General features: G+C 69.5%; 52 protein-coding genes, 1 tRNA gene and 1 pseudogene (1 of these 54 cut by a window edge). 30 read left to right on the top strand and 24 right to left on the bottom strand.

Annotation, left to right across the window (positions count from 1 at the left end; all coding sequences use genetic code 11):
* Positions 1-658, bottom strand: the 5' end (the start) of a protein-coding gene (sppA, locus tag ACFE64_RS03120; RefSeq protein WP_375390994.1) for a signal peptide peptidase SppA. 1,232 nt of this gene lie to the left of the window's left edge; 658 of the gene's 1,890 nt are visible here — the first part of the coding sequence; the start codon lies at positions 656-658; its stop codon lies beyond the left edge, outside the window.
* 112 nt (positions 659-770) lie between these two features.
* Between sppA and ACFE64_RS03115 the strand changes: the two genes are divergently transcribed.
* Positions 771-1,715 (top strand): NADP-dependent oxidoreductase, encoded by a 945-nt coding sequence (locus ACFE64_RS03115; protein ID WP_375390993.1) that lies wholly within the window; start codon positions 771-773, stop codon positions 1,713-1,715.
* 182 nt (positions 1,716-1,897) lie between these two features.
* Here ACFE64_RS03115 and ACFE64_RS03110 read toward each other — a convergent pair whose 3' ends face one another.
* A complete protein-coding gene (locus tag ACFE64_RS03110) occupies positions 1,898-2,773 on the bottom strand; it encodes a 2-dehydropantoate 2-reductase (RefSeq protein ID WP_375390992.1) in 876 nt (291 codons plus the stop codon).
* 29 nt (positions 2,774-2,802) lie between these two features.
* Positions 2,803-3,528 (bottom strand): cytochrome b, encoded by a 726-nt coding sequence (locus ACFE64_RS03105; RefSeq protein WP_375390991.1) that lies wholly within the window; start codon positions 3,526-3,528, stop codon positions 2,803-2,805.
* 145 nt (positions 3,529-3,673) lie between these two features.
* Here ACFE64_RS03105 and ACFE64_RS03100 point away from each other — a divergent pair, with 145 nt between their 5' ends.
* Together ACFE64_RS03100 and prpC are read left to right on the top strand one after the other, a co-directional pair.
* On the top strand, positions 3,674-5,173 hold the full coding sequence (locus tag ACFE64_RS03100; RefSeq protein WP_375390990.1) for an MmgE/PrpD family protein: 1,500 nt from the start codon (positions 3,674-3,676) through the stop codon (positions 5,171-5,173).
* 100 nt (positions 5,174-5,273) lie between these two features.
* The gene (prpC, locus tag ACFE64_RS03095) at positions 5,274-6,422 is read left to right on the top strand and encodes a 2-methylcitrate synthase (RefSeq protein WP_375390989.1); all 1,149 of its coding nucleotides are present in this window, start codon (positions 5,274-5,276) and stop codon (positions 6,420-6,422) included.
* Between the two features lie 4 nt (positions 6,423-6,426).
* Here prpC and ACFE64_RS03090 read toward each other — a convergent pair whose 3' ends face one another.
* Positions 6,427-6,729, bottom strand: coding sequence for a hypothetical protein (locus tag ACFE64_RS03090; RefSeq protein ID WP_375390988.1), 303 nt, complete (start codon positions 6,727-6,729; stop codon positions 6,427-6,429).
* Between the two features lie 74 nt (positions 6,730-6,803).
* Between ACFE64_RS03090 and prpB the strand changes: the two genes are divergently transcribed.
* Genes prpB through ACFE64_RS03070 form a run of 4 tightly spaced genes read left to right on the top strand, consistent with a single transcriptional unit; the run spans position 6,804 to position 8,959 of the window.
* Positions 6,804-7,727 carry a methylisocitrate lyase gene (gene prpB, locus ACFE64_RS03085; RefSeq protein ID WP_375390987.1) on the top strand — a complete coding sequence of 308 codons (924 nt, stop codon included), beginning with the start codon at positions 6,804-6,806 and terminating at the stop codon, positions 7,725-7,727.
* A 52-nt stretch (positions 7,728-7,779) separates the two neighbouring features.
* Entirely contained in the window at positions 7,780-8,061 is a 282-nt protein-coding gene (locus tag ACFE64_RS03080; RefSeq protein WP_375390986.1) for a hypothetical protein, read from the top strand.
* A complete protein-coding gene (locus tag ACFE64_RS03075) occupies positions 8,058-8,279 on the top strand; it encodes a hypothetical protein (protein WP_375390985.1) in 222 nt (73 codons plus the stop codon). Before ACFE64_RS03080 ends, ACFE64_RS03075 begins: the two co-directional genes overlap by 4 nt.
* Positions 8,280-8,299: 20 nt before the next feature.
* On the top strand, positions 8,300-8,959 hold the full coding sequence (locus tag ACFE64_RS03070; RefSeq protein ID WP_375390984.1) for an epoxyqueuosine reductase QueH: 660 nt from the start codon (positions 8,300-8,302) through the stop codon (positions 8,957-8,959).
* A gap of 59 nt (positions 8,960-9,018) precedes the next feature.
* On the opposite strand, the gene ACFE64_RS03065 is transcribed toward ACFE64_RS03070, so the two are convergent.
* The 5 genes from ACFE64_RS03065 to ACFE64_RS03045 all read right to left on the bottom strand — a co-directional run bounded on the left by ACFE64_RS03065 (position 9,019) and on the right by ACFE64_RS03045 (position 13,247).
* Positions 9,019-9,093, bottom strand: a tRNA-Glu gene (locus ACFE64_RS03065).
* Between the two features lie 37 nt (positions 9,094-9,130).
* The gene (gene recJ, locus ACFE64_RS03060) at positions 9,131-10,876 is read right to left on the bottom strand and encodes a single-stranded-DNA-specific exonuclease RecJ (protein ID WP_375390983.1); all 1,746 of its coding nucleotides are present in this window, start codon (positions 10,874-10,876) and stop codon (positions 9,131-9,133) included.
* Positions 10,877-11,128: 252 nt separating this feature from the next.
* Entirely contained in the window at positions 11,129-11,821 is a 693-nt protein-coding gene (locus tag ACFE64_RS03055) for a prolyl hydroxylase family protein (protein ID WP_375390982.1), read from the bottom strand.
* A gap of 75 nt (positions 11,822-11,896) precedes the next feature.
* Complete coding sequence (locus ACFE64_RS03050) at positions 11,897-12,796, bottom strand: RcnB family protein (protein ID WP_375390981.1); 900 nt, start codon at positions 12,794-12,796, stop codon at positions 11,897-11,899.
* Positions 12,797-12,923: 127 nt separating this feature from the next.
* A complete protein-coding gene (locus ACFE64_RS03045) occupies positions 12,924-13,247 on the bottom strand; it encodes a PilZ domain-containing protein (protein WP_375390980.1) in 324 nt (107 codons plus the stop codon).
* Between the two features lie 77 nt (positions 13,248-13,324).
* Between ACFE64_RS03045 and ACFE64_RS03040 the strand changes: the two genes are divergently transcribed.
* From ACFE64_RS03040 to ACFE64_RS03025, 4 genes are all read left to right on the top strand, one after another.
* Complete coding sequence (locus tag ACFE64_RS03040; protein ID WP_375390979.1) at positions 13,325-13,615, top strand: hypothetical protein; 291 nt, start codon at positions 13,325-13,327, stop codon at positions 13,613-13,615.
* Between the two features lie 64 nt (positions 13,616-13,679).
* Positions 13,680-14,135 (top strand): MarR family winged helix-turn-helix transcriptional regulator, encoded by a 456-nt coding sequence (locus tag ACFE64_RS03035; protein ID WP_375390978.1) that lies wholly within the window; start codon positions 13,680-13,682, stop codon positions 14,133-14,135.
* Positions 14,132-15,547: an efflux transporter outer membrane subunit gene (locus ACFE64_RS03030; RefSeq protein WP_375390977.1), complete on the top strand. Its 1,416-nt coding sequence runs from the start codon at positions 14,132-14,134 to the stop codon at positions 15,545-15,547. Before ACFE64_RS03035 ends, ACFE64_RS03030 begins: the two co-directional genes overlap by 4 nt.
* Positions 15,544-16,746, top strand: a complete 1,203-nt coding sequence (locus ACFE64_RS03025) for an efflux RND transporter periplasmic adaptor subunit (protein WP_375390976.1) — start codon at positions 15,544-15,546, stop codon at positions 16,744-16,746. Before ACFE64_RS03030 ends, ACFE64_RS03025 begins: the two co-directional genes overlap by 4 nt.
* 44 nt (positions 16,747-16,790) lie before the next feature.
* Here the strand turns inward: ACFE64_RS03025 and ACFE64_RS03020 are convergent.
* Positions 16,791-17,144: pseudogene (locus tag ACFE64_RS03020) on the bottom strand (GIY-YIG nuclease family protein).
* 14 nt (positions 17,145-17,158) lie between these two features.
* Here ACFE64_RS03020 and ACFE64_RS03015 point away from each other — a divergent pair.
* Positions 17,159-18,712: a DHA2 family efflux MFS transporter permease subunit gene (locus ACFE64_RS03015; protein ID WP_375390975.1), complete on the top strand. Its 1,554-nt coding sequence runs from the start codon at positions 17,159-17,161 to the stop codon at positions 18,710-18,712.
* A gap of 203 nt (positions 18,713-18,915) precedes the next feature.
* Here the strand turns inward: ACFE64_RS03015 and ACFE64_RS03010 are convergent, their stop codons facing one another.
* Positions 18,916-19,611 (bottom strand): hypothetical protein, encoded by a 696-nt coding sequence (locus ACFE64_RS03010; protein ID WP_375390974.1) that lies wholly within the window; start codon positions 19,609-19,611, stop codon positions 18,916-18,918.
* Between the two features lie 33 nt (positions 19,612-19,644).
* Between ACFE64_RS03010 and ACFE64_RS03005 the strand changes: the two genes are divergently transcribed.
* Both ACFE64_RS03005 and ACFE64_RS03000 read left to right on the top strand, forming a co-directional pair.
* Positions 19,645-21,198: a wax ester/triacylglycerol synthase family O-acyltransferase gene (locus ACFE64_RS03005; protein ID WP_375390973.1), complete on the top strand. Its 1,554-nt coding sequence runs from the start codon at positions 19,645-19,647 to the stop codon at positions 21,196-21,198.
* A 2-nt stretch (positions 21,199-21,200) separates the two neighbouring features.
* Positions 21,201-21,686, top strand: a complete 486-nt coding sequence (locus ACFE64_RS03000; RefSeq protein WP_375390972.1) for a phasin family protein — start codon at positions 21,201-21,203, stop codon at positions 21,684-21,686.
* Positions 21,687-21,736: 50 nt separating this feature from the next.
* On the opposite strand, the gene ACFE64_RS02995 is transcribed toward ACFE64_RS03000, so the two are convergent.
* From ACFE64_RS02995 to ACFE64_RS02965, 7 genes are all read right to left on the bottom strand, one after another.
* The gene (locus ACFE64_RS02995) at positions 21,737-22,540 is read right to left on the bottom strand and encodes an esterase/lipase family protein (protein ID WP_375390971.1); all 804 of its coding nucleotides are present in this window, start codon (positions 22,538-22,540) and stop codon (positions 21,737-21,739) included.
* A gap of 46 nt (positions 22,541-22,586) precedes the next feature.
* On the bottom strand, positions 22,587-23,141 hold the full coding sequence (locus ACFE64_RS02990) for a GNAT family N-acetyltransferase (RefSeq protein WP_375390970.1): 555 nt from the start codon (positions 23,139-23,141) through the stop codon (positions 22,587-22,589).
* Entirely contained in the window at positions 23,138-24,226 is a 1,089-nt protein-coding gene (locus ACFE64_RS02985; protein WP_375390969.1) for an alpha/beta fold hydrolase, read from the bottom strand. The genes ACFE64_RS02990 and ACFE64_RS02985 overlap by 4 nt, the downstream gene beginning before the upstream one ends.
* 138 nt (positions 24,227-24,364) lie before the next feature.
* Complete coding sequence (locus ACFE64_RS02980; RefSeq protein WP_375390968.1) at positions 24,365-24,706, bottom strand: hypothetical protein; 342 nt, start codon at positions 24,704-24,706, stop codon at positions 24,365-24,367.
* 33 nt (positions 24,707-24,739) lie between these two features.
* Complete coding sequence (locus ACFE64_RS02975) at positions 24,740-26,245, bottom strand: efflux transporter outer membrane subunit (RefSeq protein WP_375390967.1); 1,506 nt, start codon at positions 26,243-26,245, stop codon at positions 24,740-24,742.
* Complete coding sequence (locus ACFE64_RS02970) at positions 26,245-29,550, bottom strand: efflux RND transporter permease subunit (protein ID WP_375390966.1); 3,306 nt, start codon at positions 29,548-29,550, stop codon at positions 26,245-26,247. The genes ACFE64_RS02975 and ACFE64_RS02970 overlap by 1 nt, the downstream gene beginning before the upstream one ends.
* A 9-nt stretch (positions 29,551-29,559) precedes the next feature.
* Positions 29,560-30,819, bottom strand: coding sequence for an efflux RND transporter periplasmic adaptor subunit (locus ACFE64_RS02965; RefSeq protein WP_375390965.1), 1,260 nt, complete (start codon positions 30,817-30,819; stop codon positions 29,560-29,562).
* A gap of 126 nt (positions 30,820-30,945) precedes the next feature.
* Between ACFE64_RS02965 and rpiA the strand changes: the two genes are divergently transcribed.
* From rpiA to ACFE64_RS02930, 7 genes are all read left to right on the top strand, one after another.
* Positions 30,946-31,626, top strand: coding sequence for a ribose-5-phosphate isomerase RpiA (gene rpiA / locus ACFE64_RS02960; RefSeq protein ID WP_375390964.1), 681 nt, complete (start codon positions 30,946-30,948; stop codon positions 31,624-31,626).
* 56 nt (positions 31,627-31,682) lie between these two features.
* Entirely contained in the window at positions 31,683-33,794 is a 2,112-nt protein-coding gene (gene tkt / locus ACFE64_RS02955) for a transketolase (protein ID WP_375390963.1), read from the top strand.
* Between the two features lie 3 nt (positions 33,795-33,797).
* Entirely contained in the window at positions 33,798-34,907 is a 1,110-nt protein-coding gene (gene tal / locus ACFE64_RS02950) for a transaldolase (RefSeq protein ID WP_375390962.1), read from the top strand.
* Complete coding sequence (gene gnd / locus ACFE64_RS02945) at positions 34,904-35,923, top strand: phosphogluconate dehydrogenase (NAD(+)-dependent, decarboxylating) (RefSeq protein WP_375391009.1); 1,020 nt, start codon at positions 34,904-34,906, stop codon at positions 35,921-35,923. The genes tal and gnd overlap by 4 nt, the downstream gene beginning before the upstream one ends.
* 130 nt (positions 35,924-36,053) lie before the next feature.
* A complete protein-coding gene (locus tag ACFE64_RS02940; protein ID WP_375390961.1) occupies positions 36,054-36,866 on the top strand; it encodes a Cof-type HAD-IIB family hydrolase in 813 nt (270 codons plus the stop codon).
* Between the two features lie 4 nt (positions 36,867-36,870).
* A complete protein-coding gene (locus ACFE64_RS02935; RefSeq protein ID WP_375390960.1) occupies positions 36,871-37,617 on the top strand; it encodes an HAD-IIB family hydrolase in 747 nt (248 codons plus the stop codon).
* 68 nt (positions 37,618-37,685) lie between these two features.
* Positions 37,686-38,786: an acetamidase/formamidase family protein gene (locus ACFE64_RS02930; RefSeq protein WP_375390959.1), complete on the top strand. Its 1,101-nt coding sequence runs from the start codon at positions 37,686-37,688 to the stop codon at positions 38,784-38,786.
* A 13-nt stretch (positions 38,787-38,799) separates the two neighbouring features.
* Here ACFE64_RS02930 and ACFE64_RS02925 read toward each other — a convergent pair whose 3' ends face one another.
* The gene (locus ACFE64_RS02925) at positions 38,800-40,722 is read right to left on the bottom strand and encodes a CocE/NonD family hydrolase (RefSeq protein WP_375390958.1); all 1,923 of its coding nucleotides are present in this window, start codon (positions 40,720-40,722) and stop codon (positions 38,800-38,802) included.
* 77 nt (positions 40,723-40,799) lie between these two features.
* On the opposite strand from ACFE64_RS02925, the gene ACFE64_RS02920 reads away from it, so the two are divergent.
* Positions 40,800-42,416, top strand: a complete 1,617-nt coding sequence (locus tag ACFE64_RS02920) for an alkaline phosphatase D family protein (protein WP_375390957.1) — start codon at positions 40,800-40,802, stop codon at positions 42,414-42,416.
* Here the strand turns inward: ACFE64_RS02920 and ACFE64_RS02915 are convergent, their stop codons facing one another.
* From ACFE64_RS02915 to ACFE64_RS02900, 4 genes are all read right to left on the bottom strand, one after another.
* Positions 42,417-43,127, bottom strand: a complete 711-nt coding sequence (locus ACFE64_RS02915; RefSeq protein ID WP_375390956.1) for an NTP transferase domain-containing protein — start codon at positions 43,125-43,127, stop codon at positions 42,417-42,419.
* A 6-nt stretch (positions 43,128-43,133) separates the two neighbouring features.
* A complete protein-coding gene (locus tag ACFE64_RS02910; RefSeq protein ID WP_375390955.1) occupies positions 43,134-44,225 on the bottom strand; it encodes an inositol-3-phosphate synthase in 1,092 nt (363 codons plus the stop codon).
* Position 44,226: 1 nt separating this feature from the next.
* Positions 44,227-45,093, bottom strand: a complete 867-nt coding sequence (locus ACFE64_RS02905; RefSeq protein ID WP_375390954.1) for a CDP-alcohol phosphatidyltransferase family protein — start codon at positions 45,091-45,093, stop codon at positions 44,227-44,229.
* Between the two features lie 85 nt (positions 45,094-45,178).
* Entirely contained in the window at positions 45,179-47,221 is a 2,043-nt protein-coding gene (locus ACFE64_RS02900) for an NAD(+) synthase (protein WP_375390953.1), read from the bottom strand.
* A gap of 1,114 nt (positions 47,222-48,335) precedes the next feature.
* On the opposite strand from ACFE64_RS02900, the gene ACFE64_RS02895 reads away from it, so the two are divergent.
* From ACFE64_RS02895 to ACFE64_RS02860, 8 genes are all read left to right on the top strand, one after another.
* A complete protein-coding gene (locus ACFE64_RS02895) occupies positions 48,336-48,686 on the top strand; it encodes an arsenate reductase (protein ID WP_375390952.1) in 351 nt (116 codons plus the stop codon).
* Positions 48,687-48,695: 9 nt separating this feature from the next.
* Positions 48,696-48,980 (top strand): DUF427 domain-containing protein, encoded by a 285-nt coding sequence (locus ACFE64_RS02890; protein ID WP_375390951.1) that lies wholly within the window; start codon positions 48,696-48,698, stop codon positions 48,978-48,980.
* 69 nt (positions 48,981-49,049) lie between these two features.
* Positions 49,050-49,487 (top strand): hypothetical protein, encoded by a 438-nt coding sequence (locus ACFE64_RS02885; RefSeq protein ID WP_375390950.1) that lies wholly within the window; start codon positions 49,050-49,052, stop codon positions 49,485-49,487.
* 32 nt (positions 49,488-49,519) lie between these two features.
* Complete coding sequence (gene panB / locus ACFE64_RS02880; RefSeq protein ID WP_375390949.1) at positions 49,520-50,398, top strand: 3-methyl-2-oxobutanoate hydroxymethyltransferase; 879 nt, start codon at positions 49,520-49,522, stop codon at positions 50,396-50,398.
* 60 nt (positions 50,399-50,458) lie between these two features.
* Positions 50,459-51,160, top strand: coding sequence for a tetratricopeptide repeat protein (locus ACFE64_RS02875; protein ID WP_375390948.1), 702 nt, complete (start codon positions 50,459-50,461; stop codon positions 51,158-51,160).
* Positions 51,157-52,479, top strand: a complete 1,323-nt coding sequence (locus ACFE64_RS02870; protein ID WP_375390947.1) for a PQQ-binding-like beta-propeller repeat protein — start codon at positions 51,157-51,159, stop codon at positions 52,477-52,479. The genes ACFE64_RS02875 and ACFE64_RS02870 overlap by 4 nt, the downstream gene beginning before the upstream one ends.
* A gap of 31 nt (positions 52,480-52,510) precedes the next feature.
* Positions 52,511-53,857 carry a ribosome biogenesis GTPase Der gene (der, locus tag ACFE64_RS02865; RefSeq protein WP_375390946.1) on the top strand — a complete coding sequence of 449 codons (1,347 nt, stop codon included), beginning with the start codon at positions 52,511-52,513 and terminating at the stop codon, positions 53,855-53,857.
* Positions 53,858-53,925: 68 nt separating this feature from the next.
* Positions 53,926-54,351 (top strand): Hpt domain-containing protein, encoded by a 426-nt coding sequence (locus ACFE64_RS02860; RefSeq protein ID WP_375390945.1) that lies wholly within the window; start codon positions 53,926-53,928, stop codon positions 54,349-54,351.
* 161 nt (positions 54,352-54,512) lie between these two features.
* Here the strand turns inward: ACFE64_RS02860 and purL are convergent.
* On the bottom strand, positions 54,513-56,416 hold a 1,904-nt coding region (purL, locus tag ACFE64_RS02855; RefSeq protein ID WP_375390944.1), incomplete at its 5' end, for a phosphoribosylformylglycinamidine synthase subunit PurL.

The raw sequence follows: 56,416 nt of genomic DNA, 5'->3' as shown, positions 1-56,416 counted from the left end.
CGAGCAGCGTGCCGTACAGCGCCTGGCTGGCGGCGCGCGCGTCCGGGCTCTGGTCGGCGCGGATATAGGGTTCGACGAAGCTCTTGTAGCGGCCGACGCGATAGACGTGCGTGGTGATCCCCAGCTTGTCGATCAGGCCCTTGTAATAGAGCTGCGACCCGCCGGGGCCGGAGAGCAGCGCGCCGCCCATCGGATTGACCCAGATCTCGCTGGCGTTGCTGGCGAGGCGATAGGCTCCGTCGGTATAGGCGGTCGCATAGGCGAGCACGGGCTTGCCCCCGTCGCGGACGCGGCGAAGCGCGTCGCCGACCTCGCCCAGCGCGGCGGGGTAGGCGCCGCCGAACGAATCGAGGTCGAGCGCGATCGCCTTCACGCGCTTGTCGGTGCGGGCGGCGTCGATGGCGCGGACGACATCGCGCAGGCGGAACTGGTGCGCGGCGTCCTGCCCGGACAGGCCCGCGAGCGCGCCCTGATCCGACGGTTGCTCGACGATCGCGCCGTCCAGCTTGAGCAGCAACGCGCCGTCCCCGATCGGCTTCGAGCCCGGCCGGGCATTGAGCGCGGCGAACAGCCCGCCGAAGAACAGGAGCAGGAGGATCAGGACCAGCGCGTCCTTGATCCCCACCAGCAGCTTCCACGCGCCACGAACCAGCTTCACCGGCTATTCTCCTTCGCCCCGTCGCTTAGCCGAAGGTGTATGGCGTGAGCAATACGCGCGGAGCGCTCGACGATGCGCTGCGTTGAAGGTGCCCCATCCAGGAGCCTTTCCGATGCCCGATCTTCCGCCCCGCATGCAGGCCGTGCGGCTTCACGGCTTCGATGCCGCCGGGCTGGTCGTGGAAGCGACCGCCATTCCGCAGCCGGTGGACGACGAGGTGCTGGTCCGGGTCCGCGCCGCCAGCGTCAACCCGGTCGACTACAAGATCGCGCAGGGGAAGTTCCCGCCGGTGCAGGCCAGGGACCTGCCGATCACGCTCGGCCGCGACCTTGCCGGGGTGATCGAGGCACGCGGCACGCGCGCGCACAACATGCTGAGCGCGGGCGATCGCGTCATGGCGCATATCGGCTTCGACCGCGGCGCGCAGGCCGAGTTCGTGGTGGTGAAGGCGGTGGAGCTGGTCGCGATCCCGGATGGCGTCGACTTCGCCGCGGCCGCCGGCGCGGGGCTGGCGGCGATGACGGCATGGCAGGGGCTGTTCGACCATGGCGCGCTGCAGCCTGGCGAGACGGTGCTGATCCATGGCGGCGCGGGCGGGGTCGGGCACCTGGCGGTGCAGTTCGCACGTGCCAAGGGCGCGCGGGTGATCGCCACCGCCGGAACGGACGATCTCGATTTCGTCCGCGGCCTCGGGGCGGATCAGGTGATCGACTATAAGAGCGAGCGCTTCGAGGACGTGGTAAGCGACGTCGATCTGGTGCTGGACCTGATCGGCGGCGAGACCGGCGAGCGCAGCCTGCCGGTGATCCGCGACGGCGGCCGGCTGGTCTCGACGCTGGAGCCGCCCAAGGCGGCGGGCGGCCGCGACGTCACGATCGCGCCGCGCTGGATGGCCGAACCCAATGGCGCGGAGCTGGGCGAGATCGCCGACCTGATGGCGGCGGCCAAGGTGAAGGTGACGGTGAGCGAGACCTATCCGCTCGCCGAGGCGGTGGCGGCCTATGAGCGGCAGGAGAAGGGCCACGTGCGCGGCAAGATCGTGTTGACGGTCGAGTAGCTCCACCAGCGCCGCTCAACGTCGTCATCTCCGTGGAGGCGGGAATCCATTCGTCCCGTCCGGCATATGAAATCCCGCCGACGCGGGGATGACGACGATGGGAAATCGGGTGGCAAGTCGACCATTGACGGCGGCTTGCTCTCTCCGCGCTACCGCAGCCAGCTTCCTTCAGAGGCGGCGGCTTACCGCTCCGTGGCCAGAGCCTCGACCAACCCGATCAGCAGCCGGTGCGCGGGCGTCGGCACGCCGTGCCGCTCTCCCATGCGGACCACCACGCCGTCGCGCGCGTCGAGCTCCAGCGGCCGGCCGGCACGCAGGTCGTTGTGGAGGGAATTGCGCAGGCCCGGCGCCTGTGCCCGGTAATAGGCGACGACCTCGTCGGCGAGGCCGGGCGGCAGGTCCGCTCCCTCCGCCCGGCCGACCGCGGCGCATTCCTCTGCCAGTGTATGCAGCGCCGCCGCGACGCCGGGCTGTCGCGCCGCGCCGAACGGGCGGTCGATCAGCGTCAGCGCGATCCCGCACGAGTTGATTGCCAGCTTGCGCCAGGCGACGGTGGTCCAGTCGGCGCTGGTCCGGCCGTCGAGCGGGGTGTCGGCGAATAAGACGGCGAAGGCGCGCCCGGCGTCGTCGTCGGGCGCGGTGAGGGCACCGTAACGGTGGACCGTGACCTGGCCGGGGCCGACGCGCTCGGCGGGGATGTCGACGATGACGGGCACCAGCCGCTCCGGTGCGACCAGCCCGGCGAAGCGCGCGCGATGCTCGACGCCGTTCTGCAGCACCGCGACGCGCGTAGCGGGTCCGATCAGCGCGGTAAGCCAGGCCGCCGCGCCGGCGATGTCATAGGCCTTGGTGCAGACCAGCACCCAATCGACCGGCCGGGCGACGGCGGGGTCGGTCCACACCGGCGGGGCCGCTTCGATCCGGCCGTCGGGCGCATCGATGACGAGCCGTGCGACGGGTGTGCGGGCGCACAACGTGACCGTGTGACCTGCGTGCGCGAGCAAGGCTGCCACGGTGGCGCCGATCGCGCCGGGTCCGACGACGGCGATGTCGGACACGGCGTCGTGGGGTTGCAAGGCGGCCGAGGTCAGGTAGTGCGCGTCCGGCGGCCCACGCCCATGCGCGCCAGCTCGGGCTCGCGGTCGATCCACTGGTGCTTGAGCGCGCCGGCGACGTGCAGGACGAACAGCGCGAGCAAGACCCAGCCGCCGAGCGAGTGAACGGTCTCGATCCGCTCGTGCAGGGCGCGCTGCTCGGGCACGCGGTCCGGCGTGCGGCCGATCTCGTTGATCGCCCCAATCATCGGGACGGGAACGACGCCCCAGAACATCGGCGCTTGCCGCCGCCGTGGCGCCGGCGCGGTCTTGCCCTGCTCGCCGGGCTTGGCGCGCACCGGCGCCGGGCGATGCTCGGCCGGATGCGCATCGGACCACGCCGCCCCGGGCGAACCGACCGGCGGGCGCGCGGAGATCATCGCCCAGCCGGAAAAAGGTATCAGCAGCATCGCCGCGTAGAGCAGGAAGTGGACGCCATGCGCCAACCCGCGCTCCCAGCCCTGCATCGGCAGCAGCCGCGGCGGCTTGTGCGTCAGCCGCCAGACCACGCGCGCGACGCTGAGGATCAGGATCGTGAGCCCGGAGGAGACGTGGAAGACGAAGAACCAGCGCGGCAGCACGTCGTTCAGCAGGCCGGAGGTCAGATTGTAGAGGATCGCCGTCGCGATCAGCCAGTGCAGCGTGATCGCGACGCGCGTGTAGCGCTCGGTCGCCATCGCGCGGCGTTCGGGATCGACGTGGGCGGTGATGGTGGCCACAAGCTGAACTCCCCGATCGTTGGCGGCACCATTCTAGCCCGGCCGCGCGTCGTTCCGCCAGCGCCGTCTGGCCCCTTTGACCGCGGCCCCGCCGGCGCGCTAGGCGCGGGCGATCATCCGCAGCTGCCAGGGAAGCCGTTTCCGCATGAAGAGCCACGACGTCCGCACCTACAAGTCCGCCGAGCCGCTCGCGCGCGAGGACCAGCTGGCCTGGAAGCTGGCCGCCGTCGCCACCGACGCCGTTGCCGTCGAGCCGGCGGTGATCGACATGATCGGCAACCGCATCATCGACAATGCCGCCGTCGCCGCCGCCTCGATCGCGCGCGGCCCGATCCGCTCGGCGCGCGCGCAGGCGCTGGGCCATCGCTCGGCGAAGGGCGCCACGCTGTTCGGCCTCGCCGCCGACACGCTGGTCAGCCCCGAATGGGCGGCCTGGGCGAACGGCACGGCGGTGCGCGAGCTCGATTTCCACGACACCTTCCTCGCCGCCGATTACAGCCATCCCGGCGACAACATCCCGCCGATCCTCGCCGTCGCGCAGGTCAAGGGCTGTGACGGGGCGGCGCTGGTCCGCGGACTGGCGGCGGGCTACGAGATCCAGGTCGATCTGGTCCGCGGCATTTGCCTGCACGAGCACAAGATCGACCATATCGCGCATCTCGGGCCGAGCGCGGCGGGCGGCATCGGCGCGCTGCTCGGCCTGTCGACGGAGATCACCTATCAGGCAATCCAGCAGGCGCTCCACGTCACCACCACCACGCGCCAGAGCCGCAAGGGCGAGATCTCGACCTGGAAGGCGTTCGCGCCCGCCTTCGCGGGCAAGATGGCGATCGAGGCGGTCGACCGCGCCATGCGCGGCGAGGGCGCGCCGTCCCCGGCCTATGAGGGCGAGGACGGGTTCATCGCCTGGCTGCTGTCCGGCCCCGACCATGTGTATCAGGTGCCGCTGCCCGAGCCGGGCGAGGCCAAGCAGGCCATCCTCCACACCTACACCAAGGAATATTCGGCCGAGTATCAGAGCCAGGCGCTGATCGACCTCGCCAAGAAGATGGGGCCGCGGATCGGCGATCTGACCAGGGTGAAGGACATCCTGATCCGCACCAGCCACCACACCCACAACGTGATCGGCACCGGCGCCAACGACCCGCAGAAGATGGACCCGACCGCCAGCCGCGAGACGCTGGACCATTCGATCATGTACATCTTCGCGGTCGCGCTGGAGGATGGCGGCTGGCACCACGTCCGCTCCTACGCGCCCGAGCGCGCGCAGCGGCCCGAGACGGTGGCGCTGTGGCACAGGATCGCGACGGTCGAGGACCCGAAATGGACCGAGCGCTACCATGCCCCGGGTGCCGACAAGGCGTTCGGCGGCCAGGTGATCGTGACGATGGCGGACGGCTCGGTGATCCAGGACGAGCTGGCGATCGCCGACGCGCACCCGCTCGGCGCACGGCCGTTCGGGCGGGCGCAATATGTCGAGAAGTTCCGCACGCTGGCGGACGGCATCGTCGAGCCGGCCGAGCAGGATCGCTTCCTCGCGCTGGTCGAGCGGCTGCCTGAGCTCTCGGCGGAGGAAGTCCGGCAGCTCAACTTCGTCGTGCCCGCGGACCGGCTCGGGGCGGAACCGCCTGCCGGAATTTTCTGATCGACCGTCGTCCCCGCGCAGGCAGGAACCCATATGCCTCCCGCCGGGACTGAATGGGTCCCCGCCTGCGCGGGGATGACGAACGAAGAAGGACAAATTGATGTCTGATGCCCCCGCCTTCAAACCCAAGAAATCAGTCGCCCTGTCCGGCGTGACCGCCGGCAATACCGCGCTGTGCACGGTCGGCCGCACCGGCAACGACCTGCATTATCGCGGCTACGACATCCTCGATTTCGCCGAAGCCGCCGAGTTCGAGGAGATCGCGCACCTGCTCGTTCATGGCCGCCTCCCCAACGCCGCCGAGCTCAAGGCCTACAAGACGAAGCTGAAGGCGCTGCGTGGCCTGCCCTATGCGGTGAAGGAGGCGCTCGCCGCGCTTCCCGCCGCCGCGCACCCGATGGACGTCATGCGCACCGGCGTATCGGCGCTGGGCTGCGCGCTGCCGGAGAAGGACGATCATAACACGCCCGGCGCGCGCGACATCGCCGATCGGCTGATGGCGTCGCTCGGCTCGATGCTGCTCTATTGGTATCACCTGTCGAACAACGGCCGCGAGATCGACGTCGAGACCGACGACGACACGATCGGCGCTCATTTCCTGCACCTGCTCCACGGCGCGCCGCCGCCGGAGAGCTGGGTGAAGGCGATGCACACCAGCCTGATCCTCTACGCCGAGCACGAGTTCAACGCCTCCACCTTCGCCGCGCGCGTGATCGCGGGGACGGGCGCCGACATGCATTCGGCGATCACCGGCGCGATCGGCGCCCTGCGCGGCCCCAAGCATGGCGGCGCCAACGAGGTCGCGTTCGAGACCCAGAAGCGTTACGCCACGCCCGACGCGGCGGAGGCCGACATCCGGCGCCGCATGGAAGCCAAGGAGGTCATCATCGGCTTCGGCCACCCCGTCTACACGATCAGCGACCCGCGCAACGTCGTCATCAAGCGGGTGGCGAAGGCGCTGGCGGACGAAGCCGGCTCGTTGACGCAATGGGCCATTGCCGACCGCATCGAGACGGTGATGATGGAGGTGAAGAAGATGTTCCCGAACCTCGACTGGTTCTCGGCCGTCTCCTATCACCTGATGGGCGTGCCGACCGCAATGTTCACGCCCCTGTTCGTGATCGCCCGCACCAGCGGCTGGGCCGCGCACGTCATCGAGCAGCGCGAGGACAACAAGATCATCCGCCCGAGCGCCAATTATGTCGGGCCGGAGGATTTGACGTGGGTGCCGCTGGCGGAGCGGGGATGAGTGCCTACGAAATCGGCGCGGTAAAGATGGTTACGGCGTAGGCGATCCAAGCAAAGATAGCGACGACATATAGCCTCTTAAAGTTTCGTACGCGGAGGTTCAGCTCCTCGTCATTGAGAGACTTATAGTCGTGGCCGCGAGTGAACTTCCAAAGTGCCTGATGTGGAAAGATCGCCTTCTTCTCGATCGCCAAGAATGTATCGGGATGTTTTTCGATCAACCGGTCGCGTATCTTCTTGACGAACCAAAACTGAAGCACACAGCAGACCAAAAACACAGCAAACGGCATCAATATGTAGCCGGGCACCCGTGCTCTCCCGTCTCGATCGTATCATCAGGATCAATCAGGCGCGATCATAGCGCAAGAAGATTAGGAACCTCATGCCCTACCTCCTCGCCTCCGACCTGCCGACCGAACCCGCCGGCAAGCGCTTCCGCGCCGCGCTCCAGCGGCCCGGCATCTACCAGCTGCCCGGCGCGCATAACGGGCAGGCGGCGATCCAGGCGCGCAATGCCGGGTTCGAGGGGCTATACCTCTCCGGCGCGGCGATGACGGCGAGCATGGGGCTGCCCGATCTCGGCATCATCACCGTCGACGAGGTGGCGTTCTTCATCCGCCAGATCGTCCGCGCCGCTGGCCTGCCGCTGCTGGTCGACGGCGACACCGGCTATGGCGAGGCGCTCAACGTCATGCACATGGTCCGCACCTTCGAGGAGGCGGGCGCGGGCGCGGTGCATCTGGAGGATCAGGTGCTGCCCAAGAAGTGCGGGCACCTGAACGGCAAGAGCCTCGTTCCGCTCACCGACATGGCCGCCAAGGTCGCAGCCGCGAAGAAGGCGGCGCGCGACCTGGTGATCGTGGCGCGCACCGACGCGGTGGGCGTGGACGGCTTCGACGCCGCCGTCGAGCGCGCGCGCGCCTATGTCGACGCGGGCGCGGACGCGATCTTTCCCGAAGGGCTCACCAGCCGCGAGATGTTCGAACGGTTCCACGCCGCGCTCCCTGACACCCCGCTGCTGGCCAACATGACCGAGTTCGGCAAGACGCCGTTCTTCACCGCGAGCGAGTTCGAGGCGATGGGCTACAGGATGGTGATCTGGCCCGTCTCGTCGCTGCGCGTCGCCAACAAGGCGCAGGCCGAGCTCTACGCCTCGATCCGCGCGCACGGCGGCACCCACGAGATGGTGGACCGGATGCAGACCCGCCAGGAGCTGTACGACACGATCGGGCTGCACGACTATGAAGCGCTGGATGCATCCATCGTGAAGACGATCGTGCCGCAGGGCATGCCGCAGGACGTGTGAGCCTTGTCGCCATTTGGCCTTTACATTATCATGGTATGTGAAGGAGCCGATGATGCAGACCGCTCGTGTGACCGTGTTGATGACTCCCGAGCGCAAGGCTGAGCTGGAAGCGCATGCCGCTGGCTTGGGCGTATCGAGTGGCGAGTATATCCGTTCGGCGGTGGACGACTATAATCCAACCGCGTCCGAAGAGGCCGAGCTGGCTGCTTTGGTAGAGGAGCTCAACATCGCGGTTCCGCAAATGCAGCAGACGTTGGAGCGTACTTCCGAGCGGCTTGCGGATACGCATCGCAAGGTAGATGCGATGCTGCGGGAATGGGGTGTTCGCGCGTGAGCGGCTTCAGCGATGTGCTGAAGGGTATCCGCGAGGTGCTGCTGCTGCTGCAAAATACGGTCGCAGACCTCGCTATCAACACGAGAAAGTTGGCGGGCGACCTTGAAGCCCTGGCGGTGGCGCACGGGCAACTGCGCGACCGGGTCTCCCGCCTCGAAGGATTTCTCGAAGGCGCGGCCGCCATGCGCCGCGATCCTCCGATGCTTCCCCCGGCATAGCCCGAGACTATAGCGCCGACATGACCGACCGCCCCGTCCTCACGCCGCCCGACGGCCACAAGAAGGTGCTCCTGCACTCCTGCTGCGCGCCGTGCTCGGGCGAGGTCATGGAGGCGATGACGGCGTCGGGGATCGACTACACGATCTTCTTCTACAACCCGAACATCCATCCCAAGGAGGAATATGTCCTCCGCAAGGAGGAGAACATCCGCTTCGCCGAAGCGCACGACGTGCCGTTCGTCGATGCCGATTACGATACGGTGAACTGGTTCAAGCGCGCCCGCGGCATGGAGTGGGAGCCCGAGCGCGGCGCCCGCTGCACCATGTGCTTCGACATGCGGTTCGAGCGCACCGCGCTCTATGCCCACGAACACGGCTTTCCGATCATTACCTCGTCGCTCGGCATCTCGCGCTGGAAGAACATGGCGCAGATCAACGATTGCGGCGAGCGGGCGGCCGAGCGGTATCCGGACCTCGCCTACTGGACGTTTAACTGGCGCAAGGGCGGCGGCGGCGCGCGGATGATCGAGATCTCCAAGCGCGAGCAATTCTATCAGCAGGAATATTGCGGCTGCGTCTATTCGCTGCGGGACACCAACGCGCATCGCGTCGCCCAGGGGCGAACGGAGATTGAGCGGGGTGTGCTGTTCTATGGGGTGGCGGCGGCGGACTCCGAGTGAGGTCGCTGGCGCTCCCGTCACCAGCGTGCGGCAACATGCCCGCATGTCTGCCGTCGCGCTGGCGACCCCTACGGGGCTCGAACCCGTGTTTCAGCCGTGAAAGGGCCGCGTCCTAACCACTAGACGAAGGGGCCATCCGTGCCGCGACCTAGGGGAGGGCGCGGCCCCAAGTCAATCCGCCCAGGCGGCATCCTCGACATGCAGCTCGGCGGCGGGCTTCGCGCCCCAGTCGTCCAGCCTCGCACGGCCGGCGAGCCACAGCCGGCGGTGCGGCGCGGCGCCGAGCAGGGCCTGGCCGAGCGCGGTCTCGGCATGACGGAAGGCCATCGCCTTGAGGCTGCGGCCGTCGTCGCCGGCAACGATCGCCCGGACATGGCCGTTGCCGACCACCTCGGCGCGGATCACGCGCACCGGCCCCGCCGCCACGCGCGGGGCAGGCCAGCCGGTGCCGTAGGGGCCGCCCGCCTCCATCGCCGCGACGATCTCCGGCGTGACGCCGCCGGTGGCCAGCACCGCATCGAGCAGCAGCGCGCGGCCGGCGCTCGCCCGGTCGATCGCGTCCGCCAGCCGCTGTTCCAGGAAGTCTGCCAGCTCGCCGACGCGATCGGCCGCGATCGTCAGCCCCGCCGCCATGGCGTGGCCGCCGCCCGCGGACAGGATGCCCGCCTCCTTCGCCGCGAGGATCGCCGCACCCAGGTCGACGCCGGCGATCGAACGCCCCGAGCCCTTGCCAACGCCGGCTTCGTCCACCGCGATGACGATCGCAGGGCGACCGAGCTTCTCCTTCAGCCGTCCGGCAACGATGCCGATCACGCCGGGGTGCCAGCCGCGCCCGGCTACCACCGCCACGCGCCGACCGTCGGCCGCGAGCGCATGCGCCTCGTCCTGCACGCCCGCCTCGATCACGCGGCGATCGCCGTTTAGGCGGTCCAGCTCCGCCGCGATCGCGCGCGCCTCGTCAGGGTCGCGGGTGGTGAGCAGGCGGACGCCGAGGTCCGAACGGCCGACCCGGCCGCCGGCATTGATGCGCGGTCCGAGCGCGAAGCCGATGTCGCTGGCGCTGGGCGGCTTGGTCAGCCGCGCCGCCTCGATCAGCGCCGAGAGGCCCGGGTTGCGGCGCTGCGCCATCACCTTCAGCCCCTGCGCGACGAACGCCCGATTGAGCCCGCGCAGTTGCGCCACGTCGGCGACAGTGCCGAGCGCCACCAGGTCGAGATGGTCGAGCAGCCGCGGCTCGGGCCGGTCGGCGAAATAGCCGCGCGCCCGCAAGGTCCGGATCAGCGCGGCGGCGAGCAGGAAGCAGACACCGACCGCCGCCAGGTGCCCATGCGCGCGGCCGCCCTCCTCGTCCAGCCGGTTGGGGTTCACCAGCGCATGCGCGTGGGGGAGGGCGCTGGCGCATTTGTGGTGGTCCACCACCAACACATCGACGCCGGCGTCGCGCGCGGCATCCAGCGCTTCGAAGGCCTGCGCGCCGCAATCGACCGTCACGATCAGCGACGCGCCCTCCTCGGCGAGGCGCACCATCGCCGGGCCGGAAGGGCCATAGCCTTCGCTCACCCGATCGGGGATATACGGCCGCGCCTCGATCCCGAGCTCGCGCAGCACGAGCATGAGCAGCGCGGCCGACGTGGCGCCGTCCACGTCGTAATCGCCGAAGATCGCCACCGTCTCGCGTGACTCCACCGCGTCGGCGAGCCGGGCGGCCGCGCGGTCCATGTCGCGGAAATCGGAGGGATCGGGCATGAAGCCGCGGATCGACGGCGCGCGATGCTGCTCCAGCGCCTCGCGCGCGACGCCGCGGGATAGCAGCAGCTGGGTGACGAGGTCGTCCGCGCCGAGCCCCTCCGCCGCGAACGCGCGCCAGCGCCAGGGCTGGCCGAGGATCGAGCTGGCGATGTTGAGGACGTGCGTCACGGGCGGAAGTCGAGGCTAGGTTGAGGCGGATTGCGGGTTGTCGCGGCGGACATGTGACGGAGGCGGAGGAACGAGTTCTCGCCCGCCGCCACCCCGGCCTTATGCCTAGGTCCACCGGCAGACCGGGCACGGTCTCCCGCAGTTGCGCTACACCGCCGATGCTGGCGTGGATGCCAGCACAAGGCCGGCATGACGAGGTATGACGAAATCACTTCCCCGCCGTGGCACAGCGCGCCCGCTTAGGACAGCGGCTCAGCGCGCCTGGGCCATCCAATTGCCTTCGCGGAACCACTTGGTGACGATGTATTTGACGCCCTCCGTCACGGCCATCCCCTCGTGCAGCGTCGCCTCGTTGGGGCTGCCGTCCGCCTTCATGTTGTTCCACGCGAGCAGCAGGCCGCGCCGGGGCGAGACCTTCAGCCCCGCCTGCGGAAACCAGGTCGCGCCGCCCTCGGCGACGTCGTTGAGATAGATCATCGCCGTCCAGGTGCGCTGGCCGCCCTGAGCGCTGACGTCCTTCCAATAGCTTTCGCTGTCGTGGAAATAGTCGTGATGGGCGCGGAACTGCTGGCCGGGCGCATAACGCTGGCCCTGCATCGTCTCGCCCTGATCGGGATGGATGCCGAGCAGCCCCGCGATCGCCTCGTCGATCGGGCGCACGACCGGGGACCAGCGATCCATGTCGCAGCTGTCCGACGTGCGGAAGCTGGCGTCGGGATTGTCGGAGAGCAGCGTCGACGGCCGACGATTGGCGTCGATCACCCCGATCAGCGTGTCGCACTGCGCCGGCGTCAGGAAGTCGGGCGCATAATAGACCTGCGCGGCATCGATCCTGGCGCGCTTGACCGCCGGATCGGCGTCGAGCCGCGCCGCGGTCTGGATGCCGGCCAGCGCGCGGACCTTGGAGGCGGCGCTGCCGGACGAGGAGCGGGAGAACAGGACCATGATGCCGTTATCGCCCCGGCGCGGCGGAAAACAAGCGGCCCCGGCCTGCTCGCGCACGCCGGGGCCGTCCGCGTCCTACCAGAAGATGTCGTAGACGGCGTCCACCACGAAGCCGGTGCGGACGTCCACCAGCAACGCGTCGTTGTAATAGCGGACCCAGTGGTACGGCCCGTAAGCCTGGGGCAGACGGTAATCATAGGGATCGTCGATCCAGTAATCCTCCGCCCAGAGCGGTTCGAACAGCGTCACCCCGATCGAGAAGCGGCGGTAGCCATAGCCCCAGCCGCGCGGCGCGTAGTAGCTCGGCAGTCGGAAGGCGGCGCGGTTGCTCGCGCGGTAGCGGTTCCAGTCGTATCGGTTGTCGCGGTGCCAGTCCCGATTCCAGTCGCCGCCCGCGCGGACGTTATAGCCGGGCCGACCGGCATAGCCCTGACGGTTGTCGACCGGGCGGCCACCGCCGAGGCCGCGCGCATCGTCGAAGCGCCGGGTGTCGTCGAAGCGGCGGCGATCGTCATAGCCGCGCGCCGGGTCGGGCCGGCCGCCATATGCCTGCGCGCGTGCATCGCCCGGCGCACCGCCCTGCGTCGCCCGATCGAAGCCGCGGCCGTCCCGGTTACCGAACGCAGCCTCGTCCCGCGCCGCCGCGACGGGTGGCTGCGGCGGCTGACCCGCCCCGCGTCCGCGCCAATCGCCGCGACCCTGACCGTTGAACCTGCCGTCCGCCTGACCGGCGACGGCCGGGCGCGGCTGGTCCGGCCGGCGCTGGAACGCCTGCGGTCCCGGCTGGCCCGCGGGCCGCTGGGCTGCGGCGGGTGCGGGCTGGGCGGCACGGGGCTGACCTTCCGGCCGCGGCCCGGCACCGCGTTCGCCATGCGGCCGTTCGGCGCGCGGGCGCTCTGGCGGCGGCGCGTCCTGCGCCCATGCTGCCGGTGCCAGCGCCACGCCCGCGAGCAAGCCCACTATCCACATCCTCATGATCTGTCCTCCTGCCGCCGGCGCATCAGCCGGCCCCTATGCTGATCGCAGGATTGCCCGAGTCGGGTTGAGGAAAGGCTGAACCGCCCCGTCAGCGATCAGAAAGCTTGACGATCCGGCGCAGGCCTCAGCCGCCGCGGGTGAACCGACGCATGGTGGCGTTGGCGATCGGCGCATCGAAGCGGCAGCCGATCCGGCCAGCGTCCGCCCACACCACCGTGGCCGCGATCGGCCAGCCGCCGTCGAGCCGCAGCCACAGCCGCGCCCCAGGCTCGGACGCCTCCGCGACCAGCAGGCGGCAGCCATAGATGGAGAGGTCGACCAGCGCCGCGGCGGCAGGCGGTTCGCCATGGCCGCGCGCGGTCGCTCGCGTGACGTTGACCTCATGGCGCTCGGCCCGGCGCTGCTCGACGAGCGCCGGCGCGGCGGGCTTGCGGACGGCGGTGACCATGGCGCTCCAGCGTAGGGCGCCCGTCCTGCCGAACCGTTAACCACCTGGCGCGTTGAGCGCCGCGAAGGAGCTTCACCATGCCGACCGATCAGCCCAGCAGCGCGCCGGACGCCGATGCGCCCGAGCTTCGTGACGACGCGACCGCGGCGGCGGTGCTGCACGACGATACGCTGGACCAGCCCACCGGCGGCGGCGGCCTGGGCGGCGCATCCGCGGCGACGAACCTTGGACCGGCCGGCGCAGCGACGCCCAACAGTCCGATCGACGCACCCGTGCCGCACGGCGGCGGCGACGCCGGGGCGGCGGGCGAGGCGCGCGTCCAGGCCGCCGCCGCGCCCCCTGCCGAGCCGGGGCACGGCTCGCAATAGCGCCGACGCGGCGTTTCCGAACCAGCCTTGACTTGCCGCGGCAATTATTGCCTTGGCAACAATCATGGGCTTCTACTCCGCGACCGACTTCGCACCGGAGACGTCGATCGGCTATCTGGCGCGGCGCGTGCACCAGCTCGCCCAGACCGGGCTGGAGCCGGTGTTCGCGGCCGAGGGGATGACGTACATCCAGTGGCACGCGCTGGTCTCGATCGTGTTCGGGCGCGGTCAGACCTGCGCCGCGCTCGCGCGCGATCTGGCCTATGACAAGGGCGCGACGACCCGCCTCCTCGACACGCTCGCGGCGAAGGGCTGGGTGGAGCGCGAGCGGAGCGAGGACGACCGCCGGCTGGTCACGCTCACGCTCACCCCTGCCGGCCACGCGAAGGCGCAGGAGGTGCGCAGCAAGGTCGCGGCGGCGTGGAACGGCTGGATCGAGGATTGGTCGGCCGACGACCTCGCTCAAGCCCTGGCGGTGCTGCAGCGGCTGCGGCTGACGCTGGAGGAGAAGGCCCGGTGAGGCGGATCGCCCTGCTGCTCGGCCTGACCGTCGCGGCCTGCGCCGCGCCACGCACCGAGCAGGCGCTGACGCCGACCACGCCCGCCGCGCTTGGGCTGACGGGCGCACCCGCGCCGGCGATCGACCCCGAATGGTGGCGGAGCTTCGGCGATCCGCAGCTCGACCGGCTGGTGGCGGACGCGACCGCGGGCAGCCCGAACCTGCAGGCGGCGCTCGCCCGGGTCGAGCAGGCCGGCGCGACGCTCTCCGCCCGCCGCGCCGAGCGCGGGCCGGACGCCTCGCTCTCCGTCCAGCCGCAGGTCGCGCGGCTGTCGGGCGTGTACGAGATCCCGCCGCCTTATGCCGGCACGGTCCGGTTCGTCGGCACCGCGGGCGTCAACCTGGCCTATGACCTCGACCTGTTCGGCCGTCAGCGCGCGACGATCGAGGGCGCGCGCGCGTCGGTTCGCGCGGCCGCGCTGGACGGCGAGGCGGCGCGGCTGGCGCTCGCCGGCGCAGTGGCGCAGACCTATCTCGATCTCGCGCGCGCCGAGATCCAGGCCGGTATCGCGCGGCGCACGATCGGCGCACGCGAGGACAATCTCCGCCTCGTCCGCGCGCAAATCCGGAACCAGCTGGCGAGCAAGGTCCAGCAGGCCGCGGCCGAGACGCTGCTCGCCCAGGCGCGCGAGGCGCTGACCGGGGCGGAGGGGGCCCGGGTGCTCGCGACGGACGCACTGGCGGCGCTGGCGGGGCACGGACCGGGTTATGCGGCAGGCATCGGCCCGACGGCGCTGAAGCTCGACGCGGCGCTGCCGATCCCGGCGACGCTGCCCGCCGATCTGCTGGGCCGCCGCGCCGACATCGCCGCCGCCCAGGCGCGGATCGAAGCGGCGCAAGCCGGGCGGCTGGCGGCCCGGCGGGCCTACTACCCCAACATCAACCTCGGCGGGCTGGTCGGGCTGCAGGCGATCGGGCTCGGCAACCTGTTCTCGCTAGATGCCGCGACCATCGGCGCCGGCCCGGCGCTGAGCCTGCCGGTGTTCGACACGGGGCGGCTGCGCGCGGGGCTGGCCGGGGCGGTGGCGGCGGTCGACGTCGCGGTCGCCGATTACAATGCACGCGTCGTCGGCGCGGCGCGCGAGGCGGCCGATGCGCTGTCGCAGACGGCCAACCTGCGCCGCGCGAGCGAGCAGCAGGCGAGCGTCGTCCGAGGGCTCCGCCAGACGGCGCACCTCAACAATGTCCGGGTCGCCAGCGGGCTCGACTCGAAACTCGACCTGGTCGACACCGACGTGCGGCTGCTCGACGCCGAGCTCGATCAGGCCAATCTCGCCACTGACGCCGCGCGCGCGCGCGTGCAGTTGGTGCTGGCGCTGGGCGGTGGCTTCGCCCCCATCGCGGCGCAGCCGGCACAAGGATCACCGCAATGACCGACGCCCGCGTCCCCGCGGCCCCCGAGGCGCAGGTACCGTCCGACCCGCAGCAAACCGTTGCGCCGCCGGGGCGGGGCAACCCGCGCGCGCGCCGGCGCGGGCTGATCACGCTCGCGCTCGTCGCCGCCGTGGCGGCGCTCGGCTGGTTCCTGTTCGCCGTCGTCCTCGCCAAGCCCGAGCAGGAGACCGACGACGCCTATGTCGCGGGCGACGTGGTGGCGATCACCGCGCGCGATCCCGGCACGGTGCTGGCGATCCATGCCGACAATACCCAGGCGGTTAAGGCGGGCCAGCCGCTGATCGACCTCGACGCGGCGACCGCCGATGTCGGCCTGGCGCAGGCCGAGGCGGAGCTGGCGCGGGCGGTGCGCGCGACGCGGGGCGCCATCACCCAGGTCGGCGGCGCGTCCGCGCAGGTGGTGCTGGCGCGCGCCGAGCTGGCGCGGGCGAGTGACGATTACCGGCGCCGGCGCGGCGCGGCGGCCGAGGGCGCGATCTCGGGCGAGGAGCTGTCCCACGCCGCCGACGCGGTCAAGGTCGCGCGCGCGCAGCTTACCGTTGCGCAGGCGTCGCAGGCGCAGAGCCAGGCGGCGGTCCAGGGCACCGACGCGGGCACCAACCCGCAGGTGCTCGCCGCCATCGCCGCGGTGCGCCGCGCCGCGATCATGCGCGGCCACATGCAGCTGACCGCGCCGATCGACGGGGTGGTGGCGCAGCGCCAGGTGCAGCTCGGTCAGCAGGTCGCGGCGGGCACGCCGCTGATGGCGGTGGTGCCGCTGCAGCGGGTGTGGATCGACGCGAACCTGCGCGAGACGCAGCTGCGCGACGTGCGGCTCGGCCAGCCCGCCCGGGTGACGGCGGACGTCTATGGCGGCGGCACCGTGTTCCACGGCCGCGTCATCGGCATCGGCGCGGGCTCGGGCGCTGCCTTTGCACTGCTGCCGCCGCAGAACGCCAGCGGCAATTGGATCAAGGTGGTGCAGCGCGTGCCAGTCCGCATCGCGCTCGACCCGCGCGAGCTCAGGGCCAATCCGCTGCGCGTCGGGCTGTCGGTCAAGGCGACCGTGGACACCGCGGACACCTCCGGCCAGCGCCTCGGCGCGCCGGCGGCACAGGCCTATCGCGGGCAATCGACCGACATCCGCGACCCCGCGGTCGAGGCCCGCATCGCGCAGATCATCGCGAGCAACCGGTGACGCGCTCCCGTCATGCCGGCCTCGTGCCGGCATCCACGTTCGGATTAGCCCAAGGGGGGGAGTCCAAGCCCGACGGCCAGATCATCCCAGGCCGGGTTGCTACGCTCGATCAGGTTGAGCTTCTATTCACGCGGCCACTTCTTGATCCGCTTCTCGGAAGCGATGGCAGCCTCCATAGTGTCAGCCATCTCGAACCTGACGAGCCAGTGAACGCCATAGCGCGCGGTGAACCCTTTGAACGTTCCGGCGCGATGCTGAATCAGACGCCCGATCAGGTTGGATGTCACGCCGACATAGAGAGTCCCGTTGAACCGGCTGGCCAGGATGTAAACGCATGGCTGGCGCTCTCTCACACCGGTCAGCGTGGCCTGACGTGGATGCCGGGACAAGCCCGGCATGACGAAGTGACGTGATGGCTACGGCCAAATTTCCCCCCGCACCCGCACTCCCCCCATTTGCTGGCGGCCGTCTCGCGCTGATCGCCTTCTTCCTGGCGATCGCCACCTTCATGCAGGTGCTCGATTCGACCATCGCCAACGTCTCGCTCCCCACCATCGCGGGCAATCTGGGCGTCGCCTCGGATCAGTCGACCTGGGTCATCACCGCCTTTGCGGTCGCGCAGGGGATCGCGGTCCCGCTCACCGGCTTCCTGATGGGCCGCTTCGGCGTGGTGCGCGTGTTCTGCACCGCGGTGTTCCTGTTCACGGTCGCCTCGTTCCTGTGCGGCATCGCCTGGAGCCTGCCGTCGCTGATCGTTTTCCGCGTCATGCAAGGCGCGGTGTCCGGGCCGATGATGCCGGGTAGCCAGGCGCTGCTGATTTCGGTGTTCCCGCCGCAGAAGCGCGCCACTGCGCTCGGCATCTGGTCGATGACGACGCTGGTCGGGCCGATCCTCGGGCCGATCATGGGCGGCTACATCTCCGACAATTATCACTGGAGCTGGATCTTCCTCATCAACGTGCCGGTCGGCCTCGCCTGCGCGTTCGTGTGCTGGACCAATCTCAAGACCCGCGAGACGCCGACCCGCAAGCTGCCGATCGACACGGTCGGGCTGGCGTTGCTGGTGGTCTGGGTGGGCTCGCTCCAGGTCATGCTCGATCTCGGCAAGGATGACGACTGGTTCAACTCGACCCGCATCGTCGTGCTGACGGCGATCGCGCTGGTCGCGTTCGCCGCCTGGGTGATCTGGGAGCTGACCGAGGCGAACCCGATCGTCGACCTGACACTCTACACGCGGCGCAATTTCACCATCGGCGGCATCGCCTTCGCGCTCTCCTACGCGGTGTTCTTCGCCAACATCCTGCTGCTGCCGCTGTGGCTGCAGACGCAGATGGGCTACACTGCCAGCTGGGCGGGGCTGGTGGCCGCCCCGGGCGGGTTCGTCGCGGTGATCCTGACCCCGTTCGTCGCCCGGCTGTCGGGCAAGTACGACACGCGGCTGCTGGCGAGCTTCGCCTATGTCGCGTTCTTCGCGTCCTATTTCATGCGCTCGCAGTTCACGACCGGCGTCGATCTGTGGACGCTGATCCTGCCGTCGCTGGTGCAGGGCGCGGCGATGAGCACGTTCTTCCTGTCGATGTCGACCATCGTCCTCAACGGCATCCCGCCCGAACGGCTGCCGTCGGCGACCGGATTGTCGAACTTCAGCCGCATCATCGCGGGCTCGTTCGCAGCCTCGATCGTGACGACGATGTGGGATCGGCGCGCGACGCTGCACCAGAGCCGCATCGCGGAGACGGTGGGGAACGGCTACCCGCTGCGCCAGGCGATGGACCAGCTGCAGGCGATGGGCATGAGCGCGGCGCAGGCGACCGGCGTGATTACCCGGCAGCTGACCGGCCAGGCCTATCTGCTCGCGTCGGACGACCTGTTCCGCCTGTCGGCGCTGATCTGCGGATCGATCACGATAATGGTGTGGTTCACCCGCCGCCCCTCGGCGCCGAGCGGGCCGGTGGCGGCGGACTAGCGCCCGGGGTGCTCATCGCATGCTCGGACACGAGGAGCACCCGCGCATGCAGCAGACCGGCGGCGAGCATGCCCGGGCGCGGCGGGCCGGAGGGGCTGATCGAGCTGAAGCGCTTCCTCCAGGACGTGGTCGGGTTCGGCAAGTAGGATCGCGGCCGAGCTCGGCGCGCTCGGGCCGGTGCCGTGCCGGAATCGCCGCTTCCGCTATCGCTTCAGCCGGGATGTGATCTCGGCGTCGCGTCGCTGGAGCGACGTCTTTCGGTCCAGCAGCGCCGATCGGGTGGACTCGTAACGAGACAGGCTGGCGCGGGCGGCCTCGTTCATTTGCACGGCCGCCGCCAACACCGCCTCGGCATCGCTGCGATCGGCCGCCGGCGTCGCTCCGTTCTCCAGTGCCTGGCGTTGGGCAGCGATCGTGTCGTCCTGCCGCGCGACCTGCGCCCTGAGCTTGTCGGCGCCGACATCGGCTTCGCGCAGCGTGCCGTCGATATCGAGGATCGCATGACGGTCCGATCGCACTTCGGCGGCGAGCGTGAGGTCGCCGCCCGCGGTCGCACCGGCGCTGGCCGTTGCGAGGGGCGCCACGATGCCGGTGCGCTCGGCCGGCCGCGCGCCTGGGATCGGGACGGGAACGGCGGGGCGGGGCAGTTTGGCCAGGGCCGGCAGATCCTGGAAGACGGCGCCGTGGTCAGGTCCGGATTGCGGCCTCGACAGCATCAGCACCGCGGCGACCAGGATCACCAGCAGCAGTGCGGCCCCGATGATCGCACCCCGTCGCTCGACGCCTCCCACCTGCATCGCCCAACCCCCCGTTCGACCCCCGGAAAGCTCCATCGCGGCTTCACGATTGTCAACGTGCGGCTCCGGCGAGCGCGGCTTCGCCGCCCGCTCGGCCGGCAACGCGGATTGCCCTCCTGCGTTAACCGGTCCAGCATGGACCCTCCGCCGCACGCGACGGCGTCGGGCGGGCAGGAGAGCGATATGCAGCAGCTGAGCGCGCAGGACGCGTCGTTCGTCTATCTGGAGACGCCGCACACGCCGATGCACATCGGCTCGGTCGGCATCTACGATCCTGCCACCGCGCCCGGCGGCTTCGTCCGCTTCAAGGACATCCTGCGCTTCATCGAGGAACGCTTGGGCGGCGCGCGCTCGTTCCGCCAGCGGCTGGTGCGCGTGCCGTTCGATCTCGATCATCCCTATTGGATCGAGGACCCCGAGTTCGACATCGAGTTCCACGTCCGCCACATCGCGCTGCCCAGGCCCGGCGACTGGCGGCAGCTGTGCATCCAGGTGGCGCGGCTCCACGCCCGGCCGATGGACCTCACCAGGCCGCTCTGGGAGTTCACGATCATCGAGGGGCTGGACGATATCGAGGGGCTGCCACCCGGCTGCTTCGCGCTCGTCTCCAAGGTCCATCACGCGGCGATCGACGGCATGTCGGGCGTCGAGATGTCGGCTGCCGTCCATGAGCTCGACGCCGACATGACGCCGCCCGCCAGGGCCGACGCCTGGCAGCCGGAGAGCATGCCGCGGGTCGCCGAGCTGCTCAGCCGCTCTTACTTCAACAGCCTCGTCCAGCCGATGCGGGTCATGGAGACGATCGGCCGCTCGCTGCCCGGCATCGGCCGGCTGGCGGCGCAGGTCGGGAAAGGCGACGTGTCGGTCCGCAACGCCCGGCCCGCGCCCAGGACGCGCTTCAACGCCAAGGTCTCCGCGCACCGGGTCTGGGACGCGGTGCCCTTCAAGCTCGCCGACGTCCGCGCGATCAAGGCGGCGGTGCCGGACGCGACCGTCAACGACGTCATCCTGTCGATCGTCGGCGGCGCGCTGCGGGAGTATCTGAAGGGCAAGAGCGAACTGCCCAAGGACACCATGACCGCGATGGCGCCCATCTCCGTGCGCGGCGAGGGCGAGAAGGCGGCGATGGGCAACCTGGTGTCGGCGATGGTGGTCGGGCTCGGCACGCAGGTGGAGGACCCGCTGGAGCGGCTGCGCTTCGTCCACGACGAGGCGGTCAATTCCAAGGCGATGACCAACGCGGTGGGGGCGCGGGCGCTGGCCGACTATTCGCAGCTGATGCCGAGCGCGCTGGCGGGGCTGGCGGCGCGGCTCTACACCCGCGTCGGTGCCGCCAATGCGCACGCGCCCCTATACAATTGCGTGGTCACCAACGTGCCGGGCAGCCGCGTGCCGCTCTATTTCGCCGGCGCGCGGATGGTCGGCATGTACGGCACCGCGCCGTTGTTCGACTCGATGGGGATCATCTTCCCGATCTACAGCTACGGGCCGACGATCGCGGTGTCATTCACCGCCGACCGCGACATGCTGCCCGATCCCGACGCGATGGCCGCGACGCTGCGTCAGTCGTTCGAGGCGCTGAACGCCGCCGCGGCGCAAGCCGCGCCCCCGAAACAAGATGGCGCGCCGCCGGTTGAGGACAACGACAATCGGCCCGCGCGCAAGCAGGCCCGCAGGAAAGGAGCTTGATCATGGCAGACGACACTACGAACGGCGCGACCACCGCCGCCGAGGAGGCGAAGCAGAACGCGGACGCCGCGGCGGACCAGGCGACGTCGGCGACCGATCAGGCCGCCAACTTCGCCAAGACCGCGACCGACCGGATGCGCGATGCCGGCGAGCAGGCGCGCACCGCCTTCAATGACCGCGTGGTGGAACCCGCGCGCCGCGCCGGCGAGGCGCTGCGCGAAGGCGGCCAGAAGGTCGCGCAGAATAACCAGCAGATCGGCCTCAAGATGATCGATCAGGCCGAGCAGAACGCGCACGAGGCGTTCATCGCGATGCGCAAGGCGGCGCAGGCGACGGACCTCTCCTCCGTCATGCAGATCCAGGGGGAATATCTCCGCGAGCAATCCAGCCGCGCGATGGGGCAGGCCCGCGAGATCGGCGAGCTTATCGCCCAGTTCGGCCGCGACGCGGTGGGTGCGATGCGGGGCGGCGGCTCGGATCGGGGCTGAACGGCAAATCCTCTCTCGCGTTTGCGGGAGAGGATTGCGGTAGCCGATACCTAGGCATCGCCCGCCGGGTACATCCACGCGCCGAAGCGCTTGCCGTCGAACCGCCGCCGGTCGCCTTCCTTGCGCGCCAGCCGGTCCGCGACGGCATAGAGCACCGCCGGATTGACCCCGAGCCCGCAATGGCTGCCATGCACCTCGATGTTCTCGGCCAGCTCGGTCTCCTTTTCGCGGCAGTTCTGCCACGCGACGACGCCATCGCCCTTCGAGTAGATCGCCGAGGTGGGCACCGCCGGCGGCGCGGCGACTTCGGCCAGGTGACGGCGATGCTGGTGGTCGTCGATGCTGCTGCCGCACATCAGCTCGTAGAGCCGCCAGACGTTGGACGCCTTGGGCGAGCCGGCAAAGGGCGAACCGAGCGTGACGACCTGTCGCACCGCATCGGGCGCGCGACGCGCAAGCAGCCGCGCCATGACGCCGCCCAGGCTCCAGCCGACCAGCGACACCTTCTGTCCCGTCGCCTCATGGATCTCGCGCAGCCGGGCGACGAGATGTTCGCCCTGCTGCCCGATCGCGCGCGGACCTAGATTGCGGCCAAGGTTCCAGCTGTGCGCGTCATATCCGAGCGCCTTGAGGAAGCGGCGCAGCACCCGCGTCGATGTGTCCGTCGTCATGAAGCCCGGCAGCACCAGCACCGGATGCCCGTCGCCGCGCGGCGCGCTGGCCATCAGCGCCGGGACGGACAGCGCCAGCTGGCCCCACTCGGCGATCGCTCGCGGCAGTTCGGTGAAGGCGAGGAGAGCGGACGGCGCGCGGACCGCGGCGGACGGCTTGATGTTCAGGGCGGCGGAGGCCATCGGCCCGATTCTCCTTACGTTTCCAAACACAACCCGTTCGGCGCGCTTATGTTTCCTGCGCCATTCCGAACGCCTGGCTGCGCCGCTCCGCGCGCGCGGGATCGAGGCTGAGGATGGCGAGATCGTGGCTCCGCCCGTCGCGCCCGCGCACCTCGTCCTTCAGCAGCGCCTCGGCGCGGAAGCCCAGGCTTTCGAACAGCGCGATCGCACCCGTCTGGTCGACCGTCATGCGCGCCGACAGCTTGGCGAGCCCGTGCGCGCGCGCGATCGCGAAGATCCCCTCCAGCAGATCGCGCCCGAGCCCGGCGCCACGCCGCTCGGCGCTGACCAGCAGGCGCACCTCGCCGACATGCGCGCTCCAGCCGAGCGGGTCGCGCACCAGCGCCGCCGTCGCGACCACCGGCTCGCCCGCGGCGTCGACATCGACCGCGATCAGGCCGTCGATCCAGCCGTCTTGGATCGCCTGGAGCCACGCCTCGATCACGCGCGGGTGGGACAGGTCGCGGCCCAGGAACAGCAGGTCGTGCGCGGGCAGCGCCTGCGCGAAGGCCGCGACCCGATCGCGGTCGTCGGGCCGGAAACGCCGGATGCGGTGGCTCATGTCGATCTCCCGCCCAGCCAGTCCGCCAGCTTGGGCCATAGCCGCTTCACGGCATTGCCGCCGGCGACCAGGCTGACATGACCGCCCTTCAGCACCACCTCCTCCTTGTCGCCCGATCCGATCATCCCGAGCAGGGGCGCGCTGGCCGCGGTCGGCACGATATGGTCGTGCTGGGCGGCGACGTGGAGGAAGGGCACGGTGATCGACCCCAGCTCCACCGGCCGGCCCGCCACCGACATGCTGCCGTCGAGCAGCCGATTGCCCCACATCAGCGCCTTGGTCGTCTCGCGGAAATATTCGCCGGCGAGCGGCAGGATGTCGCTGGCCCAGCGATCGAACATGCGGGTGGACTTGATGAAGGCATCGTCGTGCAGCTGGTCGGCGACGCGGATCGCCAGCGCGGTGCGTGCCGCCGGGCGCAGCATGTCGAAGGCGGTGTAGAGATAATCGCCGGGGCAGTTGCCGAGCGTGTCCACCAGCCGGTCGACATCGAAGAAGCGCCGATCGGCCCAGGCCTGGAACATGTCCATCCGGTGGAAATCGACCGGCGTCGTGAAGGCGACCAGGTTCTTCAGCCCGGCCGCGGGACCCTCCAGCGCCGCCCAGAGCAGCGCCAGCACGCCGCCGAAACAATAGCCGACCACCGTCAGGTCCGGCTCGCCCGTCTCGGCCTTTACCCGATCGACGGCGGCGGGGAGGAAATCGAGCACGTAGTCCGCGAGCGTCAGCGTCCGCTCCTCGGGCCGGGGCGCTTCCCAATCGAGCATGAACACGTCGAACCCGGCGAGCTGGAGATATTCGACCAGGCTCTGCCCGGGCACCATGTCGAAGATGTAGCCGCGGTTGGTCGTCGCCATCACCAGCAGCAGCGGCACGCGATACACGTCGTCGACGCGCGGGCGATAATGGTAGAGCCGCATCGTCCCGCGCGCGATCAGCACGTCCTTGGGGCTGGCGCCGAGCTGCGGGCCGGCGGTGGTGAAATAGTCGAGGCCCTTGAGGTTGCGCTGGAGTGCGCGCTCGAACTCCGTCGCGGCGGAATCGATCAGGTCAGGAACCGAAAGGTCCGGGGCGAAGGTCGCCATCGCGCTACACCGCCGTCATCCCGGCCTTGTGCCGGGATCCGCTGCAGGACGCGCTCCAACGGCCCGCCGTAGTTCCGACGGCATGGCCCATCCTGAGGTGGATTCCGGCATAAGGCCGGCATGACGGGTCAGGGCCGGTCAAGCCGCAACGCCGGGAGGTTTGCGCCCGCGGGTCGGCCTGGGCCGGTCCACGCCATCATCGGCGATGACCGCCGCCTCGATCCGCGCCAGACTCGCCTCGATGCGACCGATGCGCGCGGACAGGTCCTCGAACTCCGCCCGGCTCGGCATGTTGGCGGCGGCGAGCGCGCGCGCCATGGTGTCCTTTACCGCTCCCTGCGCCTGCACGTTCGCGTTCGTGCCTGCGTTCATCGCGCGCGACCATTCCTCCGACTTGAGCATGTCCCCGCCCACGCCGTTGGCCAGCTTCTCCCATTCACCGAGCATGGAGCGGAAGAAATCCGCGGGATTGGTCGCCATGTTGCGCAGCATCGGCGCAGCACGACTCCCCTGTCAAGGGCCGGTCGGCTTGACGTCGAGGGTCGCGTCGCCGCCCAGCGCCCGGTAAAGATCGACCCGATTCGTGGCGGCCGTCAGTTGCGTGTTCACCAACGTGCGCTGCGCGGTGTAGAGCTGGCGCTGCGCATCCAGGCTCGACAGGAACTCGTCGACGCCCGCATCGTAGCGCGCGTTGACCAGATTGACCGTATCGGCGGCAGCCGCCGTGAAGCGCCGCTGCGCATCGAGCTGCGCCTGCATCGTCCCCTGGCGCGCCAGCGCATCGGCGGTATCGCGGAAGGCGCTCTGGATCGCGCGCTCGTAGGTGGCGAGCGCGGCGTCGCGCTGCGCCTGGCTGTAGGCGACGCCCGCCCGCGCGGCGCCCGCTCGGAAGATGGAGTAGCTGGTCGACGGCGCGACCGAATAGGAGAAGGCGCCGCCGGTGAAGAGCGCGCTGAGCGCGCTGGAGGCAAAGCCGGCAAGCCCGGTCAGCGACAGCCGCGGGAACAGCGCCGCGCGCGCCGCGCCGATTTCCGCATTGGCGGCGCGCAGCTGATACTCGGCCTCGACCACATCGGGGCGGCGCAGCAGCACGCTGCTGTCGAGCCCGGCCGGGAGTGCGGTGACGGTGGGCGCGGCCTCGTCGATCGACTGCGGCAGCAGCGCGCCCTCGATCGGTTGGCCGACGAGCAGCTGAAGCGCATTTCCGTCCTGCGCGACGAGCGTGGTCTGCAGCGCGAGATCCGATTGCGCGGTGTCGAGCACCTGCAGCGCCTGGGCCAGATCGGTCCGTGCCGAGACGCCGCCCTCCAGCCGCGCACGGGTGAGCCGCACGCTGACCTCGGCCGATTTGGCGGTGTCGGCGGCGACCTTGAGCAGCGAGCGGTCGGCGGCGAGCTGCAGCCAGGCGTCGGCGACGTCGCCGACCAGCGTCAGCCGGGTAGCGCGCGCGCCTGCCTCGGTCGCGAAATATTGGTTGAGCGCGGCCGTGGTGAGCGAGCGGATGCGGCCGAACAGGTCGACCTCGAACGCCGTGGTGCCGATTGTCGCGGTGAACGTGCTGCCGCCGTTCGAAGATGTGATGCCCGTGCCGCCGGCTCCCGTCCCGGTCCCGGTTCCTGTGCCCGTTCCCGTTCCAGTCCCGCCCGTGCCGCCGCTCGACCCGCTGGCGCCCGTCGTGCTCGCGTTCCGGCCGCCGCCCGAATAGCTGTAGCGGCCTTCGGCGTCGATCTCGGGGAGCAGGTCGGCGCGCTGGATCCGGTATTGCGCGCGCGCCGCGGCGATGTTGGCGGCGGCGATCCTCAGGTCGCGATTGTTGGCGAGTGCGCGGGCGATGACCTGCTGCAGCCGCGGGTCGGTGAACACCTGAGGGTAGCTGACCGACGGCAGCGCCGCCTCGGTCTGCTGGAGATAAGCGTCGCCGACCGGCCAGGACGGCGGCGTCGGCAGCGCCGGCCGGACATAATGCGGCGCGAGGCTGCATCCCGCGAGGACGAGCGGCAGCAGGACGGCACGGCGCATCACGACGGCTCCGGCAGCAGCGGGCGTGCCGGCGGCGCGGGCAGCTGCGGCGGGGCCGGGGGCGGCCCGCCGTCACCGCCGCCATCGCCCTCGTCCTTGCCATGCGGGCCCTGAAAGCCGGTCGGCTTGCCGCGCAGTTTCGCGACGCCGTCGCGCGCCCAGCGCCGCACCAGCACGAAGAACAGCGGGATGTAGAATACCGCCAGCAGCGTCGCGGTCAGCATCCCGCCGATCACCGCCGTGCCGATCGCGATGCGGCTGTTGGCGCCCGCGCCGGTCGAGATGGCGAGCGGGAAGACGCCGAAGATGAAGGCGAACGAGGTCATCAGGATCGGCCGCAGGCGGATCTTGGCGGCCTCCAGCGCCGCGTCGATCACGCGCGCCCCCTTGCGCTCGGCCTGCTCGGCGAATTCGATCATCAGGATCGCGTTCTTGGACGCGAGCCCCATCGTCGTCAGCAGCCCGATCTGGAGATACACGTCGTTGATGAGGCCGCGCAAAGTCACCAGGATGATCGCGCCGACGAGGCCGAGCGGGATCACCAGCAGCACCGCCAGCGGAATCGACCAGCTTTCGTAGAGCGCGGCCAGGCACAGGAAGACCACCAGCAGCGACAGGCCGTAGAGTACCGGCGCCTGCCCCGACGACAGCCGCTCCTGGAACGACAGGCCCGACCAGGCGACGCTGGTGCCCGGCACCTGCTGTGCCAGCTCCATCATCCGCTGCATCGCCTGGCCCGAGCTCTTGCCGGGCGCGGCCGAGCCCTGGAATTCATAGGAAGGCAGCGCGTTGAACCGCGACAGGCTGACCGGCGCCTGACCCCAGCTCACCGTCGCGATCGACGAGAAGGGCACGATCTGCCCCGACGAGCCGCGGACATACCATTGGTTGAGGTCGGTCGGCGCGGAGCGGTAGGCCGCGTCGCCCTGGACATAGACCCGCTTGACGCGACCGCGATCGAGGAAGTCGTTGACGTAGCGCCCGCCCCAGGCGGTCGACAGCGTGGCGTTGACGTCCGCCTGCGTCAGCCCGAGCGCGGCGAGCTTCTGCTGGTCGATGTTGACCTGCAGCGTCGGCACGTCGGGCAGCTCGCTCAGCCGCACGCCGACCAGCGACGGATCGGCCATCGCCTTGGCGAGCAGCTTGTCGCGCTCCGCCTCGAACTGCTGGAGCGGCATGTTGCCGGTGTTCTGCAGCTCCATGGTGAACCCGTTCGACTGGCCGAGGCCGCGGATCGCGGGCGGGATCAGCGCATAGACCTGCGCGTCGCGGATATTGTGGAGCGCGCCCGAGGCGCGGCCGGTGATCGCGTCGGCCCCGTTCTGCTTGCCCGTCCGCACATCGTAATCGGACAGCGCCAGGAAGGCGAGGCCGGTATTCTGCCCGCCCGGCGCGCCGCCCGAGCCGCGCCCGACCGCCGAGAAGATCGTCTTGACGTTGTTGTGCTCGCTATGCGCCAGATAGGCCTCGACCTGGTTCTGCACCTCGGTCGTGCGGTTCAGGGTGGCACCCGCGGGCAGCTGGAACTGGACGAGCGCGATGCCCTGGTCCTCGGTCGGCAGGAAGCCGGTCGGCAGGCGCAGGAACAGGATGGCGAGCAGCACCACCACGCCGGCATAGATCAGCAGGAACAGCCATTTGCGGTCGATCGCCCGGCGCACGCCGTTGCGGTACCGCTCGCTGACCGTGTCAAAGCCGCGGTTGAACTTGTCGCGCGCGACCGTCACGCCATGCGCCACGCGTGGCAGCCGCCGCCCGAACCAGCTGTCCTCGATCGGGTTGCCGTCCTCGTCCTGCTTCTTCTGCTTGAGCAGCGTCGCGGTCAGGGCGGGCGACAGGATCAGGGCGACCAGCACCGACAGTACCATCGCCGACACGACGGTCAGCGAGAACTGGCGGTAGATGACGCCGGTCGAGCCGCCGAAGAAGGCCATCGGCAGGAACACCGCGGACAGCACCAGCGCGATCGCGATCAGCGCGACCGAGATCTCCTCCATCGACTGAATGGTCGCGTCGCGCGGGCTCTTGTCCGGGTCTTCCTCCATCAGCCGCTCGACATTCTCGACCACGACGATCGCGTCGTCGACCAGCAGGCCGATCGCCAGCACGAGCCCGAACAGCGTCAGCGTGTTGATCGAGAAGCCCGCGACGTAGAACACCGCGAAGGTGCCGAGCAGCACCACCGGGACGGCGATGGTCGGGATCAGCGTCGCGCGCCAGCTCTGCAGGAACACGAACATGACGATGACGACGAGGATGATCGCCTCGATCAGCGTCTTCACCACCTCGTGGATCGACAGCTTGATGAAGTCGGTCGAGTCGTTGGCGTAGGCGACCTGGAAGCCGGCGGGGAAGCGCTTGGCCTCCTTGGCGATCTCCCCCTTCACCAGCACCGCCGTCTTGAGCGCGTCGGCGCCCGGCGACAGCAGCACGGCGATGCCGGCGCCGGGATGCCGGTTGACCCGGCTCATCGTCGAGTAATCCTCCGCGCCCAGTTCGACATGGCCGACGTCGCGGATGCGCACGGTCGCCCCGCTGGGTTGCGTCTTGAGGATGATGTCGGCGAACTGCGCGGGCGTCTGCAGGCGTGATTGAGCGGTGACGGTCGCGTCGAGATACTGGTCGGGAGGGGAGGGCTGCGCGCCGATCTCGCCCGCCGAGACGTCGGTGTTCTGGTTGGTGATCGCGGTCACCACGTCGCCGGGCATCAGCTGAAAGGCGGCGAGCTTCACCGGATCGAGCCAGATCCGCATGGCATATTGCGAGCCGAACACGTTGGTGTCGCCCACGCCCTTGATCCGCCCCAGCGGGTCCTGGAGGTTGGAGACGAGATAGTCGGACACGTCCTGCGACGTGCGCTGGTCGGTGGAGTCGTAGACGCCGGCGATCAGCAGGAAGTCCGGGTTGGACTTGCGGACGATCAGCCCCTGCTGCTGCACCTGCTGCGGCAGCCGCGAGAGCGACTGCTGCACCTGGTTCTGCACCTGCACCTGGGCGATGTCGGGATCGGTGCCCTTGTCGAAGGTGACGGTGATCGTCACCTGGCCGCGCGACGAGGAGGAGGACTGGAAATAGAGCAGGCCGTCGATGCCGGTCAGCGTCTGCTCGATCACCTGGGTGACCGAGTTCTGCAGCGTCTGCGCGTTGGCGCCCGGATAGGTCGCGCGGATCGTCACCTGCGGCGGCGCGACGTCGGGATATTGCGCGATCGGCAGCCCCATGATGCCGCCGATGCCGGCGAGCATCACGACGATGGCGATGACCCAGGCGAAGATGGGCCGGTCGATGAAGATGCGGGACAACATGGTCTGGCCTCAGCCGCGCCCGCCGCCCTGGCCGCCGCCCCCCTGGCCGCCTCCGCCCTGGCCCTTGCCCTTGCCCTGCTGCGGCGGCTGCAGCCGCTCCGGCGTATTGGCGGGCACCGCCTTCACCTGCTGGTTGGGCTTGAGCTGCGCCAGACCCTGCGTGACGACCTTGTCGCCCGCCTTGAGGCCCTGCGTCACCACCCAGTATTTGCCCTGGGTCCGGTCGGCCTTGACGGTGCGCTGCACGGCCTTGTTCCCCTCAGGGCCGATCAGGAACAGCGTCGCGCCGCCCTTGGGATCGCGCGAGATCGCCTGTTGCGGCACCAGGAACGCGTTCTGGTTGATCGCCTGGGTGAACTTCGCCCGGACGAACATCCCCGGCAGCAACACGCCCTGGCCGTTCGGGAAGCGGGCACGCAGCGTCACCGTCCCCGTGCTGGTATCCACCAGCGCCTCGGCGAACTCGACCGTGCCGGTCGCGGGATAGTCGCTGCCGTCCTCCAGCACCAGCCGCACCGCCGCGCTGGCGGCGGTGACGCCGCCCTGCGACAGCTCGCGGCGCAAGGTCAGCAGGTCGGCGGCGGATTGCTGGATGTCGACATAGATCGGGTCGAGCCGCTGGATCTGTGCCAGCGGGTCCGTCTGACTGGGCGAGACCAGCGCGCCGACGGTGAACAGCGAGCGGCCGATCCGCCCGGTGATCGGCGCGGGCACGGTGGTGAACTTAAGGTTGATCCGCGCCGTCTGCAGCGCCGCCCGGTTCTGCGCCACCTGCGCGCCGCCCTGGCGCGCCGCGGCGACCGCGTTGGTGTATTCCTGCTTGGATACCGCCTGGATCTTCTCCAGCGGCGCGTAACGCTCGGCCTGGATGCGCGTCGCCTCGGCATTGGCCTGCGCCGCCTGCAGGTTCGCCGCGGCCTGGTTGGTCGCGGCGCGATAAAGCGACGAGTCGATCTGGTAGAGCGGCTGGCCCTGGCGGACCAGCGTGCCTTCCTTGAAAAGCCGGCGCTGGATCACACCGCCGACCTGCGGCCGCACGTCGGAGCTTTCGTACGCCGCGGTGCGGCCGGACAGTTCGGCTTCCTGCGGCGCGGACGTGGGTTGCACCACGACGAAGCCTACCTCCGGCGGTCCCTGGTTCTGGCCCCGACCGCTCTTGCCGCCGCCACCGCCCTGGCCGCCGCCTTCGGCGCCCGAGCCGTGGCTGCACGCAGCCACCATGATGAGGAGGGCCAGCGATGCCGGCCGCCAATGAACGCTGGAGATCATAAGCCAGGAGAGTCTTGGAACGTGCAAACCGGGGGCGCCATGCACCAGCGCGATGCGATGCGCCATCCCTGCTGCCGTAATTTATGCGGCTTTGCAGCACGATTCGCGGCTGCTACCCGCGGCGTCATGGCGGACGCGGACAAGCGGCTGGCGGCCGAGGCGGCGGCGGCCGAGGTGCAGGACGGCATGTTGATCGGGCTCGGTACCGGCTCCACCGCCGCGTTCCTGATTGCCGCGCTGGGGCGGCGGGTCGCGGCAGGGTTGCGGATCGAGGCGGTGGCGACGTCGGACGCCAGCGCCGCCCGGGCGCGGGCGCTCGGCATCGCGGTGCTCGACTTCGCCGATGTGGCCATGGTGGACCTCACCATCGACGGCGCCGACGAGATCGCCCCCGATCTGGTCGCGGTGAAAGGCGCGGGCGGCGCGATGCTGCGCGAAAAGGCGGTGGCGGCGGCATCGCGGCGGATGGTGGTGATCGCCGATGCGGGAAAACGTGTCGCGCGGCTCGGCGCGGCCAAGCTGCCGGTGGAGGTGCTGCCCTTCGCGCGCGCCTCCGTGCTTCACCGCCTTGAGCGCTGGGCCGAGTGGGTGGAGCAGCGCGACGGCGGTGCCTACCGCACCGACAATGGCAATCTGGTCGCGGACCTGCACGGCTGGGATTCCGGCGATCCGGCGCGGCTGGCGGCGGCCCTGCAGGCGATTCCCGGCGTGGTCGGGCATGGATTGTTCCTCACCGAGGTGACCGCCGCCTACCTCGCCCGCGACGGCCTCGTGGCGAGGGTGGAACGGGACGCGGCGAGCGGGTAGGGGAGCAACCCGAACCGGCCTGCCGCGTTCGGCAGGTCAAGCGAGCGAGGGTTCCCATGGCTGACGCCACCACCACGACCGAACGGCCCAAGGACGATCTGCGCGAGGATGGGTCGCCGGCGCGGCTCGCCATCGACACGATCCGTACGCTGGCGATGGATGCCGTGCAGAAGGCGAATTCCGGCCACCCCGGCACGCCGATGGCGCTGGCGCCGATCGGCACCACGCTGTGGACCCGCTTCCTGCGCTATGATCCCAAGGCGCCCGACTGGCCCAACCGCGACCGCTTCGTGCTGTCGGTCGGGCACGCCTCGATGCTGCTTTACGGCCTGATCCATCTGGCGGGCGTCGATGAGATCGACCGCGACGGCAAGAAGACCGGCGCCGAGGCGGTCAGCCTGGACGACATAAAGCAGTTCCGCCAGCTCTCGTCCAAGACACCCGGCCACCCCGAATATCGGCACACCACCGGCGTCGAGACCACCACCGGACCGCTGGGGCAGGGCTGCGGCAACTCGGTCGGCATGGCGGTCGCCGGGCGCTGGCTGGCCGCGCGCTTCAACAAGCCCGATTTCCCCGTATTCGACTATGACGTGTACACGTTCTGCTCGGACGGCGACCTGATGGAGGGCGTGGCCAGCGAGGCGGCGTCGGTCGCCGGTCACCTCAAGCTGGCGAACCTGTGCTGGGTGTACGACAGCAACAACATCACCATCGAGGGCGGCACCGATCTCGCCTTCGACGAGGACGTGGCGAAGCGGTTCAGCGCTTATGGCTGGAAGACGCTGGTGATCGAGGACGCCGAGGACACCGACGCCTTCGCCGCCGCGATCGAGCAGTTCCGCGCCACCGACGACCGGCCGACCTTCATCCTGGTCCGCTCTGTCATCGGCATCGGTTTCCCCAAGCTCGCCGGCACGCACAAGGCGCACTCGGATGCGCCCGGTGAGGAGGAGATCAAGGGCGCGAAAAAGGCCTATGGCTGGCCCGAGGACGCGCAGTTCCGCGTGCCGACCGAGGCGACCGACTGGTTTCGCGCGCAGATGGCGGCGCTTGGCGGCAAGCGGCGCGAGGGGTGGGAAGCGATGTTTGCGCGCTACGGCGAGCAATATCCCGATCTCGCGGCCGAGCTGCAGCTCATGCGCCAGGGCAAGCTGCCCGAAGGTTGGCAGGCGGACCTGCCGACGTTCGAGCCCGACGCCAAGGGCATCGCCAGCCGCGAGGCGGGCGGCAAGGTGCTGAACGCGCTCGCCCCCAAGCTGCCCGCTCTGATCGGTGGCGCCGCCGACCTGTCGCCCTCGACCAAGACCGATATCAAGGACGCGCCCTCGTTCGAGCCCGGCAGCTATGGCGGCCGCAACTTCCACTGGGGTATCCGCGAACACGCCATGGGGTCGATCGCCAACGGCATGGCGCTCTCCTATGTGCGGCCGTACACCGCCACCTTCATGGTCTTCTCCGACTATATGCGGCCGCCGATCCGGCTCGCCGCGATCATGGAGGTGCCCGTCGCCTTCGTGTTCACACACGATTCGATCGGCGTCGGAGAGGACGGCCCGACCCACCAGCCGATCGAGCAGCTCGCGGCCCTGCGCGCGATCCCGGGCATGGATGTGATCCGCCCCGGCGACGCGAACGAAACCGCGCAGGCGTGGAAGGCTGCATTGGAGGCGACCAGTCATCCCACCTGCCTGATCTTCTCGCGCCAGGCGCTGCCGACGCTTGATCGAACCAAATATGCGTCCGCGGACGGTGTGCTGAAGGGCGGCTATGTGCTGGCAGACAGCGACGGCACGCCCGAGGTGATCCTGATCGCGACCGGCTCCGAACTGTCCCTGGCGGTCCAGGCGCACGAGCGGCTGGCGTCCGACGGCGTGAAGAGCCGCGTAGTGTCGTTGCCGAGCTGGTTCCGGTTCGAGCGCGAGGACGAGGCGTATCGCGATGCCGTCCTGCCGCCCGCGACCAGGGCCCGCCTGGCAATCGAGATGGGCGGCGAGATGGGGTGGGCGAAATATGTCGGCAGCCATGGCGACACCGTGACCATGTCCACCTTCGGCGCGTCCGCGCCGATCGCCAAGCTCGCGGATAAGTTCGGCTTCACCGTCGACAACGTCATCGCCAAGGCCAAGGCGCTGATCGCCGAAGCCGCCTCCACCGACAAGGAATAGATCATGGGCAAGCTCAACGACCTGAGCGCCGCCGGCACCGCGGTGTGGCTCGACTTCGTAGACCGCAAGTTCCTGCACGAGGGCGGCCTCAAGAAGCTGGTGGAAGCCGACAGCCTCAGCGGCGTAACCTCCAACCCCGCCATATTCGAGAAGGCGATGGGGCATGGCGACGCCTACGACCAGAGCCTGACGGCCTATGACAAGGATCACGAGGGCGCGGCGACGATCGACCGTTACGAGCATCAGGCGATCGAGGACATCCAGGCCGCCGCCGACACGCTGCGCCCGGTCTACGACAAGCTCGACGCCGCCGACGGCTATGTCAGCCTGGAGGTCTCGCCGTACATCGCCGACGACACCGACTCGACGATCAGCGAGGCGCAGAAGCTCTGGAAGCTAGTCGACCGGCCCAATCTGATGATCAAGATCCCCGGCACGCTCGCCGGCGGCCCGGCGATCTCGGCCACCATCGCCGCCGGGATCAACGTCAACGTCACGCTGCTGTTCGCGCAGGACGCGTATCGGCGCGTCGCCGAGGCCTATGTCACCGGGCTGGAAGAGCGGGTGCGGCAGGGGCAGCCGGTCGACCGGCTGGCGAGCGTCGCCTCCTTCTTCGTCAGCCGCATCGACGCCGCGATCGACAAGAAGATCGACGCGCTGGGCACCGACGAGGCCAAGGCGCTGCGCGGTAAGGTGGCGATCGCCAACGCCAAGCTGGCATATGCCTGGTATCGGGACTTCATCGCGTCGGACCGCTGGCAGGCGCTTGCCGCCAAGGGCGCGCGGCCGCAGCGGCTGCTGTGGGCATCGACCGGCACCAAGGACCCGAGCTATCCCGAGACGCTCTATGTCGACCAGCTGATCGGCCCCGACACGGTCAACACCATGCCGCCCAAGACGATGGATGCGTTCCGCGAGAAGGGCACGGTGACGGAGACGCTGACGGAGGATGTCGAGGGCGCGCGCCGGGTGCTGGCCGACGCCGAGCGGCTTGGTCTCGACCTCGACGGCGTCACGGACACGCTGGTGGAGGAAGGCGTCGCCTCCTTCGCCAAGTCGTTCGACGACCTGCTCGGCGCGATCGCCAAGAAACAGCCGGCGGCTGCGGCCTGACTATCCTTCACCACCGAAAGTCTGAGAACATGAAGATCGGCATCATCGGCTTGGGCCGGATGGGCGCGAATATCGGCCGCCGGCTGATGCGCGGCGGGCACCAGGTCGTCGGCTTCGACCATGGCGCGGACGCGGTGGCGGCGCTGGTCGCGGACGGCGCCGAGGGCGCGTCCTCGCTGGAGGAATTGCACGGCAAGCTCGACACGCCTGCGATTCTCTGGGTCATGCTTCCCGCCGGCGATCCGACCGAGCAGACCGTCAACGCGCTCGCCGACCTGTGCGGCGAGGGCACGATCATCATTGACGGCGGCAACACCTTCTACAAGGACGACATCCGCCGCGCCAAACAGCTGGCGGAGAAGGGCGTTCACTATGTCGACGTGGGCACGTCCGGGGGTGTGTGGGGCCTGGAGCGCGGCTATTGCATGATGATCGGTGGTTCGAAGGATGCGGTCGACCATCTCGACCCGATCTTCGACTGCCTTGCTCCCGGATTGGGCGACATCCCGCGCACCCCGAACCGTATGGCGCAGGAGGGCGAGGATCCGCGTGCCGAGCACGGCTACATCCATGCTGGTCCGGCCGGCGCGGGGCATTTCGTGAAGATGGTCCATAACGGCATCGAGTACGGCCTGATGCAAGCCTATGCCGAGGGCTTCGACGTGCTGAAGGGCAAGAAGTCGGACAAGCTGCCCGAGGATGAGCGCTACGACCTCAACCTCACCGATATCGCCGAGGTCTGGCGGCGCGGATCCGTTATCTCGTCGTGGCTGCTCGACCTCACCGCTGCCGCGCTCGCCAAGGATCAGATGCTGTCGAGCTTCTCCGGCAAGGTCGCCGACTCGGGCGAAGGCCATTGGACGATCGAGGCGGCGATGGAGGAGGCGGTGCCGGTCAACGTCCTCGCTTCGGCCCTGTTCACCCGCTACCGGAGCCGGGTGGAACACACCTTCGCCGATCAGGTGCTGTCGGCGATGCGCTTCGGCTTCGGCGGGCATGTCGAGATGCCGCAGTGAAGCCAGACGTCCGTCGCCTCGGCCTTGTGCCGGGGTCCACTGCTGATCCGGGCTTGCTGCCCAACCATTCGGTTATGCGCTCGGGCCGGGCGTGGATGCCGGCACGAGGCCGGCATGACGGAGTGTGCCGGTGAGTCCGATCCGGCTCGTCATCTCCGACGTGGACGGCACGCTCGTCGATAAAGCGAAGCAGCTTACCCCCGCCACCGCCGACGCCGTGCAGCGACTGCGCGAAGCCGGGGCGGGGTTCACGATCATTTCGGCGCGTCCGCGTTCGGGCATGATGCCGATCGCCGACACGCTCGCGATCGACGCGCCGATGGGGGCGTTCAACGGCGGCCTGATCTTCCGTCGCGACGGCTGGATCGGCGAGCACCATGTCGTCGACCCGGTGGTCGCGCGCGGCGTATTCGAGTGCCTCGATGGTCTGACGGTCGATCGCTGGGTGTTCGCCGACGACCGGTGGTTCAGCTCGACCGATCAGGGCGTGCATGTCGATCATGAGCGTATCGCGTCCGATCAGGAACCCGAGATACGCGCCGACTTCGCCGACCTGCTCGACCGCGCCGACAAGATCACCTTCGTCAGCGACGCGCCGGACGTGCTGGCCGAGCTGCACCGCCGCATCAACGCCCGATTCGCCGGCCAGGCGACCGTCGCGCAATCGCAGACCTATTATCTCGACATCACCGCGCTGGCGGCCAACAAGGGCGCGGGCGTCGTCGCGCTGACGGCCGCGCTGGGCACCGATCTCCAGGCGACCGCCGCGATCGGCGACCAGTTCAACGACCTGCCGATGATCGAGCAGGCCGGTTACGGCGTCGCCATGGGCAATGCGCCCGACAAGGTGAAGGCTGCGGCCGACGCGGTGAGCACCGGCAACGACCAGGACGGCGTCGCCCACGCCATCGATACCTTCATCCTCCCCCGCATCGGAGCCTGAACCCGTGAAGCAGCTCGTCGCCTTCGACCTCGACAACACGCTCGCCGCGTCGAAACAGCCGCTTGAGCCGTTCATGGCCGAGGCGCTGGCCGATCTGCTCGGGGTCGCCGACGTGGCGGTGATCTCGGGCGGCGACTGGCCGCAGTTCGAGAAGCAGGTCGCCAGCCGCCTGCCAGAGCGCGCCAACCTGCGCCGGCTGTGGCTGATGCCGACGACCGGCACCAAGCTCTACACCTATGACGAGCGCGGCTGGCGCGCCGTCTATGCCGAGCTGTTCGACGACGCGACCAAGGACAGGATCAAGGCCGCCTTTACCCAGTCGCTCGACGCGACCGGTTTCACGCCGGTGCAGACCTGGGGCGAGCTGGTCGAGGACCGCGGCAGCCAGATCACCTTCTCCGCGCTCGGCCAGCAGGCGCCGCTCGACGCCAAGGAGAAATGGGACCCCGATTTCGCCAAGCGCAAGGTGATCCAGGCCGACCTGCAGCAGCGCCTGCCCGGACTGTCGATCAACATGGGCGGCGCGACCTCGATCGACATCACGCGCGAGGGCGTCGACAAGGCCTATGGCCTGCGCAAGCTGAGCGACACCTCGGGCTTCCCGCTCGACAGCTTCCTGTTCATGGGCGACGCGATCTTCCCGGGCGGTAACGACTATCCGGCGAAGACGATGGGGCTGGACACGGTGAGGGTGCGCGACCCGCAGGAGACCGCCTCGGTCATCGCCGGCATCGTCGCCTGGGGCAAGTGACGGGCGGATTTCGCCTGCATGACGGGCGAGGGCTGTCCTATCTGTCCCCGATCTGTCACCCTGCCGGAATGCCCAATCCGCCCGCCCGCAACATGCGCAAGCAGCCGTCACTCGCGATCGGCCCGCGCCGGGGAAAAATGCGCATCGGCGCGGACCTCGCCAGCCTCGCCGCGCTGCTCCTCGCCACCCCCGTCGCGGCGAAGACCTATGAGCTGAAGGCGACGCCGCAGACCGTCGCCTGGGGCCATTACGACGCGAGCGACAAGCCGGTGCTGACGATCCGCTCCGGCGACACCGTCGTGATGCACACGATGCTGACCAACAGTCCGACCGGCCTGGAGCGGGCCGGCGTCGCGCCCGCAGACGTCGAGCCCGAGCTGCGCGCGCTCTACGACGGCGTCCCCGCGAGCGCCCGCGGCCCCGGCGGCCACATCCTGACCGGCCCGATCGCGATCGAGGGCGCGATGCCCGGCGACACGCTGGAGGTGCGCATCCAGCGGATCGAGCTCGCCATCCCCTACGCCTACAACGCCTTCCGCTACGGCGCGGGCTTCCTGACCGACGACTTCCCCTACGCGCGCATCAAGATCATCCCGCTCGACCGGAAAGCCAATCTGGCGAACTTCGGACCGGGCGTCCGCGTGCCGCTCCACCCCTTCTTCGGCAGCATGGGCGTCGCGCCGCCGCCCGCCTTCGGCCGCTACGACTCGGCACCGCCCACGATCAACGGCGGCAACATGGACGATCATTCGCTGGTCGCCGGGACGACGCTCTATTTGCCCGTCCACGCGCCCGGCGCGCTCTTCCAGGCCGGCGACGGCCATGCCGGCCAGGGCAATGGCGAGGTCGACATCACCGCGCTGGAGACGTCGCTGGTCGGCACGTTCCAGTTCGTGCTGCACAAGGCGGGGGAGGGGCTCGCCACCACCTACCCGCGCGCCGAGACGCCGACCGCCTATATCGCGATGGGCTTCGACGACGACCTGTCCAACGCCACGCGCAAGGCGCTGCGGAATGCCGTCAATTTCCTGGTCGTCGCGAAGGGGATGAGCCGCGACGACGCCTACATGCTCCTGAGCGTTGCGGGCGATGTGGAGGTGACCGAGCTGGTCGACCGCAACAAGGGGGTGCACGTCGTCATTCCCAAGGCGGTTTTCACGGCCAAGTAACCGCGGGAGCGCCTTACTCCACCACCGGCAACAGTACCGCGCTGGCCGTCGACCCGCCGCGCAGCAGCGTTACCGTCTGCGCCTTGTACTCGCCGGGCTTGGCGTAGAAGATGTTCGAGACATAGGTCTGCGGGTTGCGATCGTAGAGCGGGAACAGGCTGGACTGCACCTGCACCATGATGCGGTGCCCCGGCGCAAATATATGGTTCACCGTCGGCAGCCGGAACTTGTATTCCTGCGGCCGGCCCGCCGGGATGGCGGAAGGGTGCGCCGGGTCCTTGCGGTAGCGGCCGCGGAAGATGTCGAGGCTGACGGCGAGCTGGTAGCCGCCCATCTTCGGATCGGTCGCGTTCTCGGACGGGAAGACGTCGATCACCTTGACGACGAAATCGCCGTCGGTGCCGGTGGTCTTCGCCCACAGGTCCGCGATCGGCGGTCCGGCGACGCGCAAGGCCTTGGTGAGCACGGGCGTCTGGTAGGTCATCACGTCGGGTCGCCCGTCGGCAAAGCGCTGGTCCTGCACCAGCCAATCGCCCCAGCGCCCGTCCTCGAAGTTCACCGGGCGCGGCAGATGCGGAACGGGCTTGGCGGGGTCCGCGACGTAGCTGTCGCCTCCCGCCGCCGCATGCTCGAAGCCGAGCCCACCGGCCGCCTGCAGGTAGATCGGCGTCAGCCCCCTGGCGCAGCCGTCGCAGGCGAGCGGCCAGTCGGCGAAGCGGTCCCAATGGTTCTCCGCGGTGTTGTAGATCGCGGCGGCCGGCAACGTCGCCGGCGGGCCGTCCTTCAGATATTGGTTGAAGTACGGCAGCACCATCTGTTCGCGGAACTGGGCGGCGGTGTCGCCCTCCCACTTGAACGGCCCGAGCTCGTAGCCGACGCGGTTGATCTGGCTGTGCCGCCACGGCCCCATGACGAGATGGTTGTTGCCGAGCTTGCCCTTGGCTTTCAGCGCCTCCCAGCTATGGACGGCGCCCCACATGTCCTCCTGGTCCCACAGACCCTGCTCCCAGATCGTCGGCACGTCGGACGGATTGGCGGCGAGCAGGCGGACAAGATCCTGGCCCTGCCAGAAGCCGTCATAGGCCGGATGCTGCGACATGCGCGTCCAGTATGGCAGCTGGTCGTAGCCCGACTTCCTGGCCCAATCGCCGGCCGAGCCGATGTCGCGGAAATTGTCGTAATCGTCCCAGCCGCCGGTGGGCGGCGCCTTGCCTTCGCCCTTGTAGCCGGTCTGCGCGCCCAGCCAGGCAATGTTGGCGAGCCGGAACGCGCCGTAATGGAACCAATCGTCGCCCATCCAGCCGTCCACCATCGGGCTCTCGGGTGCTGCGACCTTCAGCGCCGGGTGCGGGTGGAGCAGCGCCATCACTACCGTAAAGCCCTCGTAGGAAGAGCCGATCATGCCCACGCGCCCGTTCGACTCGGGCAGGTTGGCCTTCTTCACCAGCCAGTCGATCGTGTCGTAGGCGTCGGTGGTATGATCGACGCTGGTGTGGTTGAGCGGCCCGATCACCGGCCGGGTCACGACGTAATCGCCCTCCGAGCCATACTTGCCGCGCACGTCCTGATAGACCCGGATGTAGCCGGCCTTGACGAACGGTTCGTCCGCCAGCGGCAGCGTGGCCAGCATCGACGGGCTGTCGGCGCGATTGGCGCGTGCCTTGGCGTTGTAGGGGGTGCGGGTGAGCACGATCGGCGCGTTCACCGCGCCCTTCGGCACGACGATGACGGTGTAGAGCTTCACGCCATCGCGCATCGGCACCATGACGACGCGCTTGTCGTAATCGCGATCTGCCTGCGGTGGCGTGAAATTGTCCGGGATGTCGCCCGCCGTCTCGGCCCGTGCGCCGGCGTCCTTGGGCCCGGGGGTCACCTGCGCCGTGGCGAGGCTCGCAGGCAGCGCGGTCGCGGCGAACAGCAGGAAAGCACGGCGCATCGTCATTCTCCCGTCATGGACACGTGTCTTGTTGCGGTCTCCGGCTCGTGCGTAAAGGGCCGAACAGGAGAGACGCCATGACGATCGACCGACGTTCGCTGCTGGGGCTGCTCGGCGCGGGCGTAGCGCTTCCCGCCGACGCCGCTGCGTCGCCGCCCGCGCCCGCGTTGTCCTTCGCGCACGGCGTCGCCAGCGGCGACCCGACTCCGGCGGGAGCGATCCTGTGGACCCGGGTTACGCCCGACGACCCGACACACGCTGCGCCCGTCCCGCTCACCTGGCATGTCGCCGACGGCGATCGCATCGTCGCCAGCGGTCGGGCCGAGGCGCGAGCCAGCCGCGACTGGACGGTCAAGGCCGAGCCCAAGACGCTGAAGCCCGGCGCGGAATACCGCTATTGGTTCGTGGCCGGGCGCGTGCGCTCGCCCGAGGGCCGCTTCCGCACGCTGCCGACCGGCGCAACGCCGGACGCGGTGTTCGCCGTCGTCACCTGCTCGCTCTACACCGCGGGCTTCTTCAACGCCTATCGCGCCATCGCCGAGCTGCCGCGCGTCGACGCCGTCGTCCATCTCGGCGACTACATCTACGAATACGGCCAGGATGGCTATGGCGGCGCGATCGGCAAGAAGATCGGCCGGCTGATCGAACCCGCGCACGAGGTGGTGACGCTCGCCGATTACCGCGCCCGCCACGCGCACTACAAGGCGGACCCGGACCTGCAGGCCGCCCATGCCCGCGCGGCGATGATTGCGGTGTGGGACGATCACGAGACGGCGAACGACAGCTGGGTCGGCGGGGCGGAGAACCACCAGCCCGCGACCGAAGGCGATTGGGGCAAGCGCAAGGCCGCAGCGCTCCAGGCCTATTTCGAATGGATGCCGATCCGCGATCCCCGCCCGGGCCAGCCCTGGGCGGCGATCAATCGGTCGTTCCAGTTCGGCGATCTCGCGACGCTGGCGATGGTCGAGACACGCCTACTCGCCCGCGCCGAACAGACGGAGATCGAGAAGCACACTGACGCTGCCTTCTACGCCGAGGCGGTGAAGCGCCAGAACGATCCGGCGCGCGAGATGCTGGGCGAGCCGCAGCGGCGCTGGCTGGAAGGCGTGCTCGCCGCCTCGGTCAAGGCGGGGACGCCGTGGCAGGTGCTCGGCAATCAGGTGGTGATGGCGCGGGTGGTCGATCCCGTCATCGATCTCGCGCGGGTGCCGGAAGCCTACCGCGCCAACGTCGCGGCGGCGGGGGCGGCACGCGCGGCAGGGCTGCCCTCGGACCTGGACGGCTGGAACGGCTATCCGTTCGCGCGCGAGCGGCTCTACGCCAGCCTCCGGCGGGCCGGCTCGCGGCCACTGGTGCTGTCGGGCGACAGCCATGCCTTCTGGGCCAACCAGCTCCACGACGAGCATGGCGTGCCCGTCGGCGCGGAGCTGGGGACGAGCGCCATCACCAGTCCGTCGATCGGCGATGCGATCCCCGACGTGCCGGTCGGCCGCATGCTGGAGGAGGCCAATCCCGAGGTGCTGTTCTGCGACCAGCGCGCCAAGGGCTTCATCCTGCTGACGCTGACGCCGGAGTGCGCGCGGGCGGAGTATCGGGCGGTCTCGACGGTGATGGCGAAGCAGTTCGAACGACGGACGCTCGTCACCTACGAGGTGCGCGCCGGCGATCCCGGCGCGACGTTGCGGCGGGTGTAGCTACGCAGCCCGGCGGGTCTCCAGCCAGGCTTCGGCCTTCGCCAGCGCCTGGGCGTCGTCGACATCGATCCAGTCGAGCCCCGTGCAGTCCACCAAGCGGGCCTGCGCGGTCTGCGCCAGCATCCGCACGCCATCGCTCAGCGTCGGCATGCGCAAGGTCGCGAGCGCCGCGAACAGCGCCGGGCCGACGGCGAACACGCCGGTGTCGTGGGCGTCGTAGTCGCGCAGCCCCTTGCCGATCGCGACGATGCGGTCGCCCTCGGTCCGCACCCGGGTCACATCGTCCGGATCGACCCAGGGATGCGCCAGCCGCCGATCGACGCCGAGCGTCAGCCCGTCGCCCGCGCTCGCCGCCGCGACGCGGGCGTAGAGCGCGGGCGAGACGAGATGATCGCACATCGCCAGCAGCGCGTCTTCACCGCCGCACGCGGCCGCCGCGGCCAGCACCGACACGCCGTTGGGCTGGAGGTAGTCGGGCGTGCGCACCACCTCCACGAGCAGCGCCGCGGTGGTGCCGGCCAAGTGTGTCGCGATCGCGTCTGCCGCATAGCCGAGCACCACGACGACCCTGCGCATTCCCGCTGCAGCGAGCCCGGACAATGCATGATCGATCAGCGGCCGGCCCGCCACCGGGCACAGCGGCTTGATCGGCGCGGAGGCCCGCAACCGGCTGCCTTCGCCGGCCGCAAGCAGGACCGCGGTGTCGATCATGCGAGCTCAAGCGGCCTTGATGAAGGCTTCCACGGCGTCGTACGCCAGGTCGTCGGTCATCTGCTGGCGCGGGTGTTTGCAGAAATAGGCGCTGGCCGGATCGATCACGCCCTTCAGCCCCCGGTCGCGCGCGATCTTGGCGCAGCGGATCATGTCGATCGCGACACCCGCCGAATTGGGCGAGTCCTCCACGGACAGGCGCAGCTCCAGGTTCATCGGCACACCGCCGAACAGCTGCCCCTCCATGCGCAGGAAGCAGACCTTGTTGTCGTTCTGCCACGGCACGTAATCGGACGGGCCGATATGGACGTTTTCGTCGGCGAGCCGCTCGGCCGCGACCGACTGCACGGCCTCCGTCTTGCTGATCTTCTTCGACGTCAGCCGATGGCGGTTGGACATGTTCAGGAAGTCGGTGTTGCCGCCGGTGTTGAGCTGATAGGTGCGATCCAGCTTGACGCCGCGCTTGGCGAACAGATCGGTCAGCACGCGGTGGACGATCGTGGCGCCAAGCTGAGCCTTGATGTCGTCGCCGATGATCGCGACGCCCGCCTGCTCGAACCGCGCCGCCCAGGCAGGGTCGGACGCAATGAAGACGGGGATGTTGTTGACGAAGGCGACGCCGGCCTCCAGCGCGCACTCCGCGTAGAACTCGGTCGCCTTCTGCGAACCGACCGGGAGGTAGTTCATCATCACCTCGGCGCCCGAGCGCCTGAGTTCGGCGACGATTTCCGCCTTGCTCGGCTGATCGGCGCCGGCGACGACGAAGGTGCGATCCTCCTGATACTCGTCCATGTGCTCGGCGATGCCGTCCATCACCGCGCCCATGCGCACGACGGTTCCGGTCGGCTGGACGTGGGGGGCAAAGATGGCGGTGCAGTTCGGCTTCGCGAAGATCGCCTCCGCCACATCCTTGCCGACCTTGCGGCGATCGACGTCCCAGGCGGCGACGACCTTGATGTCGCTCGGGCGATAACCGGCCATGTCCCAGTGCATCAGGCCAACCGTGTCGTTGGCGCCCTCGCGATAATGCTCCAGGCCCTGGACGAGGCTGGAGGCGCAGTTGCCGATGCCGACGACGGCCACGCGGATCTGGGACATTCTAGGCGGTTCCTATGCGATCAAGGGAGGGCCGGTCGCTCACCTGGAGGCGGGACCGGGACGTGAAATGCTGTTCGACACGGCGGTGCCAGACCATGCCGCCGATCGCGACGGCGGTCAGCGGCACGATCTCGAACCACCAGAAGAGAGCGGGGCTTCCGAGCAGGCAGGCGAGCGCGATCGCGAGGACGCGCGTGTTCGCCGACAACAGGATCATCAGCCGCATCGGGGCGACGGCGAGCAGGCCATAGGCTGTGCCGAACCCGGCCGGATCGCGGGCGGCGGCGAGCGCGGCTTCGAACGGGCGGCCGAGGCGATCGATGCTGCCCGCGAGCGCGTCATAGCCGCGGACCAGCGGATTAGGGGATGGCACGGGCGAGGCGACCAGCGCCTGCCCGCGAAGGCGGCGGTGAAACCGGTAGCGCTCGCCCTCGTACAGCGACGCCTGCACGGCATGAGCGGCCCCGGCGATGACCGCCAACGTCCAGCCCTGCGTGGTGCCGATCGTGCACGCGATGGCCACGTAGATGAGGATGAAGATCAGATGATCGCACACCCCGTCGAGAAAGCGACCGAGCGCGCTGGCGGTGCCGGTCGCGCGGGCGACCTTGCCGTCGAGCCCGTCCGCCACCAGCCAGCCGAGCGCGAGCGCAAAACCGAGCACTACCAGCCCAGCCTGCGTCCAGTGCGCAAAACAGGCAGCAGCGCCGATGCCGAGCGCCAGCCCGCCCAGCGACACGGCGTTGGCGGGGATGCGCCACCGTATCGCCCAAGGCACGAGCGTCTGCGCCAACGGGTGGATCAGCAGTCGGTTCGATGGATCCTCGATCCGGCGATCGCGCGATCCATCCGGGGGAGGCGTTGTCATCAGAACTTCACATTGCAGCCACCTCGACGCTTTTGCAAGCGAGGGGGCGCGTTTGCCGCCGGATCGGCTGCCGTAAAGCCGTCATTCAGGGCAGATGCGCGGCGAGCTCGTCGAGCCACGCCCGCGCGGTGCCGTCCGATGGTGCCCGCCAGTCCCCCCGCGGGCTCACCGCGCCGCCCGCCGAGACCTTGGGCCCATTGGGCAGCGCCGATCGCTTGAACTGCGAGCCCTGGAAGAAACGGACGAGAAACCGCTGCAGCCACAGCCTGATCGTCGGCAGGTCGTAGGCCGTGCGCGCGTCGGCGGGGAAATCCAGCGGCCAGCGCCCCGCGGTCGCGTCGCGCCAGGCGTGCCAGCACAGAAACGCGATCTTCGACGGCGCCAGCCCGTGGCGGAGTACGTAATGCGCGAAGAAGTCGTTCAGGGCATAGGGACCGACCTTCGCCTCGGTGCTCTGCAGCGCGCCGGACGCATCCGCCGGGATCAGCTCGGGCGAGATCTCCTGCGTCAGGAGCCCCTCCAGCACCTGGTTCGTCATCGCGTCATACTGGCCGGTGCGGATCGCCCAGCGGATCAGGAACTGGATCAGCGTCTTGGGAACGCCGGCGTTGATGCCATAATGCGACATGTGGTCGCCGACACCATAGGTGCACCAGCCGAGCGCCAGCTCGGACAGGTCGCCGGTGCCCAGCACCATGCCGCCGCGCTGGTTGGCGAGGCGGAAGAGATAGTCGGTCCTCAGCCCCGCCTGCACGTTCTCGTAGGCGACGTCGTAGACCGGCTCGCCGCGCGCGGCCGGGTGACCCATCGTCGCCAGCATCGCCTGGGCGGCGGGGCGGATGTCGATCTCCTCGGCGGTGACGCCGAGCGCGCGCATCAGCGCCCAGGCGGCGCCGCGCGTGCCCTCGCCGGTCGCGAAGCCGGGCAGGGTGAAGCCGAGGATGTCGGTGCGCGGCTGCCCGAGCCGGTCCATCGCCTTGGCCGCGACGATCAGCGCGTGCGTCGAATCGAGCCCGCCCGAGACGCCGATGACCAGCTTGCCGCGCCCGGTGGTGGCGAGCCGCTTGGCGAGCGCCTCAACCTGGATGTTGTAGGCTTCGTAGCAGTCGGCGTCGCGCTTCTCCGGGTCGTTCGGCACGAACGGGAAGCGGCGGATGGCGCGGCGGAGCCCCAGATCGGCGTATGCGGGCGCATGGCGGAAACCGATCCGGCGGAAGCGCGTCTCGGGCTGTCCGGCGAGCGCCGCGGCGTCGTTGAAGGTGCCGAACCGCATCCGCTCCTGCGCCAATCGCTCCAGGTCGATGTCGGCGACCACCATGTCGCCCGACGTGAAGCGCTCGGACGCCGCGAGCTGCTCGCCCAGTTCGTAGATCAGGCCCTCGCCGTCCCAGGCGAGGTCGGTCGTGCTCTCGCCGGGGCCGGCGGCGGCATAGGCATAGGCGCACACCGCGCGCGCCGATTGCGCCGCGGCGAGCATCGCCCGCTCCCGCGCCTTGCCGATGACGATGTTGGACGCCGACAGGTTGCAGCAGACCAGCGCGCCCGCCAGCGCGCCGGCGGTGGAGGGCGGGGTAGGCGCCCAGTAATCCTCGCAGATCTCGGCGTGGACGACGAAGCCGGGTACGTCCTCGGCGGCGAACAGCAGGTCGGTTCCGAACGGCACCGCCTCCCCGGCGATGTCGATCGTGAGGCCGGTCAGCCCCGCGCCCGAGGCGAACCAGCGCTTCTCGTAATATTCGCGGTAGTTGGGCAGGAAGGTCTTGGGCACGACGCCCAGCACCCGGCCGCGCGCGACCGCGACCGCGCCATTATAGAGCCGCCCATTGCGCGCCAGCGCCGCGCCGACGAGCAGCAACGGCCGCAGGTCGGCGCTGGCCGCGACCACCTGGGACAGCGCGTCGCGCGTGGCGCGCTGCTGGGCGGACTGCAGGTGCAGGTCGTCGATCGCGTAGGAGGTGAGGCAGAGCTCGGGAAACACGATCAGGTCGACGCCGTCCGCATCGCCGGCGCGGGCCAGCGCGATCACCGCGTCGGCATTGGCGAGCGCATCGCCCACCGACGCGGCCGGCGTCGCGGCGGCGACGCGGATCATGCCGTGGCTGTGGATCGAATAGAACGGGTGAGACATGGGTGTGTCATAACGCACATGCCCTGCCTCGTCATGCTGGCCATCTGCCGGCATCCACCGTCGGCGACGCGCTCAGCGGCTCGGAACGCGGGTTGCGATCGGCGCGGATGCCGGCACAAGGCCGGCATGACGGCGACCCTGTACGGCATCCGCAACTGCAAGCAACCGCACACGGTTGTGCGCGGAAGCTCGACGGGCGCTTAATGTCCGCTTGTGGTGGTTAGCGGACGTCCGCCTTCCGTTATTTGTGCTGCTTAGTTTAGCCGATCCTTTACCTGGATGAGCTAAATATGACCAGGTACACGCCTAGGCGGCGTCGTTCTAGGTCGTCTGAGGCGCACCATGCATGTTGGTCACACTGGTTGGGCGGTCCTCTTGGCCGTCCTCGTAGCCACTCTCGCCGTAATGTGGCGAGCACAACGCTCGCTGAAGTCAAATCCACCCATCGAGTCTCACAGGGGGAAAAAGGCACAGGCGATTGGAGTCTATGTCGTCGTAATGCTTGCGGTTTTCGCCATAATTATTTTCTCTGACTATCTACCCTACCGAAAGCTGGTTGCGATACAGCAGCATGGCGGGCGCGCCGATGGGACCGTTGACAGCATCTACGTCGCTGGATGTGGCAGGAGCGGCCCGTGTACTCTTGGCGTCAGGTACCATTACTCCGCGCCTGCGCCGGAACATGGCGGGTCAATACAACTGATGGGAGATGAGCTTCTGGGTCCGGATCGTTCCGATGATCCATACTACGTTTACGCCAGCTCTAAAGGCCATGTTCCTATCGCATTTGACTCCGAACAGCCGCAGGAATCTGCCCTAAACTTCGACGATAGCGTGTTCACAGGCGGCCAAGCGTTTCGGCGGCTAGCACAGATGAAGTCCTTCGCTGAGACGCTGCTAATTGCAGCAGCCATAATGTCGTTAGTCTTGATTGCTGCGTTGTTTGGATTGAGATGGGCGAACGCTGCTAGGACATGACATCCGGATAGTGGAATTGTAGATGTTTATGCTGGCCGAGTTGCCTAGAATTACGTTACTGGGAAGCCAGCCGTGCGAAGTCCGCCCCCGCCGAATGTCCGCAACTGGGCGCAAGCAGCCACAGGAGGGGATGGGAATGGGGTTTTGTCTACATGGGATTTCAGACTGCGACACGGTGAAGAAGGCGCGCGCCTGGCTCGACGCGGCGGGCGTCGCCTACGCGTTTCACGATTACAACACCGCCGGCGTGCCGGAGGCGGAGCTGACCGGCTGGGTCGATCGGCTCGGCTGGGAGGCGCTGCTGAACCGGGCCGGCACGACCTTCCGCCGGCTTCCCGACAGCGCCACGCACAGCCTCGATACCGGGCGCGCCGTCGCGCTGATGCTGGCGCATCCCTCCACCATCAGAAGGCCCGTGCTGACCGCCGGGGACACGCTGCTGGTCGGCTTCAAGCCGGAACGCTATGCGCACGCGCTCACGCCATAGGAGAGAACCATGCCCACCGCCCGCTGGAACGGCGCCGTGATCGCGCAATCGGACGACACCGTCGTGGTCGAAGGCAATCACTATTTCCCGGCCGACAGCATCGACGCGTCGCTGCTGGAGGAGAGCGGCACGCACACCCATTGCCCGTGGAAAGGTGAGGCCAGCTACAAGACGCTGGTCGTGGATGGCGCGCGCAACCCGGACGCCGCCTGGTACTATCCCGATCCGAAGCCGGCCGCGGCCGAGATCAAGGGCCGCTACGCCTTCTGGAAGGGCGTCCAAGTCGCCGGCTGAGCCCGGCGCGCCGCGCTTGCAACGCGCGGCCCATCCGCGCACATTCGGCGGGGGCATGGGGAGGACGGCATGGCTGGAGTTCGACATCGCGCGCCGGGCTGGTTCCTCGCCGCCGCGGTCGCGCTGCTGCTGTGGGGGCTGCTCGGCTGCTATTCGTGCGTGCAGCAGCTCCGGCTCGGCGCCGACGCGATGGGGTCGGCGACCGCCTATGACCGGACGCTCTACGCCTCGCTGCCGACCTGGTATAACCCATGCTTCGTGGTGGCGGTGCTGAGCGGCACAATGGGCGCGGCCGCGCTGCTGGCGCGATCGCGGGCGGCGACGGCGCTGGCGGTGGTCGCGCTCCTCACCGTCGTGATCATGTTCGGCTATATGTTCGCCGCCACCGACCTGATCGCGCACAAGGGCGTCGCGACCGCGGCGGGGTTCCCCATCGTGGTCGCCGCGATCGCGTCGGGCCAGCTCTGGCTGTCGCGGCAGGCGGCCCGGCGCGGCTGGACCGGCTAGCCCGGCGCGGCCGCGGCGCGTAGACCAGGCGGATGTCCACCACCTACACCATCGACAGCTCGACGAGCCGCGCGACACCGGTGTCCGCGCCGATGAAGCGGCTCACCGTTCCCGCCGTCAAGCGGCGCAAGGCGGAGATCGCGGACGGCCGCGGCGAGCCGCTGGTGATGCTCACCGCCTATACGGTGCGGACCGCCCAGCTGCTGGATCCGCACTGCGATCTGCTGCTGGTGGGCGATTCGCTCGGGCAGGTGGTCTACGGGCTGCCGTCGACCGTCCCCGTCACGCTCGACATGATGGCAGCCCACGGCGCGGCGGTGGTGCGCGGCAGCTTCCATGCCGTCGTCGTGATCGACATGCCGTTCGGCAGCTACGAGGCGTCGCCGGCCCAGGCGTTCGAGAGCGCCGCGTTCCTGCTCAAGCAGACCGGCGCGGCGGCGGTGAAGATGGAGGGCGGCGCGGCGATGGCGCCGACCGTCGCGTTCCTGTCGGAGCGCGGCATCCCGGTGATGGGCCATGTCGGGCTCACGCCCCAGGCGGTGAACATGCTCGGCGGCTATGGCGCGCGCGGGCGCAGCGAGGCGGAGGCCGCCAAGATCGTCGGCGACGCGCGCGCGGTGGCCGAGGCCGGCGCGTTCGCGGTCGTCGTGGAAGGCGTGGTCGAGCCGATCGCGATCGAGATCACGCGCGCGATCGACTGCCCGACGATCGGCATCGGCGCGTCCGCGCAGTGCGACGGACAGGTGCTGGTAGCGGAAGACATGCTGGGCCTGTTCGAGCGCACGCCGCGTTTCGTGAAGCGGTTCGACGATCTCGCCGCGCGGATCGGCGACGCCGCCGGGCGCTATGCCGCCGAGGTACGCGGTCGCGCCTTTCCCGGACCCGAACAGACCTACGCGCCACGGGCGTGACCCTTTCGTTTCGTGCCGGCCGCGGCTAAGGCAGCCGCTTCCCCCTCACCGGAGCCCGCATTGGCCCAGCCGCCCGCCACCAACGAAGCCTTTCTGCGCGAGGTCGACGACGAGCTGCGCCGCGATCAGCTGGTGGCGGCGTGGCGGCGCTGGGGCCGGCTCGGCGTCGCCGCCGTGCTGATCGCGCTGGCGCTGTTCGGCGGCTGGCTGTGGTGGCGCAACCATGCGGAGCAGACCGCGGGCGTGGAGGGCGAGCAGCTGCAGGCCGCTTACGACCAGATCACCGCCGGTCAGACATCGCAGGCGAGCGCGGCGCTGACGGGCCTCGCCGGCTCTCGCCGCGACGGCTATCGCGCGCTGGCCGCGCTCGCCCAGGCCGACCTGCTGCTGCAGAAGAACGACGCCAAGGGCGCCGCCGCTAGATTCGCCGCGGTCGCCGCGGACGGATCGCTCGGCCAGCCGTTCCGGGACCTCGCCCTCATCCGCCAGACCACGATCGAGTTCGACGGACTGCCGCCGCAGACGGTGATCGAGCGGCTGCGCCCGCTCGCCGTTGCCGGCAATCCGTGGTTCGGCACCGCGGGCGAGCTGACCGCGATCGCCTATCTCCGCCAGAACCGCCGCGACCTCGCCGGGCGGATGTTCGGGCAGATCGCGCGGACCGACGGCGTGCCCGCCTCGCTTCGTCAACGCGCGGTTCAGATGGCGAGCATGATGGGCGTCGATGCCGCCCCCAGTCCTGGAGTGACTCCCCGACCATGATGTCCACTTTCCGGCAGCCGCTGGTCGCCGCGGCGCTGCTCGCGCTCGCCGGCTGCGGCGTGTTCAAGGGCGCTCCCAAGAAGACGCCGACGGTCGGCAACCGGGTGCCGATCCTCGTGTCGGAGAACGCGATCGCGGCCGACCCGTCGATCGCCGCCGTCCAGATCGTCCTCCCCGCCGCCACGACCAACGACAGCTGGACGCAGTCCGGCGGCAACGCCGCCAAGTCGCTCGGTCAGCTGACGCTCGGCGACGCGCCCGCGCGCGTCTGGACCGCGGCGATCGACGGCGGCTCCGATCGCGCCCGGCTGGCGGCGACGCCGGTGGTCGCGGACGGCAAGCTGTTCGTGGTCGACGTCGATGCGGTGGTCTACGCCTTCGACGCCGCGACCGGCGCGGCGCTGTGGAGCACGCCGCTCGCCGAGGGCAAGAAGGGCCGGCCGTCGCGGTTCGGCGGCGGCGCCAGCTATGACGACGGCAAGGTATACGCGACCGACGGGCTGGGCGACGTCGCCGCGCTGACCGCCGCCGACGGCAAGCAGCTATGGAAGGTGCATCCCGGCGGTCCGCTGCGCGGCAGCCCCACGATCGCCAACGGCGTCGTCTACGTGTTGAGCCAGGACAACCAGCTCTTCGCCCTCAACCAGGCGGACGGCTCGGTCAGCTGGACGACGCAGGGCACGGCGGAGAACCAGGGCGTGTTCGGTGTCGCCGCGCCCGCGGCCGCGCAAGGATCGGTGATCGCCGGCTTTTCCAGCGGCGAGCTGAACGCCTATCGGTACGAGAACGGCCGCGTGCTGTGGCAGGACGCGCTGTCGCGCACCTCCATCTCCACCTCGGTTTCGTCCGTGTCGGACGTCGACGCCGATCCGGTGGTCGATTCCGGGCGGGTCTACGCGGTCGGGCAGGGCGGGCGCATGGTGGCGCTGGAGCTCGGCACCGGGCAGCGGTTGTGGGAGCAGAATATCGCCGGCATCTCGACGCCTTGGCTGGCGGGCGAGTGGCTGTTCGTGGCGACCGACGACGCGCGGCTGATCTGCCTGTCGCGCACCAGCGGCAAAGCGCGCTGGATCGCGCAGCTCCCGCACTTCGCCAACGAGAAGAAGAAGCGCGGCCCGATCCTGTGGTACGGTCCGGTGCTGGCGGGCAACCGGCTGATCCTGACCAACTCGCGCGGGCAGATCGCCTATGTCAGCCCGACGGACGGCAAGCTGGGCACCGTGGTGGACGGCAAGACCCCGTTCACGCTGCCGCCGATCGTGGCGAACGCGACGATCTATACGCTGGACCAGAAGGGCCGGATCACCGCCTATAAGTGACGGGACGACGCGGGTCGGCTAGGGTCGCCGCATGCCTCGTCCTACCGTCGCGATCATCGGCCGGCCCAATGTCGGCAAGTCGACCCTGTTCAACCGGCTGGTCGGCAAGCGCCTGGCGCTGGTCGACGACCGCCCCGGCGTGACGCGTGACCGGCGGGAAGGCGACTCGCACCTGCTCGGACTGGATTTCCGCGTCATCGACACCGCCGGGTACGAGGACGAGGACGCAGCATCGCTGCCCGGCCGGATGCGGCGGCAGACCGAAGCGGCGGTCGCGGCCGCGGACGTGGCGCTGTTCCTGGTCGACGCGCGTGCCGGCGTCACGCCGCTGGACGAGGAGATCGCGCGGTGGCTGCGCGGCTCGACGACCCCGATCGTGCTGGCCGCCAACAAGGCGGAAGGGCGCGCGGGCGACCAGGGCGCGCTGGAGGCGCTGCGGCTCGGCTTCGGCGATCCGGTTCTGCTGTCCGCGGAACATGGCGAGGGGATGGCCGATCTGTTCGAGGCGTTGCTGCCGCATCTCGACGGCGGCGAAGCGGAGGCGGAGGCGGAGGACGACGACCGTCCCGACGCGCCGCTCAAGCTCGCGATCGTCGGACGGCCCAATGCGGGCAAGTCGACGCTGATCAACCGCATGATCGGCGAGGACCGGCTCATCACCGGCCCCGAAGCGGGCATCACGCGCGACTCGATCGCGATCGACTGGCGGTGGCGCGACCGGCAGGTCCGGCTGATCGATACCGCCGGAATGCGCAAGCGCGCCAAGGTGCAGGACAAGCTGGAGAAGCTGTCGGTCGCCGATGCGCTTCACGCGGTCGATTTCGCCGAGGTAGTGGTGCTGCTGCTCGACGCGACGCTGGGACTGGAGGCGCAGGACCTGCGCATCGCCGACCGCGTACTGGCCGAAGGCCGTGCGCTGGTGATCGCGCTAAACAAATGGGACGTGGCCGAGAACGCGTCGGCGCTGTTCAATGGGGTCAAGAAGGCATTGGAGGACGGCCTGTCGCAGGTGAAGGGCGTGGCGCTGCTCACCGTCTCGGGGGCGACGGGCAAGGGCCTGGACCAGCTGCTTGAGGCCGCGTTCGAGATCCGCGAGGCCTGGTCGCGGCGGGTCGGCACGGGCGAGCTGAACCGCTGGTTCGAGCGCGCCGTGGAGGCGAACCCGCCGCCCGCGCCCGGCGGCAAGCGCATCAAACTGCGCTACGTCACGCAGGTGAAGACGCGGCCGCCCTCCTTCGTGCTGTTCGGCACGCGCGTCGACCAATTGCCCGCCAGCTACGAGCGCTACCTGGTCAACTCACTCCGGCGCGACCTCGGTTTCGGGGCGGTACCGGTACGGCTGACGTTGCGGAGCGGGCGCAACCCGTTCGATCGGTAAGCAACTATCCGTTTACGCTCTTCCGCTAGGTGCGGACGCTTCACGCCCAGTAAAGACCGGAGGGGCACGTGTCGTTCGAGGGCAGTAATCTGGTGAATTGGGCCGCGTTCCATCAGGCGCGCAGCGAGCTGGGCGCGGGCTTCGTCCGCATTCTCGGCTATTTCCGCGAGGACGGCGTCAAATCCGTGGCGGCGATCGAGGCGGCGATGCGCGGCAAGAGCGCCGCGGCGATGGTGATTCCGGCGCATACGCTGAAGGGCGAGTCGCGCCAGTTCGGCGCGGAGCCGCTGGCGGCGCTCGCCGAGCAGATCGAGACGATCGCGCGCGACTGCGTGGAGACGCACGACACGCCCGACGAAGCGCTGGAGCCGATCGTCCGCCTGCGGACACTATTCACCGAAACGCTCCAGTTACTGGAACGCGAGGCAAATCCGCTGGTCGCGCGCAAGCCGATGGGCGGTGGCGGATTCGGACGCAAGGCGGCGGTGGGCTGAGCCGTCGAGCCATGCCGGCGCGAGGCCGGCATGACGACCGCTACTCCCCGCCTTTCAGGTTGGGCGCGGCGCCGGCCTGTGACTTGTCATATTTCGTCATCGAGTTGAGCTGCACGTAACCACTCGCAGGCATTTTTCGAGCGTTTGGCAGAACCCGGCGCTCAGGCCAGCGCGGCATCCGCCCCCATCAGCTGCGGGAAAAAGCCCTCATGGGCCGCGCGCAGGGCATCGAGCGTCACCACGTCGTCGCGGTCCGGGCGCTCGAAGATCAGGCGCTTGCCGCCGGTCCGCCCCATGGGTTCGACCTCGACCCCCGCGGCATGGGCGGCGCCGAGGAAGTCCACCAGCGCGTGATCGTGTGCGGTGACAATGTAGACGCCCTGATCCTCCGCGAAGAAGCTGCGCGCGCAGTCGAACGGCTGCTTGCGGTCGATCATCGCGCCGATGCCGCCGGCCAGCGCCATCTCGGCGATGGTGACCGCGACCCCACCGTCCGATACGTCGTGCACGGCCGAGAGCAGGCCGTCCGCGATGGCCTGGCGGATCAACCCGCCCGCTGCGCGTTCCGCGTCGAGATCGACGGTCGGGGGCGGGCCTTCCTCGCGGCCGTGGACCTCGCGCAGCCACAGCGACTGGCCGAGCTCGCCACGCCGCGTGCCGACCGCCAGCACAATATCGCCGGTGCCCTTGAACGCGATCGTCATGCTCTTCGCCCAGTCGGCGATGAGGCCGACGCCGCCGATCGCGGGAGTGGGCAGGATGGCGGAGCCGCCGCCCGTCGCCTTGGACTCGTTGTAGAGCGAGACGTTGCCGGACACGACCGGGAAGTCCAGCGCGCGCGCCGCCTCGCCCATCCCGTCGAGGCAGCCGACCAGCTGGCCCATCACCTCCGGCCGCTCGGGATTGGCGAAGTTGAGACAGTTGGTGAGCGCCAGCGGCTTCGCCCCGACCGCCACCAGGTTGCGCCACGCCTCCGCCACCGCCTGTCGGCCGCCCGCGACCGGATCGGCGGCGCAATAGCGCGGCGTACAGTCGGTCGTCATGGCGAGCGCCTTCGCCGTGCCGTGGACGCGCACCACCGCGGCGTCGCCGCCCGGGCGCTGGACGGTGTCGGCGCCGACCATCGAATCATACTGCTCCCAGATCCAGCGCCGACTGGCGAGATCGGGCGAGCCCATCAGCGCGAGCAGGTCCGCGGCGATGTCGCGACAGGGCGGCACGTCGGCCAGCGGCGCAGGCGGCGGCGTGGGGACGTGCGGGCGATCGTAGAGCGGCGCCGCGTCGGTGAGGGGGCCGAGCGGAATATCCGCGACGACGTCCCCCTGGTGCCGAAGCACCATGCGGCCCGTATCGGTCACTCGCCCGATCACCGCGAAGTCCAGTTCCCACTTGCGGAAGATCGCCTCGGCCTCCGCCTCGCGGCCGGGCTTCAGGACCATGAGCATCCGCTCCTGGCTTTCCGACAGCATCATCTCATAGGGTGTCATCCCCGCCTCGCGCTGCGGCACGGCGTCCAACACCAGCTCGATGCCGACGCCGCCCTTGGACGCCATCTCGACGCTGGAGGAGGTGAGGCCGGCCGCGCCCATGTCCTGGATGGCGACGATCGCGTCGGAGGCCATCAGCTCCAGGCACGCCTCGATCAGCAGCTTCTCGGTGAAAGGATCGCCGACCTGGACCGTCGGTCGCTTGGCGTCGGCGTCCTCGCCGAAATCGGCCGACGCCATGGTCGCGCCGTGGATGCCGTCGCGGCCGGTCTTGGAGCCGACATAGACGATCGGGTTGCCGACGCCGGACGCCGCCGAATAGAAGATCCGATCCTGATCCGCGACGCCGACCGTCATCGCGTTGACCAGGATGTTGCCGTCATAGGCCGGGTGGAAGTTCACCTCGCCGCCCACCGTGGGCACGCCGACGCAGTTGCCGTAACCGCCGATGCCGCGGACGACGCCCGCGATCAGGTGGCGCATCTTCGGGTGATCGGGTCGGCCGAAGCGTAGCGCGTTGAGATTGGCGATCGGCCGCGCGCCCATCGTGAACACGTCGCGCAGGATGCCGCCGACGC

This window comes from uncultured Sphingomonas sp. (assembly GCF_964250165.1).
Taxonomy (GTDB): Bacteria; Pseudomonadota; Alphaproteobacteria; order Sphingomonadales; family Sphingomonadaceae; genus Sphingomonas.
This window is presented reverse-complemented; position numbering and strand designations above follow the sequence as displayed.

What these genes read in the sequence shown, in the direction of transcription:
- tkt (WP_375390963.1), top strand. Translation starts at nt 31,683, where the DNA reads ATGGCTGACGCCACCACCACGACCGAACGGCCCAAGGACGATCTGCGC.
- prpC (WP_375390989.1), top strand. Translation starts at nt 5,274, where the DNA reads ATGTCTGATGCCCCCGCCTTCAAACCCAAGAAATCAGTCGCCCTGTCC.
- ACFE64_RS02980 (WP_375390968.1), bottom strand. Translation starts at nt 24,706, where the DNA reads ATGGCGACCAATCCCGCGGATTTCTTCCGCTCCATGCTCGGTGAATGG.
- rpiA (WP_375390964.1), top strand. Translation starts at nt 30,946, where the DNA reads ATGGCGGACGCGGACAAGCGGCTGGCGGCCGAGGCGGCGGCGGCCGAG.
- ACFE64_RS02990 (WP_375390970.1), bottom strand. Translation starts at nt 23,141, where the DNA reads ATGAGCCACCGCATCCGGCGTTTCCGGCCCGACGACCGCGATCGGGTC.
- ACFE64_RS03025 (WP_375390976.1), top strand. Translation starts at nt 15,544, where the DNA reads ATGACCGACGCCCGCGTCCCCGCGGCCCCCGAGGCGCAGGTACCGTCC.
- ACFE64_RS03040 (WP_375390979.1), top strand. Translation starts at nt 13,325, where the DNA reads ATGCCGACCGATCAGCCCAGCAGCGCGCCGGACGCCGATGCGCCCGAG.
- ACFE64_RS02905 (WP_375390954.1), bottom strand. Translation starts at nt 45,093, where the DNA reads ATGACAACGCCTCCCCCGGATGGATCGCGCGATCGCCGGATCGAGGAT.
- ACFE64_RS03050 (WP_375390981.1), bottom strand. Translation starts at nt 12,796, where the DNA reads ATGAGGATGTGGATAGTGGGCTTGCTCGCGGGCGTGGCGCTGGCACCG.
- ACFE64_RS02930 (WP_375390959.1), top strand. Translation starts at nt 37,686, where the DNA reads ATGCCCAATCCGCCCGCCCGCAACATGCGCAAGCAGCCGTCACTCGCG.
- ACFE64_RS02885 (WP_375390950.1), top strand. Translation starts at nt 49,050, where the DNA reads ATGGCTGGAGTTCGACATCGCGCGCCGGGCTGGTTCCTCGCCGCCGCG.
- panB (WP_375390949.1), top strand. Translation starts at nt 49,520, where the DNA reads ATGTCCACCACCTACACCATCGACAGCTCGACGAGCCGCGCGACACCG.
- ACFE64_RS02975 (WP_375390967.1), bottom strand. Translation starts at nt 26,245, where the DNA reads ATGCGCCGTGCCGTCCTGCTGCCGCTCGTCCTCGCGGGATGCAGCCTC.
- ACFE64_RS03070 (WP_375390984.1), top strand. Translation starts at nt 8,300, where the DNA reads ATGACCGACCGCCCCGTCCTCACGCCGCCCGACGGCCACAAGAAGGTG.
- ACFE64_RS02995 (WP_375390971.1), bottom strand. Translation starts at nt 22,540, where the DNA reads ATGGCCTCCGCCGCCCTGAACATCAAGCCGTCCGCCGCGGTCCGCGCG.
- ACFE64_RS03000 (WP_375390972.1), top strand. Translation starts at nt 21,201, where the DNA reads ATGGCAGACGACACTACGAACGGCGCGACCACCGCCGCCGAGGAGGCG.
- ACFE64_RS03045 (WP_375390980.1), bottom strand. Translation starts at nt 13,247, where the DNA reads ATGGTCACCGCCGTCCGCAAGCCCGCCGCGCCGGCGCTCGTCGAGCAG.
- ACFE64_RS03100 (WP_375390990.1), top strand. Translation starts at nt 3,674, where the DNA reads ATGAAGAGCCACGACGTCCGCACCTACAAGTCCGCCGAGCCGCTCGCG.
- ACFE64_RS03005 (WP_375390973.1), top strand. Translation starts at nt 19,645, where the DNA reads ATGGACCCTCCGCCGCACGCGACGGCGTCGGGCGGGCAGGAGAGCGAT.
- ACFE64_RS02915 (WP_375390956.1), bottom strand. Translation starts at nt 43,127, where the DNA reads ATGATCGACACCGCGGTCCTGCTTGCGGCCGGCGAAGGCAGCCGGTTG.
- ACFE64_RS02985 (WP_375390969.1), bottom strand. Translation starts at nt 24,226, where the DNA reads ATGGCGACCTTCGCCCCGGACCTTTCGGTTCCTGACCTGATCGATTCC.
- ACFE64_RS02895 (WP_375390952.1), top strand. Translation starts at nt 48,336, where the DNA reads ATGGGGTTTTGTCTACATGGGATTTCAGACTGCGACACGGTGAAGAAG.
- prpB (WP_375390987.1), top strand. Translation starts at nt 6,804, where the DNA reads ATGCCCTACCTCCTCGCCTCCGACCTGCCGACCGAACCCGCCGGCAAG.
- ACFE64_RS03080 (WP_375390986.1), top strand. Translation starts at nt 7,780, where the DNA reads ATGCAGACCGCTCGTGTGACCGTGTTGATGACTCCCGAGCGCAAGGCT.
- ACFE64_RS02920 (WP_375390957.1), top strand. Translation starts at nt 40,800, where the DNA reads ATGACGATCGACCGACGTTCGCTGCTGGGGCTGCTCGGCGCGGGCGTA.
- ACFE64_RS03015 (WP_375390975.1), top strand. Translation starts at nt 17,159, where the DNA reads ATGGCTACGGCCAAATTTCCCCCCGCACCCGCACTCCCCCCATTTGCT.
- der (WP_375390946.1), top strand. Translation starts at nt 52,511, where the DNA reads ATGCCTCGTCCTACCGTCGCGATCATCGGCCGGCCCAATGTCGGCAAG.
- tal (WP_375390962.1), top strand. Translation starts at nt 33,798, where the DNA reads ATGGGCAAGCTCAACGACCTGAGCGCCGCCGGCACCGCGGTGTGGCTC.
- ACFE64_RS03055 (WP_375390982.1), bottom strand. Translation starts at nt 11,821, where the DNA reads ATGGTCCTGTTCTCCCGCTCCTCGTCCGGCAGCGCCGCCTCCAAGGTC.
- ACFE64_RS02965 (WP_375390965.1), bottom strand. Translation starts at nt 30,819, where the DNA reads ATGATCTCCAGCGTTCATTGGCGGCCGGCATCGCTGGCCCTCCTCATC.
- ACFE64_RS03035 (WP_375390978.1), top strand. Translation starts at nt 13,680, where the DNA reads ATGGGCTTCTACTCCGCGACCGACTTCGCACCGGAGACGTCGATCGGC.
- ACFE64_RS02970 (WP_375390966.1), bottom strand. Translation starts at nt 29,550, where the DNA reads ATGTTGTCCCGCATCTTCATCGACCGGCCCATCTTCGCCTGGGTCATC.
- ACFE64_RS02910 (WP_375390955.1), bottom strand. Translation starts at nt 44,225, where the DNA reads ATGTCCCAGATCCGCGTGGCCGTCGTCGGCATCGGCAACTGCGCCTCC.
- ACFE64_RS02925 (WP_375390958.1), bottom strand. Translation starts at nt 40,722, where the DNA reads ATGCGCCGTGCTTTCCTGCTGTTCGCCGCGACCGCGCTGCCTGCGAGC.
- ACFE64_RS02900 (WP_375390953.1), bottom strand. Translation starts at nt 47,221, where the DNA reads ATGTCTCACCCGTTCTATTCGATCCACAGCCACGGCATGATCCGCGTC.
- ACFE64_RS02870 (WP_375390947.1), top strand. Translation starts at nt 51,157, where the DNA reads ATGATGTCCACTTTCCGGCAGCCGCTGGTCGCCGCGGCGCTGCTCGCG.
- ACFE64_RS02890 (WP_375390951.1), top strand. Translation starts at nt 48,696, where the DNA reads ATGCCCACCGCCCGCTGGAACGGCGCCGTGATCGCGCAATCGGACGAC.
- ACFE64_RS03115 (WP_375390993.1), top strand. Translation starts at nt 771, where the DNA reads ATGCCCGATCTTCCGCCCCGCATGCAGGCCGTGCGGCTTCACGGCTTC.